52 protein-coding genes (1 of these 52 running past the window's edge) are annotated in these 57,671 nt (G+C 62.7%); 26 read left to right on the forward strand and 26 right to left on the reverse strand.

Annotated features, from left to right (window positions below; genetic code table 11):
- On the reverse strand, positions 1-833 hold an 833-nt coding region (locus tag LFT44_RS20735; RefSeq protein ID WP_442863791.1), incomplete at its 3' end, for a phage integrase N-terminal SAM-like domain-containing protein.
- 321 nt (positions 834-1,154) lie between these two features.
- Here LFT44_RS20735 and LFT44_RS20740 point away from each other — a divergent pair.
- From LFT44_RS20740 to LFT44_RS20755, 4 genes are all read left to right on the forward strand, one after another.
- Positions 1,155-1,763: a hypothetical protein gene (locus LFT44_RS20740; RefSeq protein WP_236802991.1), complete on the forward strand. Its 609-nt coding sequence runs from the start codon at positions 1,155-1,157 to the stop codon at positions 1,761-1,763.
- 84 nt (positions 1,764-1,847) lie between these two features.
- A complete protein-coding gene (locus LFT44_RS20745) occupies positions 1,848-2,240 on the forward strand; it encodes a hypothetical protein (protein WP_236802992.1) in 393 nt (130 codons plus the stop codon).
- A gap of 27 nt (positions 2,241-2,267) precedes the next feature.
- Positions 2,268-2,948, forward strand: coding sequence for an RES domain-containing protein (locus LFT44_RS20750; RefSeq protein ID WP_236803163.1), 681 nt, complete (start codon positions 2,268-2,270; stop codon positions 2,946-2,948).
- Between the two features lie 174 nt (positions 2,949-3,122).
- Complete coding sequence (locus LFT44_RS20755; protein ID WP_236802993.1) at positions 3,123-3,794, forward strand: helicase associated domain-containing protein; 672 nt, start codon at positions 3,123-3,125, stop codon at positions 3,792-3,794.
- A gap of 125 nt (positions 3,795-3,919) precedes the next feature.
- Here LFT44_RS20755 and LFT44_RS20760 read toward each other — a convergent pair whose 3' ends face one another.
- Genes LFT44_RS20760 through mobC form a run of 3 tightly spaced genes read right to left on the reverse strand, consistent with a single transcriptional unit; the run spans position 3,920 to position 6,831 of the window.
- Complete coding sequence (locus LFT44_RS20760; RefSeq protein ID WP_236802994.1) at positions 3,920-4,861, reverse strand: hypothetical protein; 942 nt, start codon at positions 4,859-4,861, stop codon at positions 3,920-3,922.
- An 18-nt stretch (positions 4,862-4,879) separates the two neighbouring features.
- Complete coding sequence (locus LFT44_RS20765; protein ID WP_236802995.1) at positions 4,880-6,439, reverse strand: relaxase/mobilization nuclease domain-containing protein; 1,560 nt, start codon at positions 6,437-6,439, stop codon at positions 4,880-4,882.
- On the reverse strand, positions 6,439-6,831 hold the full coding sequence (mobC, locus tag LFT44_RS20770; protein WP_236802996.1) for a plasmid mobilization relaxosome protein MobC: 393 nt from the start codon (positions 6,829-6,831) through the stop codon (positions 6,439-6,441). The genes LFT44_RS20765 and mobC overlap by 1 nt, the downstream gene beginning before the upstream one ends.
- A gap of 691 nt (positions 6,832-7,522) precedes the next feature.
- Between mobC and LFT44_RS20775 the strand changes: the two genes are divergently transcribed.
- Positions 7,523-7,831 carry a hypothetical protein gene (locus LFT44_RS20775; RefSeq protein WP_236802997.1) on the forward strand — a complete coding sequence of 103 codons (309 nt, stop codon included), beginning with the start codon at positions 7,523-7,525 and terminating at the stop codon, positions 7,829-7,831.
- A gap of 102 nt (positions 7,832-7,933) precedes the next feature.
- Here the strand turns inward: LFT44_RS20775 and LFT44_RS20780 are convergent, their stop codons facing one another.
- The 4 genes from LFT44_RS20780 to LFT44_RS20795 form a co-directional block, all read right to left on the reverse strand.
- On the reverse strand, positions 7,934-8,224 hold the full coding sequence (locus LFT44_RS20780) for a helix-turn-helix domain-containing protein (RefSeq protein ID WP_336885646.1): 291 nt from the start codon (positions 8,222-8,224) through the stop codon (positions 7,934-7,936).
- Positions 8,225-8,227: 3 nt separating this feature from the next.
- The gene (locus LFT44_RS20785) at positions 8,228-8,494 is read right to left on the reverse strand and encodes a ParB family protein (protein ID WP_236802998.1); all 267 of its coding nucleotides are present in this window, start codon (positions 8,492-8,494) and stop codon (positions 8,228-8,230) included.
- Between the two features lie 241 nt (positions 8,495-8,735).
- The gene (locus tag LFT44_RS20790; protein WP_236802999.1) at positions 8,736-9,737 is read right to left on the reverse strand and encodes a single-stranded DNA-binding protein; all 1,002 of its coding nucleotides are present in this window, start codon (positions 9,735-9,737) and stop codon (positions 8,736-8,738) included.
- Between the two features lie 5 nt (positions 9,738-9,742).
- The gene (locus LFT44_RS20795) at positions 9,743-10,009 is read right to left on the reverse strand and encodes a glutaredoxin family protein (RefSeq protein WP_236803000.1); all 267 of its coding nucleotides are present in this window, start codon (positions 10,007-10,009) and stop codon (positions 9,743-9,745) included.
- Positions 10,010-11,324: 1,315 nt separating this feature from the next.
- Here LFT44_RS20795 and LFT44_RS20800 point away from each other — a divergent pair.
- Positions 11,325-11,816, forward strand: a complete 492-nt coding sequence (locus tag LFT44_RS20800) for a hypothetical protein (protein ID WP_236803001.1) — start codon at positions 11,325-11,327, stop codon at positions 11,814-11,816.
- A gap of 356 nt (positions 11,817-12,172) precedes the next feature.
- Here the strand turns inward: LFT44_RS20800 and LFT44_RS20805 are convergent, their stop codons facing one another.
- On the reverse strand, positions 12,173-12,697 hold the full coding sequence (locus tag LFT44_RS20805) for a hypothetical protein (RefSeq protein ID WP_236803002.1): 525 nt from the start codon (positions 12,695-12,697) through the stop codon (positions 12,173-12,175).
- 529 nt (positions 12,698-13,226) lie between these two features.
- On the opposite strand from LFT44_RS20805, the gene LFT44_RS20810 reads away from it, so the two are divergent.
- From LFT44_RS20810 to LFT44_RS20820, 3 genes are all read left to right on the forward strand, one after another.
- A complete protein-coding gene (locus tag LFT44_RS20810; protein WP_236803003.1) occupies positions 13,227-13,454 on the forward strand; it encodes a DUF2188 domain-containing protein in 228 nt (75 codons plus the stop codon).
- Positions 13,455-13,572: 118 nt separating this feature from the next.
- On the forward strand, positions 13,573-14,061 hold the full coding sequence (locus tag LFT44_RS20815; protein ID WP_236803004.1) for a helix-turn-helix domain-containing protein: 489 nt from the start codon (positions 13,573-13,575) through the stop codon (positions 14,059-14,061).
- 38 nt (positions 14,062-14,099) lie between these two features.
- Positions 14,100-14,912, forward strand: coding sequence for an IS3 family transposase (locus tag LFT44_RS20820; protein WP_236803005.1), 813 nt, complete (start codon positions 14,100-14,102; stop codon positions 14,910-14,912).
- 31 nt (positions 14,913-14,943) lie between these two features.
- Here LFT44_RS20820 and LFT44_RS20825 read toward each other — a convergent pair whose 3' ends face one another.
- On the reverse strand, positions 14,944-15,312 hold the full coding sequence (locus LFT44_RS20825; protein WP_236803006.1) for a helix-turn-helix domain-containing protein: 369 nt from the start codon (positions 15,310-15,312) through the stop codon (positions 14,944-14,946).
- 178 nt (positions 15,313-15,490) lie between these two features.
- Here LFT44_RS20825 and LFT44_RS20830 point away from each other — a divergent pair, with 178 nt between their 5' ends.
- From LFT44_RS20830 to LFT44_RS20855, 6 genes are all read left to right on the forward strand, one after another.
- A complete protein-coding gene (locus LFT44_RS20830) occupies positions 15,491-17,014 on the forward strand; it encodes a SulP family inorganic anion transporter (RefSeq protein ID WP_236803007.1) in 1,524 nt (507 codons plus the stop codon).
- 465 nt (positions 17,015-17,479) lie between these two features.
- Entirely contained in the window at positions 17,480-17,827 is a 348-nt protein-coding gene (locus tag LFT44_RS20835) for a hypothetical protein (protein ID WP_236803008.1), read from the forward strand.
- Positions 17,828-18,238: 411 nt separating this feature from the next.
- The gene (istA, locus tag LFT44_RS20840; protein WP_236803009.1) at positions 18,239-19,915 is read left to right on the forward strand and encodes an IS21 family transposase; all 1,677 of its coding nucleotides are present in this window, start codon (positions 18,239-18,241) and stop codon (positions 19,913-19,915) included.
- The gene (gene istB / locus LFT44_RS20845; RefSeq protein ID WP_236803010.1) at positions 19,912-20,814 is read left to right on the forward strand and encodes an IS21-like element helper ATPase IstB; all 903 of its coding nucleotides are present in this window, start codon (positions 19,912-19,914) and stop codon (positions 20,812-20,814) included. Before istA ends, istB begins: the two co-directional genes overlap by 4 nt.
- 63 nt (positions 20,815-20,877) lie before the next feature.
- Positions 20,878-21,285, forward strand: coding sequence for a large conductance mechanosensitive channel protein MscL (gene mscL / locus LFT44_RS20850; RefSeq protein ID WP_090584173.1), 408 nt, complete (start codon positions 20,878-20,880; stop codon positions 21,283-21,285).
- A 195-nt stretch (positions 21,286-21,480) separates the two neighbouring features.
- On the forward strand, positions 21,481-21,702 hold the full coding sequence (locus LFT44_RS20855; protein ID WP_056741113.1) for a hypothetical protein: 222 nt from the start codon (positions 21,481-21,483) through the stop codon (positions 21,700-21,702).
- 290 nt (positions 21,703-21,992) lie between these two features.
- Here LFT44_RS20855 and LFT44_RS20860 read toward each other — a convergent pair whose 3' ends face one another.
- The 5 genes from LFT44_RS20860 to LFT44_RS20885 form a co-directional block, all read right to left on the reverse strand.
- Positions 21,993-24,185 carry a tyrosine-type recombinase/integrase gene (locus LFT44_RS20860; RefSeq protein ID WP_236803011.1) on the reverse strand — a complete coding sequence of 731 codons (2,193 nt, stop codon included), beginning with the start codon at positions 24,183-24,185 and terminating at the stop codon, positions 21,993-21,995.
- A 157-nt stretch (positions 24,186-24,342) separates the two neighbouring features.
- Positions 24,343-25,002 carry a tyrosine-type recombinase/integrase gene (locus LFT44_RS20865; RefSeq protein ID WP_236803165.1) on the reverse strand — a complete coding sequence of 220 codons (660 nt, stop codon included), beginning with the start codon at positions 25,000-25,002 and terminating at the stop codon, positions 24,343-24,345.
- Positions 25,003-25,324: 322 nt separating this feature from the next.
- Positions 25,325-26,524, reverse strand: a complete 1,200-nt coding sequence (locus LFT44_RS20875; RefSeq protein ID WP_236803012.1) for a ParB/RepB/Spo0J family partition protein — start codon at positions 26,522-26,524, stop codon at positions 25,325-25,327.
- Between the two features lie 198 nt (positions 26,525-26,722).
- On the reverse strand, positions 26,723-27,955 hold the full coding sequence (locus LFT44_RS20880) for an IS110 family transposase (RefSeq protein ID WP_236799534.1): 1,233 nt from the start codon (positions 27,953-27,955) through the stop codon (positions 26,723-26,725).
- Between the two features lie 739 nt (positions 27,956-28,694).
- Positions 28,695-29,123 carry a hypothetical protein gene (locus LFT44_RS20885; protein ID WP_236803013.1) on the reverse strand — a complete coding sequence of 143 codons (429 nt, stop codon included), beginning with the start codon at positions 29,121-29,123 and terminating at the stop codon, positions 28,695-28,697.
- Positions 29,124-29,657: 534 nt separating this feature from the next.
- Between LFT44_RS20885 and bioB the strand changes: the two genes are divergently transcribed.
- The 6 genes from bioB to LFT44_RS20915 are packed head-to-tail and all read left to right on the forward strand — an operon-like array spanning position 29,658 to position 35,334.
- The gene (gene bioB, locus LFT44_RS20890; protein ID WP_236803014.1) at positions 29,658-30,683 is read left to right on the forward strand and encodes a biotin synthase BioB; all 1,026 of its coding nucleotides are present in this window, start codon (positions 29,658-29,660) and stop codon (positions 30,681-30,683) included.
- Entirely contained in the window at positions 30,680-30,919 is a 240-nt protein-coding gene (bsaP, locus tag LFT44_RS22165; protein WP_236803015.1) for a biotin synthase auxiliary protein BsaP, read from the forward strand. The genes bioB and bsaP overlap by 4 nt, the downstream gene beginning before the upstream one ends.
- Positions 30,920-30,936: 17 nt before the next feature.
- Positions 30,937-32,277 (forward strand): adenosylmethionine--8-amino-7-oxononanoate transaminase, encoded by a 1,341-nt coding sequence (locus tag LFT44_RS20900; RefSeq protein WP_236803016.1) that lies wholly within the window; start codon positions 30,937-30,939, stop codon positions 32,275-32,277.
- A gap of 8 nt (positions 32,278-32,285) precedes the next feature.
- Complete coding sequence (locus LFT44_RS20905; protein ID WP_236803166.1) at positions 32,286-33,443, forward strand: 8-amino-7-oxononanoate synthase; 1,158 nt, start codon at positions 32,286-32,288, stop codon at positions 33,441-33,443.
- Positions 33,440-34,117 (forward strand): dethiobiotin synthase, encoded by a 678-nt coding sequence (gene bioD, locus LFT44_RS20910; protein ID WP_236803017.1) that lies wholly within the window; start codon positions 33,440-33,442, stop codon positions 34,115-34,117. Before LFT44_RS20905 ends, bioD begins: the two co-directional genes overlap by 4 nt.
- The gene (locus LFT44_RS20915) at positions 34,114-35,334 is read left to right on the forward strand and encodes a cytochrome P450 (RefSeq protein WP_336885647.1); all 1,221 of its coding nucleotides are present in this window, start codon (positions 34,114-34,116) and stop codon (positions 35,332-35,334) included. Before bioD ends, LFT44_RS20915 begins: the two co-directional genes overlap by 4 nt.
- 187 nt (positions 35,335-35,521) lie before the next feature.
- Here the strand turns inward: LFT44_RS20915 and LFT44_RS20920 are convergent, their stop codons facing one another.
- The gene (locus tag LFT44_RS20920; RefSeq protein ID WP_236803018.1) at positions 35,522-36,727 is read right to left on the reverse strand and encodes an IS110 family transposase; all 1,206 of its coding nucleotides are present in this window, start codon (positions 36,725-36,727) and stop codon (positions 35,522-35,524) included.
- A gap of 452 nt (positions 36,728-37,179) precedes the next feature.
- Here LFT44_RS20920 and LFT44_RS20925 point away from each other — a divergent pair, with 452 nt between their 5' ends.
- The 5 genes from LFT44_RS20925 (at position 37,180) to LFT44_RS20945 (ending at position 42,572) form a co-directional block, all read left to right on the forward strand.
- A complete protein-coding gene (locus tag LFT44_RS20925) occupies positions 37,180-37,602 on the forward strand; it encodes a hypothetical protein (RefSeq protein ID WP_236803019.1) in 423 nt (140 codons plus the stop codon).
- 436 nt (positions 37,603-38,038) lie between these two features.
- Positions 38,039-38,371, forward strand: a complete 333-nt coding sequence (locus tag LFT44_RS20930) for a hypothetical protein (RefSeq protein ID WP_236803020.1) — start codon at positions 38,039-38,041, stop codon at positions 38,369-38,371.
- On the forward strand, positions 38,352-38,621 hold the full coding sequence (locus LFT44_RS20935) for a hypothetical protein (RefSeq protein WP_236803021.1): 270 nt from the start codon (positions 38,352-38,354) through the stop codon (positions 38,619-38,621). The genes LFT44_RS20930 and LFT44_RS20935 overlap by 20 nt, the downstream gene beginning before the upstream one ends.
- A gap of 49 nt (positions 38,622-38,670) precedes the next feature.
- Positions 38,671-39,864, forward strand: coding sequence for a tyrosine-type recombinase/integrase (locus LFT44_RS20940; RefSeq protein ID WP_236803022.1), 1,194 nt, complete (start codon positions 38,671-38,673; stop codon positions 39,862-39,864).
- Positions 39,861-42,572 carry a tyrosine-type recombinase/integrase gene (locus LFT44_RS20945; protein ID WP_236803023.1) on the forward strand — a complete coding sequence of 904 codons (2,712 nt, stop codon included), beginning with the start codon at positions 39,861-39,863 and terminating at the stop codon, positions 42,570-42,572. Before LFT44_RS20940 ends, LFT44_RS20945 begins: the two co-directional genes overlap by 4 nt.
- Before the next feature lie 263 nt (positions 42,573-42,835).
- On the opposite strand, the gene LFT44_RS22045 is transcribed toward LFT44_RS20945, so the two are convergent.
- From LFT44_RS22045 to LFT44_RS20990, 10 genes are all read right to left on the reverse strand, one after another.
- A complete protein-coding gene (locus LFT44_RS22045; protein ID WP_272910890.1) occupies positions 42,836-42,961 on the reverse strand; it encodes a hypothetical protein in 126 nt (41 codons plus the stop codon).
- 721 nt (positions 42,962-43,682) lie between these two features.
- A complete protein-coding gene (locus LFT44_RS20950; protein ID WP_236803024.1) occupies positions 43,683-44,594 on the reverse strand; it encodes a carbohydrate ABC transporter permease in 912 nt (303 codons plus the stop codon).
- A 13-nt stretch (positions 44,595-44,607) separates the two neighbouring features.
- Complete coding sequence (locus LFT44_RS20955) at positions 44,608-45,558, reverse strand: carbohydrate ABC transporter permease (protein WP_442863743.1); 951 nt, start codon at positions 45,556-45,558, stop codon at positions 44,608-44,610.
- Positions 45,559-45,593: 35 nt separating this feature from the next.
- Entirely contained in the window at positions 45,594-46,550 is a 957-nt protein-coding gene (locus LFT44_RS20960; protein WP_236803026.1) for a phosphodiesterase, read from the reverse strand.
- A 16-nt stretch (positions 46,551-46,566) separates the two neighbouring features.
- Positions 46,567-47,355: a tyrosine-protein phosphatase gene (locus LFT44_RS20965; RefSeq protein WP_236803027.1), complete on the reverse strand. Its 789-nt coding sequence runs from the start codon at positions 47,353-47,355 to the stop codon at positions 46,567-46,569.
- Positions 47,356-47,380: 25 nt separating this feature from the next.
- Complete coding sequence (locus tag LFT44_RS20970) at positions 47,381-48,739, reverse strand: ABC transporter substrate-binding protein (RefSeq protein WP_236803028.1); 1,359 nt, start codon at positions 48,737-48,739, stop codon at positions 47,381-47,383.
- Between the two features lie 65 nt (positions 48,740-48,804).
- The gene (locus tag LFT44_RS20975) at positions 48,805-49,929 is read right to left on the reverse strand and encodes an ABC transporter ATP-binding protein (RefSeq protein ID WP_236803029.1); all 1,125 of its coding nucleotides are present in this window, start codon (positions 49,927-49,929) and stop codon (positions 48,805-48,807) included.
- Positions 49,930-50,081: 152 nt separating this feature from the next.
- A complete protein-coding gene (locus LFT44_RS20980; protein ID WP_236803030.1) occupies positions 50,082-50,975 on the reverse strand; it encodes a MurR/RpiR family transcriptional regulator in 894 nt (297 codons plus the stop codon).
- A 591-nt stretch (positions 50,976-51,566) separates the two neighbouring features.
- Positions 51,567-54,950 carry a Swt1 family HEPN domain-containing protein gene (locus tag LFT44_RS20985; protein WP_236803031.1) on the reverse strand — a complete coding sequence of 1,128 codons (3,384 nt, stop codon included), beginning with the start codon at positions 54,948-54,950 and terminating at the stop codon, positions 51,567-51,569.
- A gap of 3 nt (positions 54,951-54,953) precedes the next feature.
- Positions 54,954-57,671 carry the 3' portion of a DUF1156 domain-containing protein gene (locus LFT44_RS20990; RefSeq protein ID WP_236803032.1) on the reverse strand. Its footprint extends 60 nt past the window's final position, so only the last 2,718 of its 2,778 coding nucleotides appear in the window; its start codon lies off the right edge, out of view; it ends in the stop codon at positions 54,954-54,956.

Here is a 57,671-nt window from a genome sequence, read left to right on the forward strand (position 1 = left end):
GAGCCGAGTGACATCCGTGCGGCACGCTCGCTCGGCCAAAGGGCCGATGAGCGGTCAGCCGTGGGGAACTTTGCCCGCATCCCGGATGTCCAGGTCCGCAGCTGATCGACGACCCAGTCGAACTCCGGGACGGTCAGGACAGTGCGCCGTCTGGGCCCGGAGCCAGCCGTGCCTTTGGCGAACCGGACTTGGAGGGCGCCAAAGCGTCCGTAGGCGCTAACGTGCGGATTCGGGCCAAAATCTTCCAGGTCCAGCATGGTCATTTCGCGACGGCGAAGACCGTAGGCGTAACAGACCTTGAAGGCCACCGAGTCGCGGAACAGGGGCAGCCAGCGTTTGGTGCCGGCCGCGTACTCATGGTCGATCAGATCATCGATGTAATCAAAGAGCCGTTGCAGTTCTGCCTTGGTGAACGACCGCTTCTGAGCCGGCACCGCGTCGTCGGTTGTGTGCCTGGGCGTGTTCCACTCGAAGCAAATTTGGCTTGGAATATCGCCGAAAGTGCGTTCGCAGAACTCACCCCATCCGTAACCAGGATGCGTCAAATAGGCGCAAAACATCGCGACCGCGTTGCTGTACGAGCGCAGCGTCTTCAGGCTGATCGGCTTTTCACCTGAGCGCAGCTCGGCCAGGAAATCCTCAATGTCCGCCGGACCCCATTGCCACGGAAACTCGCCCGTGAACTTCTGGAAGCGTTCCAGCAGTTGGCAGCGCTGTTTGATGGTCTGGGTCGTCAGCCCACGGGCCAGCATCTGCGCGCGCCAACCATCCAGCATCGCCAGGAAAGCCCGCTCATCAGCCCTGAACAGACCGATGTCCGGATCCACCAGCATCCGCGGAACGAAACCCGGAACGACACCACTCACCGCAACCCCTAAACCACGGAAACATGCATTAGATGCAGGAAACCTATAGCTTCAGCGTTCTACGCAGCAAATCCGGAGAACAGCACCTGATACTGCTGGAAGAACAAACCCCATCTGACATGCGGAAACGTCAGATACGTCAACTGCCGGGAGTTCTCGCAGCTACTTCTACTCCCGTCCTTTAAAGCGCCGATATCGTACCTTATGTCAACTAAAGTTGCTTTAGCAATCCAACTTGTCAACTAGAGTTGCAAGCGCTCATACTGTCACTGTAGCAATCAGGGGCTGATGAAGGGAAGCACGATGGGCTGGTTCACCGAGGGCAGCGAGCATGAAGGCTACGTCGTGTGTGTGTTCGCGGACGGCATGTACGGGTCCGGTGGCAGGTATATGGAGATCAACCTGATGACGCCCGACGGCCGCCCGGTCGCGCATGAGAATGGACCGGGCAGCGACGCATGGCGGCCGCCGTCCCAGGTGGTCGGATGGCGGGTCGCCTGTAGCTGTGTTCCGTTCCGGGAACACGTCATTTTGGATCCGTTGTGGACGCGGGTCTGGGATCCGGCAGACGAGGACGTCGCCGCGGGGCGCATCTATGCCGGACCGCCGGCAAGCGCCGACGCTGCTGATATGGGTGACCGGGAGGATCTTGAGCCGTTGTTCCTGGATGTGTGGCACCGGCATGTCGCCCCGGACCTGTCGCTGCACGCCATCGGCACCCTGAGCCGCAGCCTGAAGGATCTCGAAGCCCAGCTCGACGACGCCGTCTCGGCCGCCAGGGCGGCGGGCGTCTCCTGGGACAAGATTGGTCGAGCGTTCGGGATCAGTCGGCAAGGGGCCCAGAAGCGCTGGGAAACAGCGTCCGCCGTTGCGGCTAGCCGAAGCGAAAACAACTGAACGTCCGGATATTTGGGATTTGGCATGTGATTCCGCTCGTGTTTGGGGCATTGATATTTGGTGTTACAGACGTGAGAATGAAGTATGACTGCAGTGACAGGAGCCCGAGGCGGGCTGAAAGCCCATCAGGACTCGATCCGGTTGCCCGAGCCGGAGCTGGTCCGCGATTTGCGGGATCTGCTGGGCGCGAAACTGGTCGCCTACATCGGTTCCGTGAAGGAAACGCGCGCTGTCCGGCAGTGGGTGGACGGGGAACGGAAACCCTCCGCGGAGGTCATGCAGCGGCTCCGCACGGCCTACCATGTGGCTGCCCTGCTCGCGGAGCGGGATTCACGGGCTGTCGTGCAGGCCTGGTTCCAGGGGATGAACCCGCAACTGGACGACACCCCTCCGGCCCGGTTGCTCCGCGAAGGCCAACTCGAGGATGCAGGCCCGCTGGTCCTCGCCGCCGCCAGGGCATTTGCCGCGGCGGGCTGATCGGTGGTTTCTGGTGAATTGACCGCGGTGGCAGCCGCGGGACGGGTTTGGCGTGTCGGGTTCCGACCGGAACCGTGGGCTTGGAGCGGCTGGGAATGGGCCACCGACGGCCGGTTCCCGGGCCGCTGGGATGATCTGCACGGCAACTTCCGCACCGTCTATGCCGGCTCGAGCCTGCTGGCCTGCCTGCTGGAGGTTCTGGCGCATTTCCGCAAGGACGCCAGGCTCAGTCTGGAACTCGCTGACATCGTCGAGGACGATGAGGACAAAGTCCTGCACCCCACCATCGCACCGGGCAGCGTTCCCAAGGAATGGCTTGATGAACGTACGGTCGCTTCGGCGGAACTTTCAGGCCGGTATTGCGTTGTGACAGCCTCGAGTACCATCGCGGCGCTGCATTCAAACTTCATCGGCCTGGCACTGAGCCTGGGGCTCGATGATTTTGACGCCGCGGCGCTGAAGGACGCGCGGCCGCGGCGCCTGACCCAGTCGGTTGCCTCGTGGCTCTATGAGACGACGGACTTCGATGGTGTGACGTTCGCGTCCCGACACGGGGATGATCTGCAGCTGTGGGCTGTGTTCGAACGCCCGGAAGACCCCGCTGTCACTCCCAACATTCGCGACGTGGAGGTCGAAGAGCTGCAGCACGATACCCCGGCACTCCTTACCGCTTTCCGCCTCCTCGGTCTCCAGTGGGAGAACGACTGAGGAAGAACGTGCAGACAGTGTCTGCACAACCACCATTCCGTCCATGGGACCGCCGCCCCTCCCCGCGGGTCCACCTGGTGAGCCCTCTCCCTTGCACTTGTCGGCTGCCAGCCTGTGTTGGGCGATGTGTCCGTAGGCTACCGTGAAGGGCAGAACCATTTGTGGGGGTGACCGGTGGCTCAGACGAAGGAAGCGGTGCCGCAGACGCGCCGCTCTGCTCCGTACTGGGAGTGGGTGCAGATGTACCGGCGGGGCATCGAGCCGGCGAAGATCGCCGCAGTGTGCGGTGCGGCAGTGACCACTGTCCGCTATCACCTGCAGATCGCGGCGAAGAGAGATCCTGGCCTTCGTGGCGAGCATGCCGCTGCCATGCCGGTCAAGGTCCGGTCCGATACGGCTTTGCAAAGGATGGACGAGCTGGTCGCGTTCTACCGCACGGAAGGGCGTCTGCCGGCAGCCCACGCGACATCCTCCAGTGAACAGGCCCTGGCCAGCTGGCTGTACCGTCGACGCCGGGAATCAGCAGCCGGAACCCTCTCCCCCACGCTCAGCGCAGGCTTGGGCGTCATCCCCGGCTGGAATCAGGCGTCGCCCCGGAAGGCCGAGGACGAGGCACGGTGGCAGCGACGGCTGAGGGAAGTTGAAGCCTTCTGTAAGGCAGGCGGTGAATTGCCACGGCACCAGAAAACCGACGACCCGGTCGAGCGCACACTGGGGGTGTGGCTGCACGGCCAGCGCATCAACTACAACCACGGCAGGCTGGCACCGGAGAAGAAGTCGCGGCTGGATAAAGTCCTGCCGGGGTGGCGCGAGGGCCGACCGCGCGGCCGCCGCCGCGATTCATAGCCGACGGGCACCCAGCGACACCTGACTCCGGCCACCAGGACATGCTAAGTGCCAAGCACACCGGGGCCAGTTAGTCGGCCCCGGCCAGCGCTGTTTGATTTTCCCGGGCTGGACGGCCTCAAGGCCTACCGGCTCATGCCCTTCTGAAGGATCTTGGTCTGTCCGTTCGCTCCGCGCGTTTTGCGGGCCTTTGCAGGCTTTGGCCCCTTAGCCACGGCTGCACTGGGTGGTGTGCCCTGGTCCTGATCGGCACTGAGCCGCGCTTCTACAGCTTCGCGGTCGGCCACGCTTTCCAGGCTGGCAGCCAGTGTCTGGCGGCGTTCGGCCGAGTCGTATTTGACTCCCGCTTCATGGTGCAGATGCTCGGCACGGGGATTGTCGCGGGCGGCTGTCCAATCCCTGATCAGCTTCCTTTCCATGTCCTTTTCCTCGGCGACGCTGTCCGCAAAGTTGTGCCGCTGTTCCCAGTTATGTGCCTCGATGGGTTTTGCCTCATGGAGCCAGGCCAGTGCTTCGTCAAGGTCTTCCTTGGAGGGTGCCTCAGCGGCGGCCGCCCGTTGCCTGTCTTCTCGGTCGGCTTCCGCGAGCAGCTGTCCAGCGTGGGCATTCTCGTCCCGGCCGGCGGTGCGTTCCGATTGGGCTTGGTCGCGGTCCCGCTCGGCCTTCGCCATTGCGGCAGACACGGATGCTTCGTCGGCGCCCAGGTTGTCCACGTCCAGGCCGTAGCGGCGTTGCACCTGGTCGTGGATTGCCTCGGCCGCGTCGCGCGCTGCCGGGTCGTGGTCCTTCCACGTGGTGGCGGTCTCGTGGACCCGTTCGATGTCTCGGCCGCTGGCGGTGTCCCACCACCGGTTGTCCATGACCGGGGCGAGCTGTGCGCGGGCAGCAGCCCGCTCGGCGTCGTACCGGGCCTGCAGTTCCCGGGCCTGTTGTTCCTCGGCCGCCTGGGCGCGGCGCAGCTCTTGTTCGCGTGTCCTGGCGAGCTGCTCACCGAGCCGTCCGGCGACGGTCAACCCGACGCGGGTCATTCCTTCGATCGCTTCCTCGATGCCGTCGGATTCACTCATGGTTCCCCCTCCTGGTAGTCATCTTTCAAGGTCCGGGCGGGTGCTCCCGCCCCGGGTGGTCGTGTGGGTACGTGCCTGCTCGTATTTCGGTGGCAGCACCGAACCGGCCGGGCGTCCTTGGATCTGGCCGGCAGTGCTCGTGCGTACAGCTTCGGCCGCTTCACTATCTACAGCCGGTGTCGGCGCGGGAGTGCTGGGCAGTGCGGCGGCGACCTGGCTCAGGTGGTGCTTCACCATGTGGCTGATCTGCCGTGCTCGGCGAAGATCGTTTGAGGCCTTGTGCATGTCGTGGACGGCCTTGGCGACGTTGAGCAGCTGACGCAGCAAGATTGCCTGCGCGGCGGTTCCGGTGCCACCCATCGAAGCTGCCATGAGCATGAGCGAGGCTCCGCGGGCAGATGGCCCTGCGCTGCGGATGGGGCGGACTGGGTAGCGCCGCAGTTGTGCTGTCTTGGACAGCTCGTCGGCCGCTGCTGCGAGTGGTCCGGGCGTTGCCTCGGTTGCCGTGGACCAGGCTGCGAAGGCGCCGGATGTCTCGCGTGCGACGTGCGCCCAGGTCGCGTGATCGTCCAGCGGGACGGAGCGCAGGTTTTCGCGCAGCCGTGCGACTTCGTCGCTGTATTGCTCCCACAGTTGCGGGTCCGGTTCGTAAGCTTCACGGCCGATCGTGACAGGACGCCGTCCACGGGCTGCTGCCTGCCATTCGGCGACGGCCTCAGTCGCCCCTTGCGGAGTGTCCTGCCATTCGCTGCGGAGCTTGGGCAGCGCGAGGTCTTTTGCGAGGTGGCCGCCGCCGAACCAGACCGGCCGGCCACCCTTTGGGGGACGTTCCGCCACGCTGTAGCCGACCACGACATCGTCGCGTCCGGACGCGTACCGTGGCCGGACCAAGGCACCGGTACGGCGGAGACGGCGGACGAATTCTGCCTCATCCTGGGCCGCGGTCGCGCAGGCACGGACCTTGCGTTCCAGGGACCGGCGTTCCGGTTCGGGTGCGCCGCGCCGTACGGATGCTTCGCGCTCACCGGGACGCAGACCGCGGGTGGAATGCGTGGGTGAGAGTTCTTCCAGGCCGTACTTTTTCTCAAGCTCGCGGGCTACTTGCTGTGCGCGAGGGAAGTCCCGCCAGCTGCTCCACTTGGTGCCGTCCTCGCGGACCATGGACGCGGCAATATGGATGTGGTCGTTCCCGGCTTTGCTGTGGCCGTGACGGATCGCGACCCACTGTGCCGGTGCACGGCCGCTGGCTTCGGTGAACCCCATTTCGTCCATGAAGTCCTGGGCGATTGCCGCCCATTTCTCGTCAGTGAGGTCGCCTTCTTCGGCACGCAGTGACAGGGAGCAGTGCCAGACATGTCCGCCGGGAATCTCGACATCCAGGACGCTACGGGCCCGGTCAAGTTCCCTGGCAATGGCCTGGGCGGCGTCAGCGTTCAGTTCGTCATCGTTGTGCCACGCCATGATCGACGGTGAGCCCGCGATCAGGTGCGGGTCGGTGTGCTCGTTCGCCCTCCCGGGACCGGCAAGGTATGCGATCAGCCCGTGCATGCGGGTGCCCTTGGTGATGTTGGGAATCATCAGCGCACCATAGAATCCAGCATCGAATTGAGCCGGTCGGCGACGGCCCGGACACGGGTCAACACAGTGCGGGCAGCTTCCGGGAACTCGTCGGTGGCGTTGGCGTGACGAGCCAGCTGGTTGACGTTGTTCGACAGGGCTGCAAGGTAGCGGCGTGCGGCGATGAATTCCACCGCAATCGCCCGGCGTTCAGCCAGCGATTCGGAGTTTTCAGCGTACAGGGCCGCGCTGACAAGGATCTCCGATGGGCTGCGCCCGGTCCGTTCTTCCAGGACCTTCAGCTGCGCCCGTTCGAACTCCGACATCGACACGCGCACGTACTGGGTGTCACCGTCAATGTTCGCGCGGCGGCGGCGGGCGAACCGGCGGGGAGACTTCGGTTCTTCGCTCACCCCTTGCTCCTCCCCCACATGCCCAGCGCAGCGCCCCGGAATTTCCGGGACGACACCCTCAGTGTCGCCGATCAACGCGCGCAAGCCGTGGATCGACACGCGGCTTATGGCACATAACCGACTAGCTTGCTCCGTCAAATCACCTGCGCCCGAATATGGGCGCAGGCAGTAGTGGATTGGTACTGCCCTGCTGGACGCTGCGCGTCTGACTTGTCCAAACGACTGCGTCGTTCCGTTTCGGCTGGGTGAGGCTACTGCCCGGTCCTTCCTTGGCAAGTCTCCGCGGCCGGCTTTCGCGGCATATCCTCGCTCCGCTCCGGTATTCCACGGTCCGGCCTCTCCGACTGGCCAATTCCCTCACCGGCCAAGTTTCGGCAAGCGTGCCGAAAGGAACGCGGCATAGGGTTAGCGAAAGGTACAGTTTTGGCTCTCATCTCACCGACCGAAGTGGCCAGGCGATACGGCGTCTCCCCGACACAGCTGCGGCAGTGGCGGCGCCGCGGCGTCGGCCCCGAATACTTCCAGTTCACCGCACGGACTATCAGCTACTGCGACGACTACCTGCGGGACTGGTTCAACGACGCTCGGAACACCGACCTGCTGGCGGAACGCCCTCCCGCGAAGGGGGACACGTCATGCCAGGACGGGCGCGTCCGGCCGCCGCCCACGTGCGGGTCGTTAGGCTGGGGTCATGGCGAACCTCAACATTGAACAGACACGAAACCAAGCCCGCGCGCTGCTGGACTCCCGCATCGAATCCGTCACCGCCCTCGTGCGGAGCCGCCAGCGGATCACCGAACTTCGGGACCAACTTGTCGCCGCCGAACGCGACGACAAGCGCGCCTATGTCCAGGCCACCCGGGACGGGTGGAGTGCAGACGAACTGAAGAAGTTAGGGCTCGAACCAGCCGCGGTAAAACGCCGCCGATCAGCCAAGCGCTCTACCGGTCCAGAACAAGGAACCGGCCAGGACGCGGCCTCATCCGTCGACGACCAGTAACCCTTCTTCCGATCCACGCCCGAGGACATGACGTGCCTCGAAACGCTGCGAAGGCCGGCACCCTTAATGGTGCCGGCCTTCGCCGCGTTTCAGGTTCTGTTGTCAGTCCTCAGCCGACGCGTCCTCGCCTTCACTGACCTGACCGGCAGCGATACGCTCCGCCGCCTTCGCGTACGCTGCCTCGATGTACGCGGCCAGGTCATCTTCCCGAACCCTCCACAGCCGCCGGGGCCCGAACTGCGCCGCGCGCAGTTCCCCACTTTTCACCAGGGCATAAACCATTGGTCTGCCCAGGTTTAGGACCTCCTGAACCTGCGCAAGCGTCATCATCCGCGGCAACACGTTGCTGGCAGCTGCAGGGCTGGCGTCACTGTCCTCATTTCTCGGTGTCACGGGCTAGATCTCCTCGCGCCGGTGTGCCATCTCGTCCTTCTTCCGCTGCCCTCTGCGCAGTCCGCCGGCCTCCACCGGAGGCCAGGGCTTACCGGCGTTGTACTTGCGCTGCCGGCGCCGTACTTCACGCATCGTTGCGTAGACGATGAGATCGGAGACGCTCGCGTCACCTTCCTCGTCCCCGGTTTCCAGGAACGCAGCCCGGACCTGCCCCGCCTGGTCCTCGGTGAAGTACGGAGTGAACGCGGCAATCTTCTTCTCCTTGGCCATCAAACAGCATCCCGTCCCAGGCGGTGTGCTCGAGCGCCGGCCACGGATGCAGGCTGCCCGGGAAACCAGGGGCGAAGGGTCACGGAGCCGTCCTTCTCCAAACCACTATCGGAGTGCTGTCCGCCGCCATCGTGGCGGAGATGCTCTGCGTGCGTCATCGTGTCCCTTGTGCTCGTGATCCGGTAAATGGGGAAGCCTGTAGGGGCCAGCGTATCCGCTGGCCCCTACAGGCACCCTGCTCTTAGAACGTTGGTTCTGCCGTGCGGTCCGGCTGGGCGTAGCCCCCTCCTATGGCGTTGTTGCCGAACCAGGGATCGTCGTCGGCGTAGCCCTTGTCACCGGACTCGGCTGCGGCTTCCTGCTGAGTATTAAGCCGGTCCCGCGAACGTGTACGGGGGCCGACACCCTCCGCCGGAGCTTCGTCCTGCGCTGCTTCCTCCTCGGCCGACGGCTGTTCCCGGAGCGACTGCTTCACCGCCGCTCCCACAGCTTGAGCTGTCACGAATCCACGGGGAACGTTGGCGTAGCGGAGTGAGGGGCCAACCTCGTCCACTTCGAGCTCTATTACGGTGCGCTTCTCGCCTTCCTTGGTTTCGTAGGAGCGGGACTTCAACCGCCCCTCGGCGATGACGCGCATGCCCTTGGTCAGGGACTCGGCCACGTTCTCAGCTGCTTCCCGCCAGACACTGGCGCGGAGGAAAAGTGTCTCCCCGTCCTTCCACTCGTTGGACTGGCGGTCGAACGTCCTGGGCGTTGAAGCGATGGTGAAGTTAGCCACCGCGGATCCCGACGGAGTGAAGCGCAGCTCCGGGTCTGATGTCAGGTTTCCGATGACTGTAATGGTGGTTTCGCCGGCCATGATGGTTCCTTTTCCTCGTGTGCTGGTGATGTTCTCGGTATCTGATGTGGGTTCGTTCTGAGGTTCGGTCCCACCCGGTTCTTCGTGGGTGAGGTCATTAGGTTGGTACTGGTTCGCAGTGTGCTCGTCCCAGAGCCCGCCCTCCCCGAGCGGAGCCCGGCTGATCGCCTCAAGGAACCGGTCATCCCCTGCCCCGTCCGGGACGGGGTAGAAGCCCTCGTACAGCTCCTCACTGAGCGGTTCCACAATGGCGGGTTCCACAACGTAGGGGTCCACAACCTCAAAGGGAATCCTGCCGCTGGGGTTGACCTGCCGGAACAGGTCCACCTCCAACGGGATCCGTGGGCTGAGGTTGAACCCGACGACCGGCCGCGGGGCGGTCACGGCCCTCACGCTGCCTTGTGAGTCATGGCCGCGTGGACGAGCTTGTCGCGGCGCAGACCGGACCAGTGGTCCTGGTCGTCGGAGTTGTTCACGACCACGGGCGCCTGGGAGTAGCCGAGCTCGGCGGTGATGTACTCCAGCGCTGCCGGCACTTCGGTGATGTCCACGGCCGTGTAGGTGATGCCCTTTGAGTCGAAGTAGTCCTTCGTCTTCTCGCAGTTGGGGCAGTCGGGCTTGGTGTAGACCGTGTAAGCGGCCGGTGTTGCAGTCATTTTCAGCACCTGGTTTCGTATCAAATAAGTTTCGTTCGTCTGGGTGACTTGTTACCTCAATTTTAGCAATCATTCAACTGAATGAATAGGGGTTTTACCGCATATTCTAGGCTTTTTTGCGCTACAGCTGGGCGGATATTCTGCACTGAGCCACGGGGACGGATGGCTGGTGGTGTCGATTTCAGAAGCTGACTGCACAGATGTCAGAAGTCCTCTACACATGCCCTGGATCCGGCCTCCGTTGCCAGCGGCCGCCCAAAGACACGGCGTGTGGCACCTAACTTTGTCTGCCGGACACTGCTAGGTATGAACCAATTGGGGGAACAGGATGCTGAGGTCTGGGAAAGATGCGACCAGTCAGCCCCGGGGGGGTCGCACCACCGACCCCCCGCCCCCAGACCCCACCACGCCACCCACTCAAGAGGCCAACTGCGCCGGGCAGGCCCACGGCGCGGCCCGGGAGACGCAGCCCCGCAGGACACCACGGCACAGCACGGCACAGCACGGCCCAGGAGACCAGTGAAGGGGAGCAACCACGAAAAACTGCCGGACATCCGGCAGTTTCCACCAGGCCGAAACTGCATGGGGGATCGGATGCCCCCCTGCAGCCACGCTCCACGGGGCCGAGCCCCTGCGACTCCTGGAGTTTTGCAGTTGGTCGCCCAACAGCCAGTGGCTAGGCTACTCCCCGCCCCGCCAGAACTGTCGGGCGACCGACAAAGCGTGCGTTCCCCAACATGCTCCGGGAACAGCCATTTCACCACTCCCCCTAAGCGCCGACGCCGGACTGCGGCATTCCAGCCCCTTCACTAAAACTGATGGACATCCATCAGTCCAAAGTAGGGAACGTCAGAATGAACAAGCACTGTCTTTATCCCCGGCAATTCCGGGCGATAACGGGACCTTTAGTCGGGGTTGCGCATTTTAAATAACGCATTTATTATTTATCTCACCGGTCGGAAGGTCACTATTTCGAGTTATTGAATCGCTAGCTAGAAATCCGTCCGGTTATGGCAGTAGTTGCAGCGAATGAGCGCGCGGTCAGGAAAATCTTGATTCGCTCTTCGTAGTGTCGGAACTTTCCGACAGCGGTCCTTGCGTGTTTACACATGCAGGGGCCGCTTCCTTTCTTCTGTAAGAAGACGGGGGGAATGGCCCTGGAACCCGCCTCTTGTGGGGCTTAGGGCTCTATCCGCACCTTCAATGTGGGAGACGGATCAACCTAGGTTGGAGCGATTTACGGATATCGCGCCTTTCCCCCTCATTGAATAAAGCCTTATTGTTTTGCCCCTAAAAAGATCGGACGTTGTTTGCTATGAGTAAAAAGCAGAAGTTCATTAGCCGTGCAATCCACCTTGTGGACATTGAGAACCAAGTGGGTTCGCCGCGCTGCAGTGCCGATGAAATCAAAGATTGGTTCGAGCACTATTCGTCTACGGTCAATTTTGGTGCCCTCGATATTGTGGTGTTCGGTGTAACGAACATTCATAACATCTTCGCGGTGAAGCAGTCTGGTATTTCGGCTAGGATCGTTCACAAATTCGGTCCCGATGGCGCAGATATCGCCCTGCAAACGGTTATGGAAGACGAAGGCCTAGATCGCCGCTTTGGACGGATCTATTGCGTTTCCGGCGATGGCGGGTTCGCGGAGCAGGTAGGCCGTTTGGGCTCCACCGTCCAGGTGCACGTGGTTGCGCGCAGGTCCGCCCTCGCGAAGCGCCTTGAACTTGCGGCGGGATCGGTGATTCTCTTGCCCGAGGCCATCGACCGTAAAGAAGCAGCTGCCGCACTTCGGCATGTCGGCTGATGAGGGAGGCATGGCACCTCGCAAAGCCGCCTGTTCCCCGCGACGTCCTGCGCGGGGCGGACGAAGGCGAGACAGCCTGCGGGCTGAGCAGCTGGAATATCAGACTCCATTGGGAGGACGTGACGTGCCTACGGTGCCGCGGCACCGAGTTTTTCTGGGCACTCGAACATGGTGGACGCCGCCGTTAGCGCCCAAAGGCGACTGCACAGCGGAAGATCTGGCCGTACAAGAGGGCCGCTCGGCGGACGTCGCCGGCTCCTGGCGACGTCCGTTCGTCCACGTGCCGCCCGGGCAATCGGCTCACATGCAGAGGCACCCGAGTGGTCGAACTTCTCGGGTGCCTCGTTTCGGGGATTTCAGAGGTTGCGGATTCGCTTCCACCGATCGGTGATCGTCGGAGTCATCCAGTAATACATGCCGGAGCGCGCCGGCGTTAAGCTGGCACCCGAATCGCCGATAATCGGCCACCAGTCGGTCTCGTAATGCTTCCGGAAGTGGCGGGTGAGCTTGGTGAACGTGTTCGTGACGCGACCCGCAGAGTGCCCAGTCTCCTCAACGAGGTCCTCCTGGTTGTACTCGTGTGTCCCACGTGGGTCGCGTGCTATGACGTCCATGATGTCGGTGAGAACTTGGGTGATGATCGTGTCACCCTGAGCGACGCGTGCCAGTCGCTCTTCCGTCCACACTTCGTCTTTGGCGTCGGACCGTTCGTCTTTAGCATCGGACCGTTCAGACACGCCCTCGTGAGGGGGCGTTTCTGCAGCGGACGCGGAAGCAGATGAAACGGTGCTGCGAGCTCGCGATCGCTCCGCAAGCAGCTGGTACACCGCCTCGAGGTCCTCGGCGGGAACTGGTACAGAATGAAAATCGCTGGGAGACATTTCTTTATCCTTTCGGGGACCAACTCTTATGTTCTCCAGACGAGCCAGTATTCTCTCCCAGAGCAATACCAGCGTCTGGAGACCTATCAGTCCGCCCATTGAAGCTCTGGGGAGACCAGGTCGCTGCCTCCGACCTACTTACGCGCCGCCGGCGACTGTGGTCATCCCCGCAGGTTCCCCCAGCGGCAGCCCCCCTGTGCCGGAAATGTCCCCTCACGGCTGGGGTGACGTACGCAGCTGGCGTGAGTGCCGGGGCCGAATGGGCGTCGTCCCTGCTGAAAGAAGACTGACCACCACGGAAGGTGCGTAGGCAGCGCGTGGCGTGGCCCATGGGAAGGGCGCCCGGGCAAGGGTTCAAACTTGAAAAGTAAGCATGCTTGCTATTAGGTTTGTGTCAGCTTCTCCGCCTGGCCCCCATCAGGCGGAGTGGTTGCCAGGAAGGCCCCGCGGTCCCAAGTGCTGCGGGGTTTATCGCTATCCGCGCTTGCGCAGCAGGCGTCAGGGAACCGAACCGCAGAGGGAGAGTGCAGTGGCTCAGGGCGATATCGAGACCTACTACGAACACGGCCAGTGGAAGAACAAACGCGAGGGAACTGACCGCGCCTTCGGTGCCAGCTACGGCACCAAAGACGAAGCGCTGGCCGCCGGCCGCACCGCGGCCCAGGCGGACAAGGTGGAGCACGTCATTAAGAACCAGGATGGCCAGATAGCCTCGAAGAACAGCTACGGCAACGATCCCCGGAATGTCCCGGGCTGATTGCCAAACGACGTCCTGGCGTTGCGGCGCCGGGCACACAAGAAGGGCCGGCTCGAATGTGAACTGCTCCCCGAAAGTTGGACTGATAATTCAGTTCTGACTTTCGGGGAGTAGTTTTATGCATAGAAGAAGTTCGTTGTCGCAGGAGCAGCGCGAGGCCGCGGTAGCGTTGTTTGAAACGGGTTGGGGTGCTTGGGCGGTAGCGACCCGACTCGCAGTAGGCAGGGGTGCCATCAAGCGGTTATACGATCGATGGCGGATACGCGGAGGTACGACGCTGATAGCCAAGCCAACCCGTCCGGTGTACTCGTTTCAGTTCAAACTTGATGCTGTGCAGAGATACCGTGCGGGTGAGCCCAGGGTGGCTCTGGCGAAGGAGCTTGGGCTGTCTTCCCCGCTGATGCTGGAGAAATGGGCGCGGCAGTACCGGACGGAGGGCGAGGACGGGCTGCGGCCCAAGCCGAAAGGCCGGCCTAAGACAAACCCCGCGACAACAAGCAAACCAGAACCTGAGCTGCAGCGGCTACGCCGTGAGAACGAGCGACTGCGTGCTGAGGTGGCCTTCCTGGGAAAAGTGCAGGCCTTGAGGGACGAGGAACGGCGCTAAAGGTTCGCGCCGTCATCGCTCTCAAGGCTGAGCACCGGTTGGAAGTTCTCCTGGACGTTGCCGGCTTAGCTCGGTCCACGTTCTTCTATCACCAGGCCCGACTTAATCGGCCCGATCCACAAGCCTCCCTGAAGGCAGCTGTCACTGAGATTTTTACGAAGAACCACCGCCGTTACGGGCACCGCCGGATCCACATCGAGCTGTTGAAGCAAGGGTGGAGGGTCGCGAAGAAGACCGTACTGAAGCTCATGCGTTCCCTGCGGCTGGTTTGTAAGGTCCGAAGCAGGAAACGCTACAACTCCTATCAGGGCGAGCAAGGCGTTGTTGCCCCGAACCTGCTCAAACGCCAGTTCGAAGCGGATGCCCCAAACCAGAAGTGGGTCACTGATGTGACCGAGTTCAGCGTCGGTGACCGGAAACTCTACCTCTCACCGATCATGGACCTCTTTGACCGGCAGATCATCTCCCACGCTCTTGGAATCTCTCCCAACCTGGAACTGGCAAACGCTTCACTGCGTGGCGCACTCGCAATGCTCGAGGACGGCCAGAAACCCTTGGTGCACTCCGATCAGGGATTCCAATATCAACACAGTTCCTGGCGCACGCTCTTGGCGGACGCCGGCGCGGTCCAATCGATGTCCCGCAAGGCCAATTGCTACGACAATGCCGTTATGGAGAACTTCTTCGGACACCTCAAGGAAGAGCTCTTCCACCGCGTCCGGTTCCTTAGTACCGAGGCACTTGAATCTGCGCTGCACGAATACATCCACTGGTACAACACCGAAAGAATCTCCACGAAGCTGAAGGGATTAAGCCCGGTTCAATACCGCGCCTACCTGCTCGCTGCGTAGCGCGTTGCCCGCTGTGATCGGGGTGGGGATCTCACGGCCGTTCGCTGAGCCTTTTAATGAACTCGTCGGCCTGGGCCAGGTTGCGCGCCATCTTGGCCCGCTGCTGCATGGCCCGTTCGAGAAACCCCGTCAAGGCCCCGTTTTCAGCATTATCCGATGCCAGAAGGGCGAGGATCTCAGCCATTTCCTCCAGTGAAAAACCTAGCGGCTTCATCTGCTTAATGACCATCAGGCGTTCGAAATCATCCTCTGAGAACACCCTGAAACCACCATGAGTACGTGCCGTTGCCGGAAGCAGCCCGACATCGTCATAGTGGCGGATGGTCCGCAGGGACAGGCCCGTCCGCTCTGCCAGCTCGCCGATGTGCATGGTGTTGGTGCTGCTGGTCTTAGCCGTCATCAGCGCCTCCGTCCTGTTCGGATTTAAACTCTACCATCACGTTAGGGTAGAGTTTTCGTATGGGGTGAGACCTTCAAGAGTAAATCCCCCTCCTCCCCGGCGCGGCGCTGCGCCCCCAAAGTCACTTGCACAATGAAGCCGCACCCGCGCGTCTTCCTCACCACGAACGGAGCCAGAAATGGCCGCCACACAAGTCGAACACCCGCCGGCGTTCACCCCTGAACAGCTGCAGTCGGTGCGGGGCACCCTGATGTCACCGCGCCGGCTCAAGACCGAAGTCCTGGCCGGCCTCGTCGTCGCCCTTGCCCTGATCCCGGAAGCGATCGCCTTCTCGATCATCGCCGGAGTGGACCCGCGGATCGGACTCTTCGCGTCCTTCACCATGGCCGTCACCATCGCCTTCGTCGGTGGCCGCCCCGCCATGATCTCCGCCGCTACCGGCGCGATCGCCCTGGTCATCGCGCCGCTGGTGAAGACCCACGGGGTGGACTACTTTGTCGCCGCCGTCATCCTCGCCGGCATCTTCCAGATCATCCTGGGCCTGTCCGGGGTGGCAAAGCTCATGCGGTTTATCCCGCGCTCGGTCATGGTGGGCTTCGTCAACGCGCTGGCCATCCTGATTTTCATGTCTCAGGTCCCCGAGCTGATCGGTGTCCCGTGGCTGGTCTACCCGCTCACGGCGCTGGGCCTGGTCGTTGTCTTTGGCCTGCCGAAGCTGACCAAGGCCGTCCCCGCACCGTTGGTTGCCATCATTGTCTTGACGCTGATCACCGTTTTCGCCGCCGTCGCGGTCCCCACGGTGGGCGACAAGGGCGAGCTGCCCGACGCGCTGCCAACCCTGTTCATTCCGAACGTTCCGTTCAGCCTCGAGACCCTGCAGATCATCTTCCCCTTCTCCCTGGCCATGGCCTTAGTGGGCCTGCTTGAATCCCTCATGACCGCCAAGCTGGTGGACGACGTCACGGACACCCGCTCACACAAAACCCGCGAGGCCTGGGGCCAGGGGGTCGCGAACGTCGTCACCGGCTTGTTCGGCGGCATGGGCGGCTGCGCGATGATCGGCCAGACCATGATCAACGTCAAGGCCTCAGGCGCACGGACACGGATCTCCACCTTCCTCGCCGGTGTCTTCTTGCTGATACTCGTCGTCGCCTTGGGCGGCATCGTCTCACTGATCCCCATGGCCGCGCTGGTCGCCGTCATGATCTTCGTCTCCGTCGCCACCTTCGACTGGCACAGCATCCACCCCCGGACCCTGAAGATCATGCCCAAGAGCGAAACCGCGGTCATGGTCGCCACCGTCATCGGCACCGTGGCCACGCACAACCTGGCCGTGGGCGTCGGTGCCGGCGTCATGGTCGCGATGGTCCTGTTCGCCCGCCGCGTCGCACACCTGGTCACCGTCGAACGCCACGTCACAATCACCGGCGGCCATGAAACCGCCACCTACGTCGTGGACGGAGAACTGTTCTTCGCTTCCTCCAATGACCTTTACACCCAGTTCGAGTACGCGCTGGACCCCGACCGCGTAATTATCGACATGCACGCCTCCCACCTCTGGGATGCCTCCACCATCGCGGCCCTGGACGCCATTACTGAGAAATACCACCACCACGGTAAAGAGGTAAAGATCATCGGCCTCAACGACGCCAGCACCCTCATGCGCGAACGCCTCGGCGGTAAACTCAGCGCCGGCCACTGAACAAACCGAAAGAGCTCCCCTCCAAACTCTGGAAGGGAGCTCTTTCGCGTATCAAACGACAGCGGTCGATGAAACTTTAGCTACTGTCTTGGGATCATAATTAAAGAGTCCAACTTTCGGGGACCAGTTCAATGACCAAGCCAGTCCGTCCGGTCTGTGGTGGCCAGAGGTTGACGTCTATGTAGGGTGCTCCGGAAGTTCTTTTGCATACAGCGGCGCGGCATGGGACCTTCAGGGCGGCGCATATTATGAGACTTGGTGGTCCGTAACCTTCCCAGACGGCACCGGCGAGTACGACAACTGGCCCCGTCAGACGCTGCAAGCGAGCAGCAGCGGCTTCCTGACCACTTCCACGTTCTACGCGGCCAATCATGGATCGGGTCGTTACACCGCAACGATGTACCTTAAGAAGGACGGAAGCGAAGTAGGACGGCATACAACGGAGTGCTACAAGTGAGGGTCTGAATGAACAGTCAGGAATACAGGGCAGGCGAAACAACCTACGGACCACTTGAACTGAAAAGCATCTGGAAGCGTCATGAACTAAGAAATTTCGATCTCATGGTGATATTGCAGGTCTCCGGAGGTGAGCACGCAGCCCAACGCATTCTTCGAGATGAAGAAGTTTCTGCGGAAGACAAAGCATCTCTGGCCATTGCCAACGACTTAGCCAAGCAGAAAGGTTATTTACCTTTGTTTGATTTGGCTGATGATGGCGCTGAAGTATCCGAAGGTCAGCGGGCAGAGCTAGAAGAGTTTTTCGAGTCAGAAGAATGGGAGACCAGAAATCAAAGCAGCACGCGGAACCCCTGACAGGGTGGCTGCGTGAACTCTGAGCATGAAAAGGTCCCCGGTTGAACCGGGGACCTTTTCGTGCTCTTCACATGTCCCGGGTCTGCCGGTTGCCGCGGGCAAGGAGCCCCGTGGCCAGCCGCGTGTAACCGGCAGGAGGGGAAAATCTTGATTCCCAATCGGCCCTGGGAAGATCAGACAGCGTTCGGCCCTGCCAACTAATTACCCGTTAGCGACGGACAGCCGGGATACCCAGGTCTACCTGTCCGCGCTGGACAGCACTGTGTGGCTGTGACAGGTTTATATGGCCCCGGCAGGACGGTTATTTCTGGCCCCACTTCATGACTCGCCGGGCACCTGTGGCGGTTATTTGTGGCCCCACCTTCAACGTTGGATTCATCACTGGATGGATGCGGCGGAAGGCTGGTCTGGATGGAGTCGAGAGTGGAGTTGTTCGCGCGGATTCGAAGGGACGCCCGGGTTGAGGGCCTGTCGGTTCGTGCGTTGGCGGTCCGGTACGGGGTTCACAGGCGAACGGTAAGGCAGGCGCTGGATTCGGCTGCCCCTCCGGAGCGTAAACAGAGGCAAGGCGTGTCCTGGAGGCTGGAGCCTTTTAAGGGCGCGATCGATGCGATGCTGATCGAGGACACGACGGCGCCGCGGAAGCAGCGCCATACTGCACGCAGGATTTTGGCCCGGCTCATTGAAGAGCACGGTGCGCAGGAGCTGTCGTATTCGACGGTGCGTGATTACGTAAGGGTCCGTCGGGCCCAGATTGATGTGGAGGCTGGCCGCCGGGTTGAGGTGTTCGTTCCTCAGGAACACGCTCCGGGTGCTGAGGCTGAGGTGGACTTCGGCGAGGTCTATGTCGTGCTGAACGGGGTGAAGACGAAGTGTCACCTGTTCATTTTCCGGTTATCGCATTCGGGCAGGGCCATCCATCGGATCTACCCGACCCAGGCCCAGGAGGCCTTCCTTGAAGGGCACATCGAGGCCTTCAAGGTTCTGGGCGGCATCCCGACTAAACACATCCGCTATGACAATCTCAGCAGTGCTGTCACCGCTGTGGTGTTCGGTCAGGGCCGGCAGCGCCGGGAGAACGACAGATGGGTGTTGTTCCGTTCGTTCTACGGCTTCGATCCCTTCTATTGCCAGCCTGGTATCGCCGGGGCCCACGAAAAGGGCGGGGTTGAGGGTGAGGTGGGCTGGTTCCGCCGCAACCGGCTTTCACCGATGCCGGTTGCTGACTCCCTGGACGAGCTCAACGACCGGATACGGGCGTGGGAGGCCCAGGACGAGGACAGGAGGATCAATGACAGGATCCGCACGATAGGCCAGGACTTCGAGATCGAACGGCCGTTCCTGGCCCCCTTGCCGCCTGAGGAATTCGATCCGGGTCTGGCGCTGAACCCGAGGGTCGACAGGTCCTCGATGGTCACCGTCCGGATGGTGAAGTATTCCGTCCCGGCCCGGTTCATCGGCCGGAGGGTCCGGGTGTCATTGCGGGCGTCCGAGGTCGTGGTGTTCGATGGCCGCACCGTGGTCGCCAGGCATCAGCGGCTCGCCGCCCGGTCCGGGCAGTCGGTCCAGCTGGACCACTATCTCGAGGTCCTCAAAACCAAGCCCGGCGCCCTTCCAGGCTCCACCGCTTTGGCCCGGGCGCGAGAGTCCGGGACGTTCAGCAGCGCGCACGAGGCATTCTGGGCCGCCTCCCGCCGGGTCAACGGCGACGCCGACGGGACCCGTGAACTCATCGACGTCCTGCTCCTCCACCGGTCCATGGACGCCTGCGACATCCACGCAGGCATCACCGCGGCCCTCGTAGTGGGCGCGGTCAGCGCCGACGTCGTCGCGGTCGAAGCCCGCAGACACGCCACGACATCTTGCCGGGGTGGGGCCAGTTCGGACCGTCATCCCGGTGTTCATGCTGAAGAGAAGGTGCAACGGGTTGTCAGTCTCACCCAGCGCCGCCTCATGGACCCCGTCGCCGTCATCGCCGGGCTGCCACCTGATAGCCGGCCCCTGCCATCGGTCCGCGCCTATGACGAGCTGCTGGCCAAACGTTCGGAACACCCCGCAGGAACCGCGTCAAAGGAGAACATCTCATGAGCCCCACCGCACCGGCGACCACCATCACCCCGGCCCTGCGCCGGCGGCGAGGCCTGACCGAACAGGCAGCGGTTGCCGCCGTGGACCAGGCCTGCCGCCGGCTGCGCCTGCCCACCATCCGGGCAGTCCTCGATGAAGCCCTCGCCGTCGCGGGGAAGGAACAACTCTCCTACCAAGGCTTCCTGGCCGAGCTGCTGCTGGCCGAGTGCGACGACAGGGACCGGCGCTCCTCGATCCGCCGTGTGAAAGCCGCAAACTTTCCCCGGGACAAGTGGCTCGGGGACTTTGACTTCGACGCGAACCCGAACATCAACCCCGCCACCATCCACACCCTGGCCACCGGGGAATGGATCCGCAAAGGACAACCCCTCTGCCTGATTGGGGACTCCGGGACCGGCAAATCCCACCTGCTCATCGGACTCGGCACCGCCGCCGCAGAGAAGGGCTACCGAGTAAAATACACCCTCGCCACCCGGCTCGTAAACGAACTTGTCGAAGCCGCCGACGAGAAGGTCCTGGCCAAGACCATCGCCCGGTACGGCCGGGTGGACCTGCTCTGCATCGACGAGCTTGGTTACATGGAACTGGACCGGCGGGGCGCCGAACTACTGTTCCAGGTCCTCACCGAACGCGAGGAAAAGAATTCCATCGCGATCGCCTCGAACGAGTCATTCTCCGGCTGGACCAAAACCTTCACCGACCCGCGCCTCTGTGCAGCCATCGTGGACCGCCTCACCTTCAAGGGCACCATCATCGAAACCGGCACCGACTCCTATCGCCTGGCCCATGGCATCGCGCGTAAAAGTTCGGAACAGGCGAACAACCCCGCTGCAGGAACCCAAGGTCCCCGCAGAGGTGAATCCGACCTCATGCCACGGGCGCCTGCAGGCACTGGATAACTCACCACGAAACTTTCCCCAAAAGTATCCGATACGGCGTCCGCGTGGGGTAGTTTGATCGCTATGTTGACCGGATTCAAGAATTTCATCATGAAGGGCAACGTCGTAGACCTTGCCGTCGCCGTCGTGATTGGTGCCGCCTTTGGTGCCGTAGTCACGGCCCTAGTCCAAAGCGTTCTCATGCCGTTCATCGCGGCCTTGGTCGGATCTCCGAACTTCGATAGCTTCGCCGTCGTGACCCTCAACGGAAACGACATTAAATTCGGTGTCCTGCTCACAGCAATTGTTAACTTCGTGCTCGTGGCGGCAGCCATTTACTTCGTCATCGTCGTGCCCATGAACCACATGATCGAGCGCCGCAACCGGCGCCTCGGCATCAACCCGGACGTCAAGGAAGAAGCGGCCGAAGACCCCCAGATTGCCCTGCTCACGGAAATCCGGGATTCCCTCCGGCAAGACCGCAGGGCCTAATCAAGTCGGCGGACCCAAACCCACCAAAATCCGCTTTCAGGGCTAAACCGCCGCCCAATCGCTTCGGCACGCTTACGTTCCGCAGAGCGATGCTCCGATAGCGTGTCTCTCAGCGGCGCAGGGATAAATCCCGGCGTTCGTGCAGCCGCAGGCTGGCTGTGCTTGTTTTCCGTCATCGATGAAAGGACATGAAAAGTGGCTGTTTCGATTGAATTGGGCAAGGCATTGGACAAGGGCTACGAGAACTCGACTCTGGACGAGGTCCTTTCGGCCCCGCCCTCGGCTCTTGCCGGACTGACCGAAAAGCACGACGAACTGCTTGCCGGTATGGGAATCAAAACCATCCGCGATCTGGGAAGCAATAAATACTTCGCTACGGCAGGGGTACTGGTCGCACTCTCCGGCAAGGTCGGGTAGTGGGTCTGGACTGTTAGCGCGTCTCACTGAAAAGGTCCGGCCCGGCGCACGCCAGGTCGGACCTTTTCCATTCCAGAATGGATTTCTCCCACTCAAGAGATCTGACATGCTAGCAACGACGGCGCCCCGACTCCATACCCCCGACCGGCATCTGCCGTTCCCCGGGCGATACAGGAACCCTTAGCCAACCGGTGCGAAAACCGTCCCGCGAGCCCGAGACCCACAACAACGTTCCGTGAACCTGGGGCCACTTTCAATCGCCCCTCTGGGGCCAAAAATACTTGACACAATCAACTGTGAGCGTCGGCGCGTTTCTGTTTGAGGAACTGAACGGTCAGTTCGATGCCTTCTATCTCCCCCAACCACCCCTTCGTCTGAGCGAGCTCACGTCGGGCCATCAGGTCTGAATGGATCTCGTCGAGCCGACCGAGCATTCCGGGGTCGACTTGGAGCATGGGACAGCGGATACAGGCGTGTTCATGCTCGCAAGGGGTGGCGTAGGGGCGTGCACAGTTCCCGAGCTCGACTTTCCGTTTGTCGAAGTGTTCTTCGAATTCAGCCCATTCCGTATCGGTTGGAGATTTGTATTCCCGGGCTGGACGCGCGGCCCGCCGCTCGGCGAGGTGTTTCTGGTAGTGCCGGACCACGTCTTCGCGGAAGACGGTGACGTAGCCGTGGGTTGTTTGGATATCGAGGTGTCCCAGGAGTGCGGCGCCGATATGGATAGGCAGACCGTTATTGACCAGGTCCGTGGCCAGAAGGCGGCGGAAGTCGTGCGGTGTGAAGCGGCAACCACCCAGCTCGGGATGATCGATGGCGACGGCGTCGCTGAGTTTGGCCAGTTCATCACGAAGCGATCCGGCGTTGATCACTTCAGTGCGTTGTCCGATGGTGCGCTGGAAGAGGAACGGCAGCGGCTCGCTAGTGACTCTGTCGTAGGGATTGAATCGAGTCGCCAGTGGCACGCCTTCCCTGTTCCTGGTCAGGCGTCGAATGATCGTGGCGATGACGTGGAAAAGGTCAGGGCTCATGGGTATGACTCGTTCCCGATCATTTTTTGAGGGAGCGACGACCAAGAGTGCGACAATTTCGCTGTTCGGTCGGATGTATTGACGGATGCTCAGCTGAGACAGTTCCAGCAATTCGTCGCACCGAAGGCCGGTGTGCCTCAAGGTCTCCACGGCTGCCCACTGCCAAAAGACGGCGTCCTCGGTGAATGTCACGTTGATCTTGCGGTTGGTGGATAGGTCAAGCACGCGGACGTTGGATGCTCCGTGGAAGCGGCGGTGCCTGGCGTCTCCTTCGGTGTATAGCCGTTGATACTTCTTCCCGCCGATGGTGATGACCTCGTCTTTGCGGGTTTCGGCGGCCACTTTCAGAAGTTCCTGGAAGTGATCTTTCCGTTCTGTGGCAGCGGCGATGAAAGCCGGGAGCACTGGCTGGAGGAGGCGGATTCTGGAGTCCATGCGTTCTTTTGCCCGGCGGGCCGCTTTGCCCGCCGTCCGGGTCTCTCTGCCAGCGATCGGGCAAGGCGCTACCCATCGGGCCCAGTGTTCGGGTTCTTCGGCCGCCCAGCCCTGCAGGTCGAGATAGAAGGCCCTGATGTTCGTCATGATGGCTTCGAGCTGAAGGCGTGGTTTTCCGTCGCGGCGGAGGGCCACCACGGCGCGCCAGCTTTCGTAGTCCGTTTGGGAGATGACGAAAGTCGCCTGGCCAGGGTTGATCTGTTGGAGGCCGTTCCAAAACTTGCCGCAAATGTCCGCTGCAAGGTCGCGCAGGGTGGCGAAGTCTATGTCGTGGCTGCGCCGGGTCAGGTAAGCAACGAAGACGTCGCGGATGTCCGGGTTGATGATGTTATGTTTGTCGACCAACTCGGCCGGCGTCTGAGCCGGGGATCGCATCGCCGCGCGGAGAGTTGGCGGGACCTGGGCAGGAAAGTGCCCGGATTCGGACATCACCCGCCAGGCAAGGTAACCGACGTGCGTCTCATAACCGCCGCCCCATCCCCCTTCGCGCGTGGCTACGGCGTAGTGAAGTAACGCCTCCGCGCTCAGGTCAACGAACCGGATTCCCTGCGTCGTAAGTGCTGATGCCACATCCATCCGAGCGCAGCGTTTGAAGTGGTTGGATGTGTCCTGTTGTTCAACGAGGGCAAGGAAGCGGTCGAGATCGGGATCGTTTTGTGCTTGCTCAAAATGCTCGTGGTAGCGGACGAACGAGTTGATTTTGAAGGCTTCCAGCGAAGGGCGAATGACACGTAGACAGCACAGGAGCATCAGCGAATGTCCGAGTTCACCGTCAAGACGAAAATTTCCGGTGGCCAACTCGCGTATCTTGCGGTGACCATCGTTGAATCCTGACGAGATCCATTTCTCCTGCCAGGTCCGTCCGGAGTGTCTTACGAGATAAGACAGCAGCCATTTCAGCCCGTGATGGCGCAGTGATTCACGTGGCTGACTGCGTGGCCATATCGTGTCGGTCAAGGCGATGATGCTCTCGGGACTTGCGGTGTCCAGATCACCGCGAGGCCATGGCGGAATTTCCGGTCGCGCCGCCGGAGCAGCAATGATGACGGTCTGGTTCCGGGTTCTCCCGGGAACAGCTGCGTTTACCGGCCGCTGTTGTGGTCGTTTAAGGGCCTTAGGCACCGAACACCACTGAGAAGTCGTCGGGGTCGTAGCCTGGGGTCAGCGTTGGTTGGGGTCGTGGGGATGCCATGTGCTCTTGTACTTTTTGGAAGACCTCATCGATCCGAGGCCGTAGATAGGGAGTCATCGAGGAGACTTGTCGGTGCCGGCTGACGGCCATGATTTCAGGCAAGGTCAGATTAGGGTCAGCGACCATGCGGTTGATGGTCGTGTGTCTGAAGTCATGCAGTGACCAGTCCGTGCCCAGCACTGCGTTCACCCGTTGCAGCATTCGGCGGGCAGCGTGATACGTGAGCGGCCGCGGTTTGCCATGGAGTGCACGCCAGATCAATTCATCGGGCCGTGGACTTCCGTGCTCGTGGAAGTACATGGTCAGATACTGCAGGGATTCCGGTGAGACAGGCACCGGCTCCAGGAGACGGGATCCTTTAGATACGACCCATACACGTTGCCCGGCCCAGTCGATCTGATCGCCGTGGACGCCGAGCAGTTCACTCGCGCGGGCTCCGGAGGAGACATACATACTCACCAGGGCACGATCGCGGTTGGTCCGCAGAGCCTCCATCAAATCGTCGAAAAGGTCATCCGGGATGGAACGGGGCAGCCATTCGGACTTCTTTTGCCGCAGAGGAGCCCGATTGGCCCGTGGCATTGTTTCGGTCCGACCTCGATGAACGAGTCGTCTCCGGCCGGCAGCCTCAGGGACCGGGTTTATCAGGGGTCCACGACCGAAGCGTGCGTGGTAGGAGTAAAAAGACGAGATTACCGAGAGGGCGTGATTGATAGTTGCCGGTGCATAGCCCCCGGCCAGGGGACGCTTACCGGTGCGCGAATTCCTGCCCCGGTTACCAGTCCCCGGCCGCTGAGGGTTCACTGCGGACCGCATCCATCCCACGAGGACCTCGACTTCGGCGCGGGTCGCCTGCTCCCATCCACTGCCGAGCAGACTAAGAACGCGCCACCACCTGAGCAGGTCATTGCCATAGGAGCGGACGGTCAAAGGGCTCATATCGCTCAGAACGAGATCCCGGAGGAACACTGAGAAGTCCTCGATCTCTTGCCCTTTGTCGTCGATGACGACGTAGGGCAAGAGGCCGTCCGTTCTTGGGACCACGGCGCCTATTGCCAGTAGGCCAGTCCGTCCCTCGAGCAGTTTGAGCCGCACGTCGTCCATGAGTACCACCTCTCCGGAGAACCCTGATCCAGACTCTACGATGAAGTTCAGTTAACAGGACGGACTGCATCAGCTTGTTGTTCTCGATCAGGGTTTTCCGTTCGGCTTTCTGCTCGTCGGTCATCGGCCCTTTCGGGGCCGATGTGCCATAGCCGCTGTAGTTGTGCCGTGGGGTGAAGCCGAGTTCTTTCCATCCGACGATGACAGGGACGGTGGTGTGTTCGCCGTGGTAGTTCTGGTTGATGTAGACGGCGTTTCCGTCCTCGTCGGTGGCCGGTTCCCCGTCAGCGCGGTTGAGCGAGCTGACGCGAAGGGTTTCGCTCTCGTCGTTGTAGCCGGGGGCTTCAACAATAGTGATCCCGCCCTTTTCGAGGTCGGCAGTGAAAGCGGCGAGTGCGGCGGCGCGGTCGCGCTTGTCGCGCAGCTGCTGGGTGACGTGCAGGAGCATGTCGGGTTCGTCCATGATGACCGATTCGATTTCGGCCGTCGCGTCCTCGTCAGACTCAAATTCCTGGAGTACAAGCGCCTCTTCGATGGTGTAGCCCTTGCCCAGGGCCGCGGCTCCGGTCTCGGTGGACTTGGCTTTCAGGGCTGACTCGACGGTGGTCTTGGTCCGTCCAGTTTTCTTGGCGATCGCGGCGGCCGAGACGCCGATCAGGGACAGCTGGTGGTAAGCGTCCGCTTCGTCGGCTTCGGTGAGTTCGGCGCGCTGGATGTTCTCCACTACCTGCGTGACGATGCGTTCGGCTTCCTCCGGGGACTCGATGATCATTACCGGGATCTGGGGCCGTCCGGCTTCAACGGCGGCGCGGGTGCGGCGCTGTCCCATCAGGACGTGCACGGTTCCGTCGTCCCTGCGGTGGGCGATCACGGGTTCCATCACGCCGTGTTCCTTGATGCTGGCGATGAAATCCGGGGTCAGGGCGGCGTCTTTCCGGACGTTGATGTCCACGGTCAGGGTCGCGGGGTCGAGCATTTCGAGCATGGGTGTTGCGTTCATGGTTTTTGTCCTTGCAGAGACGTGGGGTGTCGGGGCGATCGGTGGTGACCGGCCAGCTTCCCTCTCCCCCGGATTGTTTTTTGGTTGCTGGCAAGCTTGCTTGCTCGGCGGCCGACGGAGCCCTGTCTACCCGCCGGGCAAGGGGCGGGAAATTCCCGGAGGAAATAAGCGACGAAGACATCTCACGTGTTTAAGAAGTCAAGCAGCGAGGTTTGCAGCCGGTGGAGTAAAGGCTGTGGCTTCATCGAAACGGGTACCGGTGGTGAGGCAATGGTGGAGTTGACCGAGGAGGCGATTGAAGAGGTTCCGTTGGGCTGCTGCATGCCAGTCCCCGGCTGCGCGGCGGCGCTGGTAGTGGGCTCTGGCGCCTGGGGATCCGGTCAGGGCGGACAGCGCCCACATGTATCCGACGGTGCTGAGCCGGTCATTCTTGACGAATCTGCGGCCGACGAATTTCTTCTTGCCCGACGCTCTGGTGATGGGCGCGGAGCCGGCGTACGCCTTCAGCGACCGGGCGTCGGCGAACCGCTTCCTGTCGTCTCCGATCTCGGCCAGGAGCCGTGCCCCAAGCTGGTTGCCGATCCCGGGGAAGCTGAGCAGGATCTGGGCATCGGGGTGGGTGAGGAATGCTTCCTCGACCGCGGTGCTGAGCTGATCGACGCTCTGGCAGGCAGCGTCGAGGAGGAGCAGAAGGCTGGCCGCCTGCTGCCCCATGGCGTCTTCAACGGCCTGAGGCTGGCGGGCATGATCACCCCGAAGGATGGTCTTGATCCGCCGGGCCTGGGCGGCGATGCCGCGGGAGCGTCCAGCGCGGCGCAGCGCGGCTTCGATCCGGGCGGTGCTGAGCCGCGCAGCCGTGCCCGGGGTGGGTGCGATGCGCAACAGTTCCCTGATTTCAGGGCGGGTGAGCCCGTTCTGCCAAACGGCGGCAGCCTGCAGGAGCGCAGGGTAGAACTGGCGCAGCACGGAGCGGAGCTGGTTGGCCGTCTGCTGGCGTGCCCACACGGCATCCTGCTGGGCGCGGGCCAGGACGGTGATCGCCCGGGACTGCTCGCTGTCAGCCGGGAGAGGGCGGTGGGCGTGGGCGTCGGTCCGAAGGATGTTCGCCAGCACCAAAGCATCCCCCGGATCGGACTTCTTCTTGGAGACCCCATGCCTGTCGCGGTAGCGTGCGGCCGAGAGCGGATTGACCGCGTAAATGCTCCGGGTGCCGGCACGCAGGGCTGCGACGAGCAGGCCCTGGCTTGTCTCGATCGCCACCGGGACCGGGTTCAGGGGTGTGTCCCCGTGTTCGGCGAGCAGTTCCATTAGGTCCCGATAGCCTGCAGCGTCGTCCGTGATCCTGCGTTTGGCCAGCAGCTCACCGGCACTGTCGATGATGGCAATGTCATGATGGCCCTCGGCCCAGTCGATCCCGCAGTAGATGTCCAATCTGTACTCCTCGCAGTCAAGGTGCTTTCTATTCCCGGGGTGTGCCAGTTCGGATCACGCAGCGCCCTAATTCCAAGACTCGAAGGTCTGCCATCTCACCAGCCGTTCGTGAAACGAGTCCACTTCGGGCGCCCCGGTCTGACCAAGAGCTCCACGGCTCCCGGAGAAGGAAGGGGTCATCCCGCAGCCTGCACGCCACCACGAGAACCAAGTACCACGCCAACAGTTGGGGGTTCCGATGCCACGCGGGGTGGCGGAACCTGGCCGGCAAAAACCCCACGGCATTTGCCGGCCAGTCCAGGGAGATCCCGCGGCGTCAATCTGCGCCGTTACGCGCCGCTCTTCGTCGAGGGTTCAAGGACCCAAGAGCGCCGAAGGCGTCGCAGCAGTGCTGCGCCGCGGAATCCAGAGTTCCGCGGAGGGCCGCCGGCGAACGCGCCGCTCTGCGTCGAGGATTCAAGGACCCAAGAGCGCCGAAGGCGTCACCACCAATGACTTCACCGCAGAACCCCACCAAGACAGCCCCGCGAGCCAGAAGATCTCGTTCCCAGAACCGCCTTAACAACGAATTAGGAGCGCCGGAGGGAAATTCCTGCACCGCAGGCCCCGACGAAGGAGGGGCTAGACGGGGTGGAGCGGACGCCTACAATCCGAAGGAATCTCAATGATGTTGTCAACGGGTGTTGGCGTGCGCTGCGGGTGTCCCGGCCGGTTCACGGCCGGGACACCTCAAGGGCTTCTAGTCCGTCCAGCCGGGGTAGGGCTTGCGGTCCTGCGCCGGGAGTTCGGCGGCTGTGGTGGGGAGGTGGTCCGGGCCGTGGGACTGGCCGGAGGCCCAGTGGAAGAACACCTCGGCGGTGATCGCTTCGAAGCAGGCGCTCTGGGACCGGAACCAGTGTGTGGCGGTGTCGCCTTCGACGCAGGTGCCGTAGCCGAACAGTTCCCCGTTCCCGTCGAGGGTGCGGGCGACGGCGAAGATGATGTACGGCCAGGCTCCCGCGTCCCACCCCTCGCTGCCCCAGTTCGGCAGCACCGACCAGGCGGTGCCTTCGAGGGTGTCCATCCAGTCGTACCCGTCCCCTGCCCGGTCATCGGCAGGAAGGACCGGGGCGGTCACCGGTTCGGTGGTGTCGGCCGTTGTCGTGCGGATCAATGTTTGGGTTCTCATGAGGTGATGCTCCGTTTCGCTCGGGCGGGGCGGGCGCCTGAAGTACCGGATTCCCCTCCCCCACCATGTTTTTGCCTGCTGGCGGAGCATCGCGTAGCTGTGCTCGACGGAGCCGGGGCAACCCGCAGGGCAAGCAGCGGATGGATTGGGTGAGGAAATAAGCGCAGCGCCGACTCAAGGCATCCGTTGCGCGGCCGTCCGGAGGACGGTGGCGCCGGTGGAGCGGGCACGTATGATCCAACGGACAGCAGCAAAAAAGGAAAAAATGCTTGTGCTGTCCGAGCGCAGCGAGGACCTTTTCCTCCCCGCCGCCCAGCGTCCGATGTCTCCGTAGGGGTTGGAGTCGAGCGATTCACGCGGCCTGAGGGCTTGCGGCGCGGGGACCAAGGATCGGGGTGCAGGTCACGTGGGAGTGCGGGCAGGGCCAAGGCCGCAACCGCCCGCTTGTAGATACCCAACAAAATCCTGCCCTCATCAGGAAACTAGCCTCAGTTCTACGGCATACCAGCAACCAGGCAGCGCAAAGGACAATCAATGACGATTCAGGCAGATCCGGCACCTACCCGGTACGGGATTCTCGAAACGGCCCGCCAGCAGGTCCTCGAGGAAGGACACGGGTTGACGCAGGAGCAACTGCTGGAGGTGCTCCGCCTGCCCGATGAAGCCCTTCCGGCGGCGCTGCAGCTGGCCCATGAGGTCCGGCTCAGGCACTGCGGTGAGGACGTCGAGGTGGAAGGCATCATCTCTATCAAGACCGGCGGGTGCCCGGAGGACTGCCACTTCTGCAGCCAGTCCGGCCTGTTCGACTCCCCCGTCCGCGGCGTCTGGCTGGACATCCCGGAGCTGGTCAAGGCTGCTAAGGAAACCGCTGCCACTGGCGCCACGGAGTTCTGCATCGTGGCAGCAGTCCGCGGACCGGACATCAAACTGATGAACCAGATCAAGTTCGCGATCGACCGGATCAACGAAGCCGTGGAGATCAACATCGCCTGCTCCCTGGGGATGCTCACCCAGCACCAGGTGGACCAGCTCGCCGCCTGGGGAGTGCACCGCTACAACCACAACCTGGAAACAGCACGCAGCTACTTCCCGCAAGTAGTCACCACCCACAGCTACGAAGAACGCCTCGAGACCTGCGCCATGGTCAAGGCGGCCGGCATGGAGCTGTGCTGCGGCGCCCTGATCGGCATGGGCGAATCCCTGGAGCAGCGTGCCGAACTTGCTGCCCAGCTCGCCGCGCTGGAACCCCACGAGGTCCCGCTGAACTTCCTGAACCCTCGCCCCGGGACTCCCCTGGAAAACCAGGGGATCATGGACGGCAAAGACGCCCTCCGCGCCATTGCTGCGTTCCGGCTGGCCATGCCCCGGACCGTGCTCCGCTACGCCGGCGGCCGCGAACTGACCCTCGGTGACCTCGGAACCAGGGATGGCCTGCTCGGCGGCATCAACGCCGTCATCGTCGGGAACTACCTGACCACCCTGGGTCGGCCCGCCGACGCGGACCTGAACCTGCTGGTCGAGCTGAACATGCCCATCAAGGAATTCCAGAAATCACTATGAAAACGGTCCCGGCTGCCGGGGGCGCGAACGGCTTGAGCAACGGCCCATTCTGCGGACACTGCGGGGGCCCCGACGGCGGCGGCCTCCCCGCGTCGGACGAGCACCAGCGCTGCGTCGAACTACTGACGCTGGAACCGCCACGCTACTGCGCCCACTGCAGGAGACGGATGAAGGTCCAGGTCACGCCGGCCGGCTGGAGCGCAGAATGTTCCCGCCACGGGGTGCTCATCCGATGACACAGGTGTCGGCTCCGATGAGCCTGATCCAGCGGGACCGCGCACGCCTGTGGCACCCGTACGCCCCCGCGTCCCCCAGCCTCCCGTTGTGGGAGGTCGAGGCGGCCGACGGTGTGCGGTTGCGGCTCCGCAGCGAAGACGGCACACGCCATGAGGTCGTTGATGCCATGTCCTCGTGGTGGTCGGCGATCCATGGCTACCGCCACCCTGTACTGGACGCGGCCGCGAAGCGGCAACTCGATGATTTCAGCCATGTGATGTTCGGCGGACTCACCCATGCCCCGGCGGTGGAACTGGCCGAGCGGCTGGTGGATATGGCCCCTTCCGCACCAGGACGGTCACGGTTGGACCGGGTGTTCCTCGCGGACTCGGGTTCGGTATCGGTGGAGGTTGCACTGAAGCTGGCGGTGCAATTCCAGACCGCGTCCGGCCACCCCCGGCGGCAGCGGTTCCTGAGCATCCGCGGCGGATATCACGGTGACACCTTTGCGGCAATGGGGGTTTGTGACCCCGTGGACGGGATGCACGCCGCTTTCCCCGGTCTGCTGGCCGGCAACGTGTTTGCTCCCCGCCCCCCGGCCGCGGCGTCCGCAACCCCGGAAACGGTGCAGGCGTGGGCAGCCGAACTCCAGGCCACCGCGGCTGCGCATTCCGGGGAGCTGGCCGCGATCATCGTCGAGCCGGTCCTCCAGGGCGCAGGTGGCATGTACCCCTACCCGGCCGAGTGCCTCACCGCGTTGCGGCAGGTGGCGGACCGGTACGGGCTGCTGCTCATTTTTGACGAGATCGCGACCGGGTTCGGCCGCACCGGCGAGCTGTTCGCCGCCGGTCATGCCGGTGTGGTCCCGGACATCATGTGCGTGGGCAAGGCCCTGACCGGCGGGTACCTCACCCTCGCCGCGATGCTCTGCACGGACGAGATTGCGTCAACGGTTTCCGGCGGGCAGGCAGGGGCACTCCTGCACGGCCCGACCTTCATGGGCAACCCGCTGGCGTGTGCGGTAGCCAACGCCAGCCTGAGCATCATCGACGGCGGCGGCTGGCAGACCGACGTCGCCCGGATCGGGGCGGGCCTGGCGTCGGGGCTGGCCCCCGCCCGGGGGCTTGAGTCCGTGGCGGATGTCCGCACCGTCGGGGCCGTCGGCGTCATTGAGCTGCACGACCCCGTCGATGTCACGGCGGTCACGGCCGCGGCCATCCGGCACGGGGTCTGGGTGCGGCCGTTCCGGAACCTCGTCTACACGATGCCCCCGTACATCAGCACCGCGGCAGACATCGAACAGATCACCGCAGGCATGACAGCGGCCGTCGCCGAAGTCCATCAACGCGGCCCGGAACGCTCCGGAGTCCCAGCATGAGCACCTCGATGACCCAATGGCTCGAGCAGCAAGCCTCCGTCCGGGACCGCCGTGGTTTGGTCCGCCGCCCGCTCCCCCGCAACGCGGACGAACAGCTCATCGACCTGGCCAGCAACGACTATCTGGGCCTCGCAACGGATCCGCGGCTTGCCGAGGCCGCCGCGGCAGCCGTTTCATCGTGGGGTGCGGGAGCCACGTCCTCGCGGCTGGTTGCCGGAACCACCCGGCTGCATCTGGACCTCGAGCAGGAACTGGCCACGCTGGCCGGTATGGAGACGGCACTGGTGTTTTCCTCCGGCTATCTGGCGAACATGGGTGTGATCACTGCCCTCGGCGGTCCGGGGACCCTGATTGTCGCGGATGAACACTGCCATGCCTCGATGATCGACGGATTTCGGCTCAGCCGCTCCCGCACCGAATCGTTCACCCACAACAGCGTGGAGGACGCCGGCCGGCTGCTCGCGGACCGGCTGGAGCCGCGCGCACTCATCGCCGTTGAATCCCTCTACAGCGTCCTTGGCGACGAAGCCCCGCTCGCTGGTCTGCTGGCCCTGGCCGTGCAGTACGACGCGGCGCTTCTGATCGACGAGGCCCATAGTCTAGGTGTCACCGGTGCCGGCGCCTTTCAGGGCCGCGGCTCGGTGGCCGGGACGGCCCTTGCCGGGCATCCGAACGTGATCGTGACCGCGACGCTGTCCAAGGCCCTGGGCAGCCAGGGCGGGGCGGTCCTGGGATCCGCGTTGCTGCGGGAACACCTCATCAACCGTGCCCGAAGCTTCATCTTCGACACCGGCCTGGCGCCGGCCTCTGCAGCGGCGGCCCTCGCCGGGGTGCGGATCATCCGGGATGAACCTTGGCGGGCCGGATCCGTCCGAAGCAATGCTGCGGCCCTGGCCGCCGGACTCGCCCCGGCCCTTGCAGCCCGCGGCGCTGAGGTCGAGCACGGGGCGGGGGCGGTCCAGTCCATTCCTATGCCGTCGGCCGAATCGGCCCTGGCAGCCACCGGGGCCGCGCGCACCGCCGGCGTTCGGATCGGCTGCTTCCGCCCCCCGTCCGTTCCGGACGGGATTTCCCGGCTGCGGCTCACCGCCCGGGCCACCCTTACACCTAAGGAAATCGAAGACAGCTGCGCCGTACTGCGCAGCATTTTGGAGGAACTTCCATGAACCTGCCCGGCATCATCATGATCACCGGAACGGACACCGGCGTCGGCAAGACCATCACAACGGCGGCCCTCGCCGCCGCCCTCCACGAACAAGGGCGCAGCGTCGCGGTCTACAAGCCCTGCCAGTCAGGAGCCGCCGTCGGCGATTCCGACACAGCCGAAATCATCCGGCTCGCCGGCGACGTGACAGCAGAAACCGGGGTGGTTCTCCAGGAGCCGTTGGCGCCCGTCGCGGCAGCCGCCATCGATAAAACACCCCTGCCCCGGGTGGCTGCGCACGCCGGGAGGGTCCGCGAGCTGGCCGCCTCCCACGACCACGTCCTGGTCGAGGGCGCAGGCGGCCTGCTGGTGGAGCTGGATTCCGACGGCTGCACCCTCGCGGACCTCGGCTCACTCCTGGCAGCGGCATTCGTGGTCGTCGCGCGGCCGGACCTTGGCACCCTGAACCACACCGCTCTGACTCTCGAAGCGCTGCAAACACGGGACCTGCAGGTCCTCGGCGTAGTGCTGGGAAGCTGGCCAGGCAACCCAGGCGTCGTACACCACACCAACCGACAGGTGCTCGGATCGCTGCGGGTGCGTTTTCTCGGCGCCCTCCCCGGGCATGCCTCCGAACTGTCCCCGCCCGCTTTCCGTACCGAAGCAGCCGCCTGGCTGAACGGTCTACCCGCATGAACCCGACCCCAACGACCACCGGACCCGCGCAGCCGCTGGCAGAAAGCCCGGGACAGTGGCAGAGCTCTGAGCAGCCGCGCTGCCCGTACATGGTGGTGCGTGACCCGGATATGGTCCGCGAAGTGCTGCACCGACCGGATGTTTTCAGCCCCGCGAACGCCCTCGTCGCGGTCACGCCCCTGGCTGGGCCTGCCCTGCGCGTGCTGCAGCGTGTTCGCTTTGCGTTGCCTCCCGTGCTCGCCAGCAACGACACCGACACGCACGCCGGGATCCGTAAGATCGTGGCAGGGTTTTTCACGCCCGCCACGGTCGCGGCCATGGAGCCGCGGATCCGGGAACTGGCACAGGAAGCGGCACGGAATGCCGCAGACCAGCTCGTGAGGTCCGGCCCTGTGGACCTCGTCCAGACGGTGGCGGCGTTCCCCCCGGCAATCGTCATGCTCGAACTCCTCGGGCTGCCCGTACGGGACCTTGCAGACCTCAAACGCTGGAGTCTTGACTCCATGGAGCTGTTCTGGGGCTGGCCCGACGAAGCCCGGCAACTCGAACTCGCCCACAGCGCGGCGGAATTCTACCTCTGGCTGCGCAAACTCGTCGCAGAATCCCTGACGGCACCGGGATGCAACCTCTTCAAATCCCTCGCCGAACACGGCCTGTCAACCCCCGAAATCTGCTCGCTCGGCTATTTTCTGCTCATCGCCGGACAGGAAACAACCACCCAGCTGATCAGCACCACCCTGTTCCGACTCCTTGAAGAATCCAACCCAGTGGACTGGAAGGACGCCGCATCCGGGGAAGGCTCCAGGAGCGCGGTCCGACACGTGCTCGCCACTGAATCATCAGTCCCCACCTGGCGCCGTGTCGCCGCACACGATACCAACATCGCCGGCTCGCAGATTTCGGCGGGCACCGAAATCCTCCTCGAACTGAGCGGCAACCACACCACGAGACCAGCCCAAACCCCAGGTTCCTCGCCCCGAACGCAAGAGGCCCAGCACAAACCACCCACCACATACGGCCTGGTTTTTGGCTCGGGGATCCACCGCTGCCTCGGTGCCAAACTCGCAGAACTCGAGGCCGCCATCATTGTCCAGGAAACCGCCATATCACTTCCGCGAATACAGCTCCGGGACGTGAATCCAGACTGGATCCGGCTCCTGTCATTCCAAGCCCCCCGGACAGTTGTCGTGGCAGCCCAGCCACTCGGACCGCACTGACTTTGCTCAGAGGAACGAAATCGGCGGAATTCAAAGGTCCTACCGCCAGCGACGTAACCAAACACCAGGGACCGGCTGCGTGCGCAGCCCTCAACAGCACGGGCCCGGATTTCAAGGCCAACGCGCGGAATTAGTGCCCAGTCAGCCACCCGGATTCGGCCCCCAGGGATCGCGGGACCTGGGCACCTCAGGCAGCCAGGCGGGCTGCCCGAGCCGGGACCGGCGTGTAGGTGGTGCCGTCGCGGAGCATGGCCCAAAGGACGTTCAGGCGGCGCCGGGCCAGGGAGAGCATGGCCTGGATATGGGTTTTGCCTTCGGCGCGTTTTCGGTCGTAGTAGGTCCGTGAGGCGGGGCAGCTTTTCAGGGCTGATAGCCCGGAGAGGTAGAAGACGCGCAGGAGTCTGCGGTCGTAGCGGCGGGGGCGGTGGTGGTTTCCGGTGATCCGGCCGGAGTCCCGGGGTGCGGGGGCGAGTCCGGCGACGCCGGCGAACCGGTCCGCGGTTTCAAAGACCGTGAGGTCTCCGCCGGTGGCGCCGAGGAACTCAGCGGCGAGGACGGGTCCGAAGCCGGGCATGCTGAGCAGGGACGGGGTGTGCCGGTGTTCGCTGACTTTCTCGCTGATCAGCGCGTCCAGCTCGGCCAGTTCCTTGTCCAGGGTGATGATTTCCTGTGCGAGGGCGGCGACGATCCTCTCCCCGAGGTGCTGGGCCGGGACGGTGGTGTGCTGGGATTTCGCGGCGTCCACGGCCGCCTGGGCGACCGCGGCGGAGGAGCGGGTGCCGTGTTTCTTCAGCCAGGCGTGGAGCCTGGCCTGGCCGGTGCGGCGGATCCCGTCCGGGGTCCGGTGCTTGGTCAGCAGCAGCAACGCTCCTTTGGAGCGGCTGTAGTCAAAGGCCCGCTCCAGGGCGGGGAAGTATTCGAGCAACTGGGCCTGAAGTCGGTTGATCGCCCGGACCCGGTCCGCGGATTTATCGGCCCGGCGGGCGGTGAGGATCCGCAAGCCGGTGCTGGTCTCGTCCCCGGCACGCAGGGGTTGCAGGTCCTTGCGCATCCTGGCCTGGTCTGCGATCACGGCGGCGTCTTTCGCGTCCGTTTTGCCGTCGCCGCGGTAGAGCTTGGAGGCGTGGTGGACGACCCGGCCGGGGATGTAGAGGATGTTCTGGCCGTGGGCGACGAGGATCGCGATCAGCAGCGCGGGTCCGCCGTGGTTCAAATCCGTTGCCCAAACGATTTCATCCCCGTCCCCGAGTCTGAGGACGTTGGACATGAGCTCGATCAATGCCGGTTCATCGTTGGGGATTTTTTGGGAGAGCAGACGGTTTCCGTCGGCGTCGATCACGACGCAGTGGTGATGGGCTTTGCCGGCGTCGATCCCGGCCCATAATTGCACCAAGAACAGCCTCCAGTCTGTTGGATGAGAAGAGCCCAGCAGATAACCGCGCCGTCGTGTCCTTATCCGGCGATCATGTCGCGTCTCTCAATCAGCGGTCGGGTCATCGCGGGGTGGCGGGCGGCCAATCCTACGAAGCCGTCACGCGCGAGTCGTCCGGCCACAGCAACAAAGCCATACCCGCCTCCCCTGGGTAGCCACGACCCTACAACGGCCACGGAAAACTACCCGTCAACAACATAAGGACAGCAGCCAAAAAACGTCGTAGACAAGACAGGGCCAGGGGGTCCGGAGCTCTGCGACGGCGCGCCCTGGACCAACAGCCGGCCGCGCCAGCGGACGCCCGCCAACTGGTTGGAGCGCAGCGGAAACCAGGGCGAGCCCAGCGAGCCTGCACTTCACCCCCGGGCCCCGCTCCCACATCCGGTGTCAGGTCTCTCTGGTACCTTGCGGGCATGGACCTGAAATCGTGCGGGTATTGCAAGGAAATGGTCGATCTCAGCGTTGGGCCTCACATCCATGACCCCAAGAAGTGCAAGCAGTGCGGGGAGATGCTGCCGGCAGAAGCCTTCGACCGCTGGCCGTCCAGTGCCGACGGCCGCCGGCACTCCTGCCGCCAGTGCGTAGCCGGTGAATCCGCGAAAGCCAAGGTGCAGCGGGTCGTCACAAAGGACAAGCAGTTCCGGGATGACAAGGAAAAGCTCAAAGAGCATGGTTACCGTTGGGTGCGGCGGGTTGTTAAGCCCGGCCCGGATCCCGTCTTTCGTTGGGCATTGCTGGATCCTCTGGGGCAAGAGGTATCAAAGGAAAAAGCTCTGGGGGATATTGAGCTTGCTGAAAACCCCGAGCCTGACGACTTCGGATACCCGATTCACTAAGAGGAGATATGGCTTTTCGACTGCGAGACTTTTTTGGCCGGCGCCGGATACCAACTGCATCAGTTCGGGCCGCCCCTGTGGCATCGGCCACGGAGACGGAACGCCCTCCGCTGACACCGGCCCAGCTGGCAGACTTGGAAGAGGCTTGGGTTGAGCTCCGGCAGGCTTCCCAAGAAGCCGGGGTGACTTCATTTCGTGCTTGTACGCGTGACGGCAGCCGCTGGGAGGACAACCCGGAGTCTGTGCGGGCCATGACGCGCATGATCAAGGGCACGCAGAAGTACACCGCCGAAGGTCCGAAGGACGTGTAGGGCTGGAGGGTCAGTCAAAACGCTGCCCTTTGTCAGACCCCTCCCCCACGATGAAAAGGATGGCGGCCATTCCTGGCCGCCATCCTTTTCCGTGTCGCTTCGAATATATGTTCTAAGGTTGTGGTATGTCCTCCGAAGAGTTCGCGGCCGCGCTGCAGGCGCAGTACGCGCGGCGGGCCGGCCCAATCGGGCTGACCGTGGAAGAGCTCGATTTCGAGCACTTCCCGGTCAAGAACGGGTACCCGGGGATCCCGGTGAAGGCGTGGATCCGGTTTCCGAACTGCGCCGAGCTGGTGGATGGCGAAGTTTTCGCCTGGACTGCAAAGGCGGCCGAAGTGACATGGAAGGACGGGCCGGTCACGTACCGGACCTGGGTGTGGAGTTCGGCGGTAACGCGCCGGGAGGAAATGATGAACAGGAATTTGGGAGAGCGGACCCGTGGCAACAACAGCAACTGACAACCCCTTGGATGTGCCGGTGCAGGTCCGGTTCACCGCGAAGGGCATTCCTCTGGCCGTCCGGCATGACGGCCGGATCTGGGCCGTGGCCGCCGAGCCCGTGCGCTGGTTTACCCGTGCGGACTGGTGGAACACCGCCAAGCGGGCACCGGTTGGATGCGGGGACCTGGTCAGCATCGAACACTGGCAGCTCCAGGTCAGGCTTATCTACCCTCTGGTGGGGTTCCCAGCCACGTGTGTTCTGAACTAGGGTCGTCTCGGAACGCACGGATTATCTACCCTTGACGAGGTACGTTCGCATGGCCCAGTCCCCGATTCCGCTTCCGTCGACTAACCACCCGAACTTCCCGATTTCACGGCACTGGATTGCCTTCAGGGTCATCCACAAGACTGGTGGCCCGTCGTGGACAGTGGTGGATTCCTCCACCTACGAGCTGCATCCTGAGGCCAGCCCCTACCTGCATTACCTGCTGGGTTCTGCCCGCTCGACCAATACCATTCGTGCGTACGCGCAGCGTCTTGCCGCGTTCTTCACCTGGCTTGGCCCCGCCCGATTGGACTGGACGGACGGGATTCCGGTGGTCTCCCGGTTCATCCGAGAGCTCGCCGTCTCAGCGTTGTCCGCTCCGAGCGGGAGCGGGGAGTACCGTGAGCCGCGCTACCGGAGCGGGAAGACTGTGAACCAGTACGCCGCGGCAATAACGCAGTTCTACATGTGGGCGGCCCGCAGTGATCTGATCAGCGAAAAGACGGCCGGAGGTTTCTACGAGACCAGGATCGCCTACGGCTTTTCCGGTGACCGGCTCCTGCCTGGCCAGATTTCCAAGGCCCGAGCGGTACGGGTGAAGGAAGTCGAAGAAGCACCGAAGCTGATCGATGAGCCCGCTGTGGAGTCATTGCTGGGGTCCATCGCGAACCGTCGTGACCATTTCCTGGCGGCGCTGATGCTCGAGACAGGAGTCCGAATCGGTGAAGCGTTGGGGTTGAGGACAGAGGATCTGCATCTGTTTCATGACTCCCGCGCCCTCAAGTGCTCGTCAGCCGGGCCGCACATCCACATTCGGCGGCGGCAGAACCCCAATGCCGCCCTGTCCAAATCCTCGAAGCCTCGCACCGTCCCGGTCACCGAGGCTGTGTGCACTCTGTACTACCTATACCTGGAGGACCGCATCGACCGATTAACCCATGATCCCAGCCCGATGGTCTTCGTTAATCTGTATTCCCGGGCCTACGCCGGGGAGGCGCTGAAGTACTCCAACGCCGTAAAAATGTTCTACCGGACTTCGGGCCGTACGGGGCTCCGTGTGAACCCGCACATGACAAGACACACGGCGGCCACCCGCTGGAAGCGTGCCGGCGTTCCGGCGCGGGACGTTCAGGAACTGCTCGGGCACCGCAGCGCCACCTCCCAGTTCATGTACGAGCACGCCACCGACCAGGACCTCCGCGACGCCATCGAAGGCGTCAGGTTCGGTACGCCGAGGCCCTCATGAGTATTGGACCATCGACCGCCTCCAAACTTGATCCGGTCCCGGCTCCGGCGGAGCCTGTTGACCCGGCCGTGGACCTTTCGGCTTTCCAGAACATCCTTGCCCGGGAAATCCCGGCTGATTGGCGGCCCGGTGAATGGGACGGTGCGGCCTGGGTCTTCACCGGTACCCCGGGCCACCTGGGCACACTCGTGAACCGCTGCAGGTTCCCCGGCTGCCATGGCCCCTCATTCACACGCCGCAGCGAGCTGTGCAATGTCTGCACCGGCCGGCACAGTCGGCACACCAAACGCATGGGTGCCATGAGTGCCGAGGCCTGGATCAACGGGGCGGTTGAGCTGCAGGCCACGAATTGGGCATCCCGTGTCGTCCCGATCCTGTGCTCGGTCACGAACTGCACCAACCGCAGTAAGGGCCTCGGAGTGCCTCTGATGGCCGCGACGGAGGGGAATCCCAAGCGATGGCACCAGCAGAAGGACCGGCTTCCTCCGCTGTGCCTGGGCCACCAGCCCCACGGGACAGTCGAGGACATTGAGGCATGGATCGCATCACAAGCCACGAGGCCGGTTGCACCGCCGGAATACTGCGCAGTTCCTTGGTGCGGGTACAAACGTCACCCGGCCAACCAGCTGGGCATCTGCAGGCTGCACGCACAACTGATCAAAGACCAGGGCGAACTGGCCCTGCACCTCGAACGGGAAGCCGTCGTTTCCCTGGAACCTGACGGCTACCGGGAAATCCACGCCCCTGTACCCAGGCCTGGCGGGTACAGGCTCGACCTTGGCCCGCTGCAACGGCGGCACGCGGGACTGGCCACGGAGCTGCTGTGGTCCCTGCAGCATCAGGACCGCCTTGGATTCCCAATCAATATCGTCACGACCAGGGCCCTCATGGCCTCGGCGCTGGAGTTCCCGCCTGCCACGACATCCTTCCTGAACGCCGACACCCGAGCCCTCACAGAGGGCCGCCTCCTGCGTTCCGTCAACGCCTGGTCCATGTTCAGGGTCGTGCGTGCCAGGCTGCTGGAACGCTACGTCCCCTGGTCGACCAACGGTGATCTTCTTCAATCCGACCTCGTCCCGTTCGGGCTGCTGACGACCTCGTCCAACCGGCGTGCATCCACACGTTCCATGGCGGCCCTGGATTTCCGGCCCATCAGACTGGAGTGGGCGCGGCAAATGGCCAAGCTGTGGATCCTGGAACGATCCACCACGGAAACCTCCCCGACGACCCTGATCACTCACGTCGCACGGCTCTGCACCGATTTCGTCGTCCAATGTACGGTGCGGAACCTCCCCCCGCCAACTAACGCCTCCGAACTGACCCGGGACCACGGCAAAGTGCTGGCACAGGCCCTGGCGGGCATGACCCGGCTCGACGGGCAGCCCCTGTCCAGCAGCTACAAACGGTTCCTTGGATCGACGCTGACCGGCATGATCGACTACGCCCGAAAAAACTCGGACCTGTTCGAAAACACCAGCCTCTCCTTCGCCCTCGACTACGACCTGCGGATCCCCATCGAGGACAGCCCAGGGGCAGACTCCGACGATGAGACCGGCCGAGCAGTTCCCGAACCCGTCATCGAGTACCTCTTCGAGCAGTTGCCCACAGCACAGGTCTCTAACCCGGCATCAGCCGCTGCCCCCAACGAAGTATACAAAGCAGCGTTCACCTGCTACATGACCCTCCTTCGTGATGCCGGACGCCGGCCCGGCGAAACGGCCGGCCTCCGCCGTGAATGCCTCAGCTACGACAACACCGGCCAAGCCACCCTGCTATGGCACAACGACAAAGGAAGACGCAGAGGTCGGCGGTTGCCCATCTGGGAGGAAACCGCCCAGGCCCTGGAATCCTGGTTCACCATCCGGGACCATCACGCCGCGGGGGCACCGGCCGGACAGCAGGAATGGCTCTTTCCAACGTTCCGGCCCCGAGCCCGGGACAAACACCTGAAGACAGCCTGGTTCAACAAACGGCTCCGCGACTGGGTCGATCAACAGCTCCCCGAGCTGCCTGGCCCGAAGAACGGAACCGGAGCCGCCATCCCCTTCCGGAAAACAGATGTATTCGCCTACGCGTTCCGGCACTCCTACTGCCAACGCCTGGCCGACGCCGGAGTCCCGCAGGAAACCCTCCGCCGCCTCATGGACCACAGATCCGCCGACACAACTGCGCAGTACTACACGGTGACCAACGCACGAAAGCGCAAAGCCATCGAGTCCGTAAAGAGGCTCTCCTTCGATACTCACGGCGCCCACGCCCCAGTCGCGGAAGAGCTGTACTCCATGGCCGCCGTCGCCGTGCCGTTCGGCAACTGCACTGAACCAACCAACATCAAAGCCGCTGGCAAGGCATGCCCTGCCCGCTTCCAGTGCGGCAGCTGCACGTTCTTCCGGTCTGACCCCTCCCATCTGCCCGACCTGATTGCACATTTGGAACGGATGAAAGAGGACCTCGCTTGGCAGATCGCCCAAAACCTACGGCCGTCACTGATCACGGACACCAAGAACGAGATCGCAGCCTTCACAACCCTCCTCCGGGGACAGGAATCGCGCCTGGCCGGCCTGCCCGACAGCGAACGCGAGTCGCTTGTGGAAGCCTCCGCCGTGCTGCGCCGGCTCCGCACAGCCCTACCGACTGCCATTGAAAAGCCCTTCATTCCGGTCGGAAGCCTGCGGATCCGACCGGAGCGGAACGAGGACGACGCATGATCGCAGCGTCAGCGCCCAAGTCAGCGGCCATGGTGCAACAACGAAGGAAGGACAGCAAAGCTAAGAGACAGGCAGTGCTGGCCGCGATTGAGGCGATGGAACGCGCGCGCGGGCCCATCACAGTCGCGGAGGTTGCCCGCCGCGCCCGTGTCAGCACTTGGCTTGTGCGGCAGGAGCCCCTGATGACAGCGGTTAGGAAAGCCCAGACCGGCGGTGCCAGGCAGAGCTCCGCACCAGGAGAGAGGAACACCTCCTCCACTTCACTACAGGTCGAACGTGACCTCCTGCGCCAGGAGAACCAGCGGCTCCGCCACGAGCTCAGAAGAAGTCAGCAGCGCATCTCTGAACTGCTCGGGGACCAGATCGATGGCACGGATGCCCACTCCCAAACTCGCCGTGTTGACGAATTGACGGACCAGAACGCCGCGCTCTCCCGGCTAGCGAGCGACGCGACTCAGGAAACCCATCGGTTCCAACAAGAGCTCGCGGGCCTGACATCAGATCTTGAAGCCGCCCACAGTGTCAACCGATCGCTCATCGCTCAACTCAACCGCACTGCTAAACCGGGCCCAGCAGGCTGACCTGCATAGCGCCCCGCCCCTCAGGTTTTCGGGATCGCAGATCTCCTTGAGCCGGGCGGGCAGTTGCCGGGGACGACGAGGACGGGGCGCTGCTGAGTGCGGGCCAGGGATGCGGAACGAATCCCTTCAAGGAGTCTGACCGCCCATACCAGGGATCCTGTCCGGTCAGCGCCCACAACGAGCAACGATACACACGTGTTGTCCACCAAGCGGCTGAGGGCCTTGGCAACGTCGGCGTTCAGCGCGCGAAAGGATCACCTCTCTCCGGGCTTCCCGAGCAGGACCTCCAAACTTCGTTGCAGAAGGATGGGCGGAAAGTCGGCCTCTTTATTGATGGCCGGGTCCAGCGAAAGAGCTGTCCGTTGGCGGTCCGGCTCCCATTCCGGCAGCCAACTTGCCGGGTCCACAAACGCGCAGACGAGGTGCCGTTCCAGGACGGCTGCGCGAGCGAAAATGGGCCCCGGCGCCCAGCAGACTCACATCGTCGGCGAGAGCTGGCTGGCAGGGGAGCCTGATGCTCGGCGTCGCCCTATTTGAGCCCGGATCGGACAAAGGCGTCCACCACATATCGCTGCAGGAAGATGTAGATCAGGAAAATCGGCAGGCATGCCAAAGCGGATGCGGCCATGATCGCTCCCCAGTTATTGCCTTCGGCGCCGAGGAAGCCACGGATGCCCACCTGGATGAGGGCGTCCGATTTTTGCATGATGAGGGATGGCCAGAGGTACTCGTTCCAGGCGCTGATGAAGAGCATGATACCGAGGGCCGCCAGTGCGGGCCTCAGGTTGGGAACCACCACTTCCCATAAGGTCCGCCATGAGGAACGTCCGTCCATTTGGCTGGCATCGAGTAGGTCTTTAGGGAAGGCCTCGAGGTGTTGCCGGAGCATCATCACGGCAAAGGCCGAGCAAAGCTGTGGCAGCACCACGCCGGTGACGGTGTTGAGCAGGCCCATCTGGGAGACCAGCAGGTAGTTAGGGATCATGGTGACTTGGAAGGGCACCAGCCATGAACCGACGAACAACAGGTACAGGACCCTCTTGCCCATGAAGTCCCACCGCGCGAAGCCATAGGAGGCCAGGATGGCCACCAGCAACTGGGATACTGCCAGTGCCAGCGACATACCGAAGGTGTTCGCCAACATGCCGGCAATAGGGATGGTGCCCAGGACGTACTGGAAGTTCTCCAGGCTGAGCGGCCCGGGGAACGGGTTGGTGGAGAGCGCTTCGGATGCGGGCCGGAAGGCGGTGACGAACATCCAGTAGACCGGGAGGATCGACGCCAGGGCCAGCACGATCAACAGAGTGTGGCTGGGGACGACGGACCAGGCAACCCAGTCTGGCAGGCGGTGCCGTGCCGAGTCCTTTCCGGTGCCTGCAGCCGGGGAATCCGCGCTCAAAGGACCGGGCTGCGCCGGTGGGGCGATCGTTATGAAGGCCATCAAGTTTCCCTTACTAATTGTCGTAGAAGCTAAGGCGCTCGGATAGCTCAACGAAGACCAGGGCGATGAGCCCGAATCCCAGGAAGAAAAGCGTTCCAGCAGCGGAGGACAGTCCGGCGTCGAAATTCCTGAAACCGAACTGGTACAGGAGGTAGTAGATGTTGGTGGAGGAATTCCCCGGACCGCCCTGCGTGACGAGGTCGATAATCGGGTAAGTCCACTGTGCAGAGAGCAGGATAGTCATGAGGCTGAGGAAAACGAGGCTGGGCGAGAGCAGCGGGATGATGATCCGCCACGTGATCTGCCGCCCACTCGCGCCGTCGATGGAGGCAGCCGCTGCGTAGTCGGGGCTTATGCCGGCCAGCCCTGCGGAAACAACCAGCACCCCGAAGCCCAGCATTTGCCAGCCGACAATCACGATCACAGCAGTCATGGAGCCATCTGGGTCACGGAACACGTTGCCCATCGGCGAGCCCAAGGCTGCTGCGATGGCCGGGATCGTGCCTCCTTCGGGTGCGAAGAGCCAACGCCAGATAGCGCTGGTGGCAACCGGTGTGATGAGGAACGGGACGAAGATCAGCGCCTGGTAGGCGGTGCGGGCGCGGCCCTGGACCTTGCGGGACAGCAACGCGAAGACAAGCGGCAAGGCCACGGAGATCCCCAGGAACGCGAGGATGTAGAGGCCGGTGTTCAGCAGCGCCTGATGCAGTTCCGGCAGGCTCAAGACCTTTGCGTACTTCTCGACGCCCACGAATTGCTTGGGCTTGGTGGGGATCAAGTTCCAGTCGTATAAGGACAGGTTGACGGTCTGTCCAAGCGGCCAGTAGGTCCAGACAAGAAGAAGGATGACCGCCGGAAGGATGTAGAAATAGGGGTTCCATGTGCGGCCGGCGGCACGGCTGGGGACCGGGCGTCCGGCCGGGCCGGCAGGGGCGATGCCCGCTGCCGGCCCGGAGGTTTCGATGAACACTGTTTGGCTTCTTCCCGTGAAGTTCCGTATTAGCGGGTGGTCCCGGCGAGCTCGCCTTCCACGGCGATCACGTCAGAAGCCTTGACGTCCGGGGTGTAGTCCGCTCGCATTGCTTCAGTGACCTCCTCCAAGGACATCTGCTGGTATGCGGCCATCTGCCCTGCAGAGACGGTGTACACGCTGGAGAACTCGCCGATCGGGACTACGGAGTTGAGCAGGCGGTCCTGGTAGACGTGGACGAGGTTGAAGGCCTGGGCGCCGTTCTGTCCCCGCATCGTGTCTCGGGGAACGTTGAGGTCCTGGGTGTAGCAGGTGGCAGATGCGACCGAGACGGGAACCCCGGCGAAGGTGGAGAAGGTTGAGTAGTGCAGGTGGCCGGCGAGGATGCCGCGGACGTCCGTGCCTTGGATGACCTTTTCAAGCCGGCTCTGCTCGCGCAGTTCCACCATCGCCATGATTTCCAGGGGGCTGGGGACCGGCGGGTGGTGCAGCGCGATCAGGGTGCCGTGCGGGGCAGGGGTGGCCAGGACCTCGGAAAGCCACTCGAGCTGCTCATCGGAGATTTCGCCGTGGTGCAGTCCCGGAACGGTTGAGTCCAGGGCGATGATGCGCAGGCCGTTGACGTCGTGGACCATGTCTACGGATTCCTGTCCGGCGTCCGAGTCCAAAAGACCGGCACGGAAGGCGGCACGTTCGTCGTGGTTACCCATGACCCAGATGATCTTGGCGCCGAATTCTTCGGCAACGGGCTCCACGATCTTGCGGAGGCGGACATAGGCGTCGGGGCGTCCGGTGTCCGCGAGGTCTCCGGTGAACACCATGGCTTCCGGCTTGACCTGGGCTTTGACGAAGTCGCGGAACAGCTGGCGGAGGTTCTCGTCACTGTCCACGCTGCCGTGCAGGAGGTCGTTGTCGGCGACGAAATGGGTGTCGCTGATGTGGAGGATGAAGTGGTCGGGGGCTGCGTGCTGGGGTTCGATCGTCATGGCGTTACTCCTGGTTCTAGTGGGCGGTGGGGACGGTGGGGACTGTGAGGACGTCACGAAGGCGCTGAAGGTCGGCGTTACTGAAACCGTGCGCGGTGAGAAGGCCCTCGGCGCTGCCGTAGCTTTCCTCCACCAGGTTCAGCGTGGTGCTCAGAACAGCGGCGGGGCTGGCGGAGATGATCTCCCGCAGGTTTTCGCCTACGGCTTCGAGACCTGGATGCTTGGCAAGTGCGGCCAACATCATTTCGCTCCAGTCCCCGGCCAGGTTGGCCTCGGTGGCCGCGTAATCGCGGATCACGTGCTCGCGGTCGACGCCAGCGGCAAGCAGGGCGAGTGCGATCACCACGCCGGTCCGGTCCTTGCCCGCGGTGCAGTGCACCAGGACAGGATCGGCTCCGGAATCGGCAATCAAGCGGACGGCATCGGTCAACCGCTGCGCGTAAAGGCTGATCATCAATCCATAGATGTCCTGCAGGGTGACTGAGTCAGCGGCGCCGGGTATCTTGCCGGAATCGAAGATGGGATTGTGCCGGGATTCGATCGGGAGGCCTTCCAGGCGGCTGGGAGACTGCTCCAATTCGGTCCGGTCCCGCAGGTCAATCACCCTGCGGATTCCCAACTCCGCAAGGTGCGCCCGTCCGGCGTCGGTCAGTTGGTGCAACCCGTCCGAGCGGAAAAGCTTTCCTTCCCTAACTGTCCGTCCGCTGGCGGCATAGCCGCCGGCGCTGCGGAAGTTGTAGGTACCCTCGACGGCGAGTGGCTGGTTTGCGGTATCGAGAATGGCGTCCTCGGAGGTGATAGTCAACGGGTTTCCTTTCGGGACAGGCAGGTCAGCGCGGGAGAAGGTCCTGAGCGCGGCGCTGTGCCTCGGCCATGGTGGTCTTGGCGTCCTTGCCGTAGTACACGACGTCCTCGATGGCTGTGGCCAGGATGTCGTCCACCTGCACATAGCTGTTTCCGGGGTAGGAAACCCAGGGCTGGAGGCGGTCAAGCTGGGCGAGGTTCGGAGCGAGGAGCGGGTTCTTCTGGGCCCAGTCATAGAGGGCACCGCCCTGTTGCGTCAGCGACGTCCGCAGCGGAAGGTAGCCGATCTTGCTGGAGATCTGTTCGTAGGCGTGATCGCTGGTCATGAACTTGATGAGTTCCCAGGATGCGCGCTGCTTCGCCGGATCTTGGCCGAGGATGAAGAGGGCTGAGCCGGAGTTCGTGGGAACGGAGGGCTTGTCGCCGAAGCCGGGCATACTGGCGGCCTTGAGCTGCCAGCCTGACTTGGCAGCGCTGGACATGAACATTCCCTGCATGGCGGACGTGGTCAGCTGGAGAGCCGTCTCGCCCTTCGCGAACCCTTCGTACATGCTGCTTGAGTCGCTGTTGCGCAGCACTCCGGCCTTGTACAGGTCGGCGAGCTTGGCCACGGTGTCCGCCGCGGCGTCGGAACCGAAACCGATGGTCTTGCGATCATCGGAGAGGACCTCGGCGCCGTTGGACTTGAAGACTCCCTGCATGCACCAGTTGCCGCCCTTGACGGAGCAGGAGATGTCAAGCGAAGGCTTGCCGGTCTTGGCGGTTACTGCCTTGGCAACGGTCAGCACCTTGTCCCAAGTGGAGAGATCGACGTCGGCAGGCAGGCCTGCCGCCTCCAGCTGGGTTGCGTTGTAGAACAGGACGGGCGTGGAGAACACGTAGGGGATGCCATAGGTCTTGCCGTTCCAGTTGGCGAGAGTCTTCGCCTTCTCGTGGAAGGGGTGTGCGCCGTCGAGGTGCGCATCCACGGCATCCTGTCCAACCAGCTCGCTGATGGCGTTCGCCCCAAGCTGGGTGGCGGCGAAGTCCAGCGAGTCGAAGGTGAGCTGCGCGACGTCGGGAGCTTTTCCGGCCAGCAACTGTGTCTGGACGCTGCTGACTGTGTTGGAACCTGCGGCTCCGCCGCCTTGGGGCGCCTGAGCCGTCACGTGGATGTTGGGGTATTCCTTTTCGAAGTCGGCGATTAACCCTTTGACGGTTTCCGTCCAAACGCCGGCTTGGGCGAGGTTGTAGCTCTCAAAGGTGATGTCCACCTGCTGGTCGGCGGTGAGTTCGGGGATCTTGGCCGCCACGGAGCTGGCCTCGGTAGAGCCACCACAGGCGGCGAGGGTCAGGGCGGCCGTGCCGGCCATGATGGTCAGTGCAAGGGAACGGAGAGTTCGCACGGTTTTCCTTCGGTGTTGGGGAGGGAAGGGCGTAGGTGGGGGTCTGGAATCTTGCTGGTGGCTGCCTAGGCCACGGGTGCCGGTACCGACGAGGGCTGCCATTCGAGGCGACGCCCGCTGGCGCGGTCAAACAGGTGCAGCCTGTTGGCGTCCGCACTCAGGACCACGGCGCTGCCCGTGTCCCAGTGCTCGCTCCGGGAGGCTCGGACGGCCACGCGCTTGGGGCCAACGCGGCAATAGATCACTTGCTCACTGCCCAGGTTTTCGGACAGTTCGACGACGCCGCGAAGCGCCGCTCCGGCGCTCGGCGCGGCTGCTGCCGAACCGGGAGCATTGATCATGAGGTGCTCGGGACGGATGCCCAGCACAATGTCCCGCTGAGGTGTTGCACCGGGCCACAGCACGGCTTCCACCGAGGGCCCCATGACGATGATCGAACCATCACTGGTGCCCAATTCGGCGTCGAGCAGGTTGGTTGCCGGGGACCCCAGGAAACCGGCGGCAAAGATGGAAGCCGGCTTGTCGTACAGCTCTTCGGGCGTGCCAAGCTGTTCCAACTGGCCGCCGTTGAGCAGGGCGATCTTGGTAGCCATGGTCATAGCCTCCACTTGATCGTGCGTGACATAGATGAAGGTCGCCCCTAGCCGCCGGTGAAGTCCGGCGAGCTCCTGGCGCGTGGCCGTCCGCAGCTTGGCGTCGAGATTGGACAACGGCTCGTCCATGAGGAACGCCTTCGGCTCACGGACCAAAGCACGGGCCACGGCGACGCGCTGGCGCTGCCCACCTGACAGCTCCCTGGGCTTGCGGTCCAGAAGGTGTCCGATCTCCACCATCTCGGCGACAGCCTGAACGCGCTCCTTGACGAGCTGCTTGTCAGCCCGCCGTACGTTCAATGGAAACGCAAGGTTCTTGGCCACACTCAGGTGCGGGTACAGGGCGTAGCTCTGGAACACCATGGCCAAATCCCGTTTCTTGGATGGCTCGGTGGTGATGTCCCGGCCGTCCAGCTCAAGCGTTCCCGACGTCGGGTCCAGCAGTCCTGCGATCATTCGAAGCAGGGTGGTCTTGCCGCAGCCGCTGGGGCCGAGCAGGACCAGGAAATCACCGTCTTCAACGGTGAGCGAAACGTTTTTTACCGCCGTCACGTCCTTGAACGAACGCGAAAGCTGGTTGAGCACTAGTCGGCCCACGAGCACCTCCAGGGAAACGATATTTCCTAAATCGATGTGTTTAGGAAACGTCTTACCTAGGAAGGTTGCAGTCCGCAGATTAATTCGTGGTGCTCAATGGGCGAACTTCGCGGGAGGCAGCGGGAAACATTGGATTCCCTCAGGCACGTGGCCTACTCGGGCTCTTCACCGACGATGTGCAGGACCTCCTCAAATACGGCAGAGCGGGCCTGGTCCACCTCCGGAGAATTGCCAGTAACAGCGGCATGGAGCGCGGATAGAATCAGCATCTGCACGATGTTCCCGATGGGCAGCTGGTCCTGCCAGTGATGGAATTCGGCGCCGGCCACCAGCGAGTGCGTCGAAAGTTCCGACAGCGCCGACCTCGCGTAGCTGGTGACTCCAATAACGGTGGCCCCTCGTTCCAGGGCGATCCGGGCCCCGCCCAAGGTGAAGCCGTTCAGGCCACTGTCACTGACGGCGATGCAGACATCCCCCTGGCTCAGGAGCTTGGCTGTGATGTGCTGCGAGACGATGTCCCCGGGTGCCTCGCACACGACTCCTGTGGAAAGGCACCGCAAGGCAAAGGACTTCGCCGGGGCGACCGAAGCGCCATTGGCCACCACGAGCAGTCTGTTGGCTGACCGGATAGCATCCGCGGCCGCGGCGAAAGCCTCGAAGTCGAGGGAAGCCAAGGCGCTCCGGATGTCGTGCGCGGCGCGGGAGAAGATCCCGGAGACCAGGTGCTCGGAGGTGCCCGGAGTCCCCGTTGCTGCCCATCCTTCAAGCTCCGCGTTATCTCGTGCAGCCGCGCCCAGGTCTCGCAAAAGGACCTGCCGGAGATGCTGGAAGCCGTCAAAGCCGAGTCGCTTGCAGGCCCGCACGACGGTGGCAGGCGATGTTGCAGTCACCGCCACAAGGTCGGCCACGGACATTGTGGCGACGGTTTCGGGTGAGTCCAGGCAGAATTGGGCCACTCTCTGCTCGCTGGGCACCAGCGAGGGAAAGATCGACATGATGTGGGCACGGGAGCCGCCCACTGGTGGCTCCGCTTTGTACGGGTTCATCGGGCCTTCATATCAGATCCACTTGAACAGCAAGCTCGCCTCGTATCAACTGGCAACAGCCTCGTCCGACCCACCGCAGCGTAAAGCACCCGCGCCGCCACACTCCCCTCCCCTCCGAACGCCGGCGTTGGGCTGACGCCAGTGGACAGGGATGGAGGCGGTCACGTTCCGTTCCGTTTTCGTGCCGAACGTGGCTCACATCGAGATTCGCCGCTGAACAGGCCAAACATTACCCTTAGGGCAGATAATCCGCCTAACCTCAACCTCGGCGCTGCGCACGTTCGAGTTGCAACGTGACCCGTTGTCGGACCAATGGTTACTGGCGGCCATAACGGATGCAGGCGCGGCCGCCGCTTAGGCGGTGGGTATGACTTGGCCTGGGGGTCCTTGTCCAAAGCTACGGACAACTCCTCAGGGTTACCCACCGCGACGATTGCTCCCGGAGCCACCCCACGGCTCCCAATTTTCACCGTGGACAACCTGGATTGACCACAACTATGGACAACTCAAGCTTCCCTCCGGTGACTGGAACTGTACCCAATTACTGTGAAGGAGGGGCTGGAAACTCCTGACACGCAGGACAACTGATCGTCAAAGCAATTCAAACCCGGAGCTGGGGTCGAATTTGAGAACACGTGCGTTCTCCTTGATCGTGCGGAGTTCGGACTCGTTGAAGCCCTCAACCTTCGTTGCCTGGATATCCATCGTGATTTCGATTTTGGCTCCCGTCCCCGCGAGCCTGTCGATAATCTCGCGAGTTATGTTTCCCATATCTCTGGAGTAGCGCTCGGGGTCGATCTTTACAGTTCCGAAGAAGCGTGACAGTGGTGCTGCCTCGGGCTGCATGTCGGACTCATTGTCGTCATCGGGGTTTTCTTCGTTTGCCGGGATCTCTCGGTCCGGCTCGAGGTCTACGCCTTCTTGCGTCGTCGTCTCCTTGGCCGCGTTTGCTGCGGCCCGATCCGATTTGGCCTGATCTGTAGCGCTTTCCCAATTCACAAGAAGTGTGCTGTCGCTGACCTGGATTGCTGCGTCCGGGGCAGGCGGCACGACAAGCCCAAGGTAACGACCAGTCTCAGCATCCTTGCCCGCGGCGATGGCAAACCGTTCATTATCAACAAGCACTGCGCCGGAGGCTTGCCGGACGGCGGCGTCCAGAACCTCCCTCCGCACGAGTCGGGGCATGTAGGGGTAGCGAGTGAAGTAGCCCCAGAGTTCACCAATGCTAATTGCGCCTTGTCCCCAGACATTCGCCAGCTCTTTATGGAGGGTGTTACCCAATATGGGAGCACCGAGATCGGTAATTAGTTGATCGTCCCGAGTGAGCTTCGCGCTCACCCTTTCAGCCAGGCTCCTGCCTCCGCTGTCGGGTACCTTGTCGGCTACCAATTCGAAGGGCTTCGTGGGGTCGAACTGCTCCGGGTAAAGCGCCCAGGTGAAGGTGTCGCGGATGCGGTCGCTGACGGTGCGGTCGAGGCGGGATACCCAGTCGTCGGTTTGATTTCTCTGTTGGGCCGAAAGATTCAGGCTATCGCTGGCAGCCTGCACACTCTTCCACCCGAGGTAGTTGCGAGTCGCAGCTTCAAGGCCCTCCATCTGCACCTTGTCGGCCACCAGGAAAGCCAGCGTATTGCGGTGGATGCGTTGACTGGCGCCCTTTGTCTCTATTGCCTGGCGCACCCAGCTGTGAGCAGCGGAATCATCGCCGTCCTGCTTCCGACGCGAATAGCGGGGATGGGTAATGACGAGCCGTGCGTCTTCCAAATCGGGGATGTCAGCACTGGACGCGGGCGCTATGTGAACACGATCGAAGACGCCACGTGGCCGCTCCTCACTAGCGAGGCGGCGCGTTATCTCATTCCAGACAGTCTCAATGTCTTCGCGTAGCCGCTCTGCATAATCATTTGCCGTCTTTGTGACCGAGGGCTGGGTATCAAACCAGTAGTGTCCCTGTTCCTCATAGAAGTAGGTCGACCGCTGCGCAAGCAGTTCAACGGCAGAACCAAAGTTTCCCAGTACATCGCCCGGGATCGCTGTACCAAGCCAGAGATACTGCTTGTCGAGGCCCTTGTGCGTGCTCTTGATCCGCGGGGCTGCCCCCATGAAGATCGTCCGGGCTATTCGTTGAGTAACGAAACGTTGCCCAAGGTTCGGTCGGTCAAGGTCAATTTGTTGTGCTGTGGAACCTGATCCATCAATGTCCGAGTCGATAATGGGCTTCCATTGGTCCTCAAGGTATTGAGTAAGATCCGTATTTACAGTCGTCGCATCAAGTGGAACGTTGCCAGGCAGGATCAACGGACTATGGTCGTTCGATGCCCATAGCTCATGGACGATTGAAGAGACGAGCTTGAGCACGCCGCGAGTCCGCTGAAACCGCTCCAAAGTAGACCAGTCCTCGTACAGCCGGTCTAACAGTTCCGGGTGTAGCGGATAGGAAGCACGAATACGATTCTCATAATCATCACCCGGGGTTGCAGCGTCACGAGGGAAGAGGGCGGTGTTGTTGCGGTACAAAGTGACGAAGTTGCGCGCGACCGCCGAGATAGTCGTCAAGCCTTCTGCGTCCGGAGGCTGGAAGAGCCGACGACGGACGATTTCGAAGGACTCGTCCTTGCTGGATGGGCGCCACTGATCCGCTACACGACGAATAACGTTCTGAAGGCGCTCAAGAGCGATCTGCCCGTTGGCGCCCCCGATCTCGATGTCACTACCGCCCGCCGCGGTTCCGGTATCGGAGGCCGGGATCGAGACGACGAGCATTGCCCCGGGCACCGATCGCACTACCTCAGTGAGGGACTGGGCGAAAGTGAACTGGGTGTCGAACGAACCCGCGGGCAGATCCTTATCCGTGACGAGCTGTCGAGCATAGGCCACCCACTCGTCAATGAGTATTAGCGCTGGAGCGTAACGCTCAATCAGTGTTCGAAGCCCCACTCCAGGATTTGTGCCTGCTCGGTCGGCGTCCGCAACGAGGTCATACCCCTCACGGCCACCGAGCTGCCAAGCAAGCTCTCCCCACAAGGTGTGGACCTCGGTACCGTCCTCTTTGACCAGCGCAGAACCCGCTTGGAGGTAAGTTCCGACTAGTGCGACGCGTTTGACTCGGACGTGCTCTAGCTCCAGATTGCCGTTGGCAGCTACAAGCTCCTGGAGCTCCTGCGGGAATTTGTTGGAGGGAGTGCCGCTGAACAGGTGGTACAGCGTCAACATCGAGTGCGTCTTGCCACCACCGAAGTTCGTCTGCAAGTTCACTACGGGGCTGGCGTTTATATCACCGCTGATACGCCGTAGCGCTCGTGCGAGTAGATCACGCAAGCCCTCAGTCAAATAGGTGCGGGTGAAGAACTCGACCGGATCGCCGTATTCCGGAGAAATTACCTGCCGGGTATGCACCATATGGAGGTCGGCAGCGAATTCCGAAGCCGTAAATTCCCCACGCGCCACGTCACTATGCGGGCGAATGACCTCTCGCCATGGCCTGAGTCCAGTTCCTGGTTCCAGGGACACTTTTGTTCGCTTAACTTGCTTTCGGGTCTGATCTTCAAACACCGTTCGCTGAAGATCGACGCGGAGCTTGCGGACATCCTCCGCCGAATCCACAGCGCCGACAGCATGAAGGAGTCGCTCGATGGTGTCCAGTGCACGAGAAGCGTCATCAGAACTGAAAGATTCGTTGTGTGCCCACAAGTTACGTGTCTCCCGCAGTTCGGAGGCAAACCCTTGTTGTGCGCGGGAAAGCACGTCTTTGAATTGATACCCCTGCTCGGTGATCGCCCGAAGCTGCACCTGCACGTCGTGCTTGGTGAGAGTGCGCACGGGCCCGCCGCGCCGCTGGGCTTCTTCCGCGGCCCACTTGGCAGTCCAGTCGCTCGTACCGAGGGCACGGGTCATCACCTCATCAACCGCATCCAGCAAGCCTTCCGATAGTAGGTCGAACGCTTTGCCTACCCGGTCACGGTTGTTGATCGCCATCGATTAGTCCTCATCTTCAAAGTCGAACGCTTGCTGCATTGAACCCGGCACTGACGCGAACTTCCGGGCTTGCTCGTTCAAGTCGCCCCAGGCACTGACGAGGCCGTTGAACAATAATGCGTCTTTGGTGTCATTTTTCTTTTCCGCCTCATGGAAGAGCAAGAATCCCAACTCCTTGACCGCGTCGAGGTTAACGCTCGATTGGACGCCAGGTAGCAGGGCAGCGACCTTGTCAGCGCCATCCTCGGCCATCACAGCAGCCAGGCGCACCACTGCTTCCCATACACTCACACGGCCATCCAATTCCGGCACCCAGTTGCCGTCTAGCTGCGAGGGGGACAACAACCGAGCTTTCCCGCCTCTGGCTTCAAAGATCCCTCCACGCACCAGCACACCAACAGAAGTATCCGACGAGCGCGCTAGTTGGTCTGCGACGCCCGAATTCTCCTGTGCCCAGCCGTACTGCCGATACCACTTCACTGCGAACCGAGTGTCCGGATCGAAGTCCGATTCCTGCTCGCCCAGCACCTCGTCGAGCGTCGCGTTGATGAGCAGCAGGGCATCCTTCACGCTCATATCCGAACCATCAGCCTCACGCACCCGCGAATACCGAGAGAACACCGAAATTCCTGGACCTATCGCAGCCTGTGCCAAGTCGACTGGGGCTATTGCGCCTTGCATGAGCTTGCGGAGTGCCTCCGGAAGCTCGGCTTTGAGCATGGCGGCAAACGAGCGACGTGTCGTCGCCTCTGCACGCTCTGGCCGTGGGCGGCAGGCCAGAACGATCGATGAGGCTAAGGCATTAGTACCGCTAGCAAGCAGCCGATTGCTGGTTTCAGTACGCATAGGCCAAGTTGCGGTGATCTCCCATCCAGCCTGGATCAACCCGTCGAGCAAGGTGTACCAACCGGTCGACGAACTCCCGTCCGCGTCGGAGTCTTGCTGCTTGTAGGCGTAGTAGACCGTGAGTGGAACATTCGTATTAGCTGTTTGGCGAATGCGACGAAACACCGAGTTGAAGCCATCTACGAAAAAAGCCTCAGCCGCGCCAGTACTGCCATGCCGGTATGGATTCGCAACGAGTTCCTCAGCCTTCGGGGTCAGCATCGTTCCCACCGTTTTCGAGTGAATGTCCTGCAGTGAACGCCGCAACCAGACATAGAAAAAGTCTGACAATTCCGAGTAGCTAATGTTGTCGTAGTAAGGCGGGTCTGTAGAAATCACCAAATCGGCATACGAACGCTTTGCCGCATCCGCCTGTTCGGGGAAAGCCGCTCCTCCGGCTGGAAGACGCTCCAGCACCTTGGCCAAACTCCCGAGGCTGACGGTGTAGCCGCCCGCAGCAGTTCCGAAGGGCATGGTTTCAGCGAAGTCCCAGACCATTGGGATTGCCTGTCGCCCAAATAAGTTCCGGACCTGTGTTTTCGTTATCTCCCACCGACAAAGTGCGTTTGAGATGTCCGTCAGCCGGCTAATTCCGAGGGCCAAATATGTCGCCACTGCGTCCGCGTAAGCTGCGGCGCCCGTCCCGCCGTCCTCAAGGCGGCTGCCCGTCGGCATTCCGGCGGCAAGAGCGTCAGCAAGTACTTGCGCCCGGGCATCTTTAACTAGATCACTAAGCGTTACAAGGGTGGTCAGCTGACGATTTGTGAAAAGGTCGGCCCACTCCGTCATTCCGTACCGGACCACGTTCGTGCGACCTGGCCAGTCTGAGATCTCACCCTGAGGCACATCATCCGGCTTAGGAACGTTCGCTGCTTGGATCTGCACCTCATCGGGACTGAGGAACAGGCGACCGCGGTCGCCCTGAGCAACAACCGCAAGGAGATGTTGGCCCATTAGTCCGGCCCGGCCCTGTTCGCGCACGTACTCCAACGCGAGCGGTGTGCCGTCCCCCACGACCTTCCCCCCTTGGCGACCAATGGTTCCGTCTTCAGTCGCACTCGGCCCAAACTTGTCATGGCGGACCGAGTACCGAACTTGTCCGTCGACTACGGAAGCTTCGATCCACGCCTCCTGGCCCTTTCGCTTACTTAGCCACCAAGAGCGCACCAACGGAGTCTCGATGGGATTGGCGGGGTTTGGGCTCCGTACCGTCCGCGCCCATATCCAGGCGATGACTGTGTGTTGAGTTCCCCCAGGCGCAGTCACCTTTGGGTAAAGGTGCCCAATCCGCTGCTGGGCCTCATCTCGCATCCAATTGCCGTATTTAACCACGTCTGCCGCAAGGCCCTGCGCCCGCCGCCATTCGGTTACCCGCTGCCCAGCATGCGGATGAACCGGAGGACGCCCACTGAACTTTGGAGGAATCTCGATAAGTGCTCGATTGATAAGAACGGACACCGGGTTCAAGTCGGATGCATGAGCCTCTAGGCCAAGCCGTTGAGCCTCAAGGGGGATGGTGCCGCCACCCGCGAACGGATCCAACACGGCGGGGAGATCGCCGTTATTGCTCTTCTCGATTTCCTTGCGTACTTCCGCCAGCAATTTCTCATCGTTCGAGTTGTCCCAGTTCACGAGCCGCTCGATCATCTTGTGAAGCCGCTCACGCTCAGCATCCTGAGCCTCCACCGTCGGAAACTCATCAGGTCGCGAGGAGGGGTCATCGACGAGCTGCCCGAAGAGCACCGCGCGTGCAGCTGCTTGGGGGCGCCGCGCCCAATACAGGTGCAGCGTTGACGGGTGGCCATGCCGGATGTTCTTCTCGCGGGCACCCTGCGT

Origin of the sequence: Arthrobacter sp. FW306-05-C, from assembly GCF_021801725.1 — a bacterium.
Lineage (GTDB): Bacteria > Actinomycetota > Actinomycetes > Actinomycetales > Micrococcaceae > Arthrobacter.

What these genes read in the sequence shown, in the direction of transcription:
- LFT44_RS20760 (WP_236802994.1), bottom strand. Translation starts at nt 4,861, where the DNA reads ATGAGTGAATCCGACGGCATCGAGGAAGCGATCGAAGGAATGACCCGC.
- LFT44_RS20905 (WP_236803166.1), top strand. Translation starts at nt 32,286, where the DNA reads ATGACCCAATGGCTCGAGCAGCAAGCCTCCGTCCGGGACCGCCGTGGT.
- LFT44_RS20825 (WP_236803006.1), bottom strand. Translation starts at nt 15,312, where the DNA reads ATGACGGCTAAGACCAGCAGCACCAACACCATGCACATCGGCGAGCTG.
- LFT44_RS20930 (WP_236803020.1), top strand. Translation starts at nt 38,039, where the DNA reads ATGTCCTCCGAAGAGTTCGCGGCCGCGCTGCAGGCGCAGTACGCGCGG.
- LFT44_RS20945 (WP_236803023.1), top strand. Translation starts at nt 39,861, where the DNA reads ATGAGTATTGGACCATCGACCGCCTCCAAACTTGATCCGGTCCCGGCT.
- LFT44_RS20785 (WP_236802998.1), bottom strand. Translation starts at nt 8,494, where the DNA reads ATGGCCAAGGAGAAGAAGATTGCCGCGTTCACTCCGTACTTCACCGAG.
- LFT44_RS20795 (WP_236803000.1), bottom strand. Translation starts at nt 10,009, where the DNA reads ATGACTGCAACACCGGCCGCTTACACGGTCTACACCAAGCCCGACTGC.
- LFT44_RS20865 (WP_236803165.1), bottom strand. Translation starts at nt 25,002, where the DNA reads ATGCCACGGGCCAATCGGGCTCCTCTGCGGCAAAAGAAGTCCGAATGG.
- LFT44_RS20830 (WP_236803007.1), top strand. Translation starts at nt 15,491, where the DNA reads ATGGCCGCCACACAAGTCGAACACCCGCCGGCGTTCACCCCTGAACAG.
- LFT44_RS20835 (WP_236803008.1), top strand. Translation starts at nt 17,480, where the DNA reads ATGAACAGTCAGGAATACAGGGCAGGCGAAACAACCTACGGACCACTT.
- LFT44_RS20960 (WP_236803026.1), bottom strand. Translation starts at nt 46,550, where the DNA reads ATGACGATCGAACCCCAGCACGCAGCCCCCGACCACTTCATCCTCCAC.
- LFT44_RS20950 (WP_236803024.1), bottom strand. Translation starts at nt 44,594, where the DNA reads ATGGCCTTCATAACGATCGCCCCACCGGCGCAGCCCGGTCCTTTGAGC.
- LFT44_RS20985 (WP_236803031.1), bottom strand. Translation starts at nt 54,950, where the DNA reads ATGGCGATCAACAACCGTGACCGGGTAGGCAAAGCGTTCGACCTACTA.
- bioD (WP_236803017.1), top strand. Translation starts at nt 33,440, where the DNA reads ATGAACCTGCCCGGCATCATCATGATCACCGGAACGGACACCGGCGTC.
- LFT44_RS20900 (WP_236803016.1), top strand. Translation starts at nt 30,937, where the DNA reads ATGAGCCTGATCCAGCGGGACCGCGCACGCCTGTGGCACCCGTACGCC.
- LFT44_RS20800 (WP_236803001.1), top strand. Translation starts at nt 11,325, where the DNA reads ATGAGTAAAAAGCAGAAGTTCATTAGCCGTGCAATCCACCTTGTGGAC.
- LFT44_RS20815 (WP_236803004.1), top strand. Translation starts at nt 13,573, where the DNA reads ATGCATAGAAGAAGTTCGTTGTCGCAGGAGCAGCGCGAGGCCGCGGTA.
- LFT44_RS20775 (WP_236802997.1), top strand. Translation starts at nt 7,523, where the DNA reads ATGGCGAACCTCAACATTGAACAGACACGAAACCAAGCCCGCGCGCTG.
- LFT44_RS20925 (WP_236803019.1), top strand. Translation starts at nt 37,180, where the DNA reads ATGGACCTGAAATCGTGCGGGTATTGCAAGGAAATGGTCGATCTCAGC.
- LFT44_RS20885 (WP_236803013.1), bottom strand. Translation starts at nt 29,123, where the DNA reads ATGAGAACCCAAACATTGATCCGCACGACAACGGCCGACACCACCGAA.
- bsaP (WP_236803015.1), top strand. Translation starts at nt 30,680, where the DNA reads ATGAAAACGGTCCCGGCTGCCGGGGGCGCGAACGGCTTGAGCAACGGC.
- mscL (WP_090584173.1), top strand. Translation starts at nt 20,878, where the DNA reads ATGTTGACCGGATTCAAGAATTTCATCATGAAGGGCAACGTCGTAGAC.
- LFT44_RS20915 (WP_336885647.1), top strand. Translation starts at nt 34,114, where the DNA reads ATGAACCCGACCCCAACGACCACCGGACCCGCGCAGCCGCTGGCAGAA.
- istA (WP_236803009.1), top strand. Translation starts at nt 18,239, where the DNA reads ATGGAGTCGAGAGTGGAGTTGTTCGCGCGGATTCGAAGGGACGCCCGG.
- istB (WP_236803010.1), top strand. Translation starts at nt 19,912, where the DNA reads ATGAGCCCCACCGCACCGGCGACCACCATCACCCCGGCCCTGCGCCGG.
- LFT44_RS20740 (WP_236802991.1), top strand. Translation starts at nt 1,155, where the DNA reads ATGAAGGGAAGCACGATGGGCTGGTTCACCGAGGGCAGCGAGCATGAA.
- LFT44_RS20940 (WP_236803022.1), top strand. Translation starts at nt 38,671, where the DNA reads ATGGCCCAGTCCCCGATTCCGCTTCCGTCGACTAACCACCCGAACTTC.
- LFT44_RS20980 (WP_236803030.1), bottom strand. Translation starts at nt 50,975, where the DNA reads ATGAACCCGTACAAAGCGGAGCCACCAGTGGGCGGCTCCCGTGCCCAC.
- bioB (WP_236803014.1), top strand. Translation starts at nt 29,658, where the DNA reads ATGACGATTCAGGCAGATCCGGCACCTACCCGGTACGGGATTCTCGAA.
- LFT44_RS20805 (WP_236803002.1), bottom strand. Translation starts at nt 12,697, where the DNA reads ATGTCTCCCAGCGATTTTCATTCTGTACCAGTTCCCGCCGAGGACCTC.
- LFT44_RS20875 (WP_236803012.1), bottom strand. Translation starts at nt 26,524, where the DNA reads ATGAACGCAACACCCATGCTCGAAATGCTCGACCCCGCGACCCTGACC.
- LFT44_RS20765 (WP_236802995.1), bottom strand. Translation starts at nt 6,439, where the DNA reads ATGATTCCCAACATCACCAAGGGCACCCGCATGCACGGGCTGATCGCA.
- LFT44_RS20745 (WP_236802992.1), top strand. Translation starts at nt 1,848, where the DNA reads ATGACTGCAGTGACAGGAGCCCGAGGCGGGCTGAAAGCCCATCAGGAC.